The organism is Shewanella sp. Isolate11, from assembly GCF_022398315.1.
Lineage (GTDB): Bacteria > Pseudomonadota > Gammaproteobacteria > Enterobacterales > Shewanellaceae > Shewanella.
The window spans coordinates 57,672-107,639 of the sequence record NZ_JAKEVF010000008.1 but is presented as its reverse complement, the minus strand read 5'-3'; the positions used below and the strand labels follow the sequence as shown (position 1 = coordinate 107,639).

Below are 49,968 nucleotides of genomic sequence, written 5' to 3'. Positions count from 1 at the left end.
ATACTAGACTCAACCCCCATAAAAAACCTTATTCGAAAAGCAGATTAAATAAAACTCATTATCAGAAAAAATCAAATTTACTTTAAAAATTGAATAAATAAATATTAATTATCAAAAAATACCTCTAGGCTTTACTCGTGATCATTAAACCTATAATAACTATCATTATTATATTTAAACTAAGAATTTAAAACCATTTTTAACAGTTATAATGCACTAATCAAACGATTCATTTCATTAACATGTTTCTCAATAGCGAACCTTTGTAACACGAGCTTATGTTCATCATCAAAACTAAAATTTAATGCACCCTCTATAATATTTTCACAAGCCAATTTTATTTCAGAAAAACTATTACATATTAACGATTGTTCTGAGAAAATCTCGTAAATTTCTCCTGAGCCGCCAGCTCCATAACCAATAAAGGGAATTTGATATCTCTGCGCTTCAACAAGGGTTCTTCCGAATGGCTCTAGCCATTTGGTTGGTACAATCAAAATATCAATTTTTGAGAAAAAATCCTTCGATGCAGTAAAACCTAAATCTATTATTGTGGGACAACCATGCCTTCTATTAATCATATCAACAAACTTATTGTCACCATGGCCAGCAACAACAAAACTTACATCACTATATTTTGATTCTAGTTCACTTGCTAATCTTACAAAATCATCATATCCTTTTTCTAATGATTTCCTCCCAATAAAACCGAAACTTATTTCATCCTTATTACCCTTTTGTTCAAATCGTAAATCAATATCAAACTCTATTGGATTATATACGGTTGAACTCTTAACATTCCACTTATCCAATTCTTGTCGGTAATAATCACAGATATGGTTTGAAACACCAACGAATAGATCTAAATGTTTTAGTTGACGACACCTTATCCATCGCCAAAAATATACCATAAACTCGGATTTACTTTTAATCACACCATGACGAAACATTGTTGTTGCAGGATCAAAAAAATAATAATCTCTTGCAGTATGTATTAACTTTATTTTTGCGTATCGGTTTTTAACAAACTTAATAATCCCACTAGAAAAACCAGCTAAGTTATTTGTGTGTATTACATTAGGTTTAATCTCTTTTATTAAACTATTCAGTTTTGAAAACATGAACGGATTATAATTATCAAGCAAATGCCACGCCAACTTAACAAACACATTTCGATTAACTTGTTCAAATGGCCAGTATAAGTTAGCCAAAGAAAGGTAATGAATATTGACCCCACGTATATTTACACATTTATTTACAAATTCATAAGACTTAGGAGATAAACATGCAACATGGACTTCATACCCTAATTTAACTAACCCTTCAGCTAACAACTGCACTGATACTTCCGCACCGCCAACTTTAAAAGGATAGTAAAGCGTATTTAAAATTAATATTCTCACGTTAAGTTCCAAAACTTTTTGGGCTAATTATAAAAATCAATTTTTTCACCAGCAAATATATTTCTTATGAATAATATTCATTGATTATTTATCGCTCTGATAGCTGTAGTTGTAATAACCATAGCCATAAGTGCTGCTGGCTTTTTTCTCTACCGCGTTGAGAATGAAGCCTTTGACTTCGATGCCAGCCATTTCAAAACGGTGGTGGGCAATTTCGATCTCTTTAGCGGTACTGACTTCAAAGCGTCCCACCATTAAAGTAGTGCCAGCAAGAGCACCAACAATGCTAGGGTCGGTCACGGCAAGCACTGGCGGTGTATCGATAAGCACTAAGTCATATTGCTCCGATGCCCAAGCTAGGAACTGTTTAAATCTTGGATGCATCAGCAGCTCAGATGGATTTGGCGGCACGATACCACGAGTGATAACATCCAGGTTGTCGACCCCGGTAGACTTAACCACCTCTTCAGCAGTTGATTTACCGACCAGCAAATCTGACAAACCATCATCGTATTTAAGGTTAAAATGACGCTGTAAATAGCCTTTACGCATATCACCGTCGATGATCAGCACCTTTTGTCCTGCGTTAGCAATCACACCGCCTAAGTTTGCAGTAACAAATGATTTCCCAATTGAAGGTGACGGGCCAGTTATCATGACTACATTATTTTTAGCTTCGAGCATGGCGAAATGCATGCTAGTACGAAGTCCACGCAGCGCTTCTATTGAAAGGTCGGCAGGATTAGATTCTGACAGCAAGGTTTCTTCAACGTTAAGGCTAGTCTTTATCTTGGTGCGCTTAATCTTCTGCTCAAGCTGGTTTTGTAACTGAGATAACGGAATGCTAGCGTAGACGGGAATGCCCAGCTCTTCGATTTGATCAGGACTTTCTACTCCTTTGTGGATCGCCTTATTCACCAATACGAGTGCCACAGCAATAAATCCACCAAGTAAAATAGCAACCACGACCACTAACAGTTTTTTAGGTTTTACCGCTTCGGTATAAGCCTGTGCTTCGTCGAGTATACGCACATTTCCCACTGTGCCCGCTTTTAACACGCTAAGCTCTTGGACTTTACCCAGCAGCTGAATGTAGATCGCTTGGTTGACTTCAACATCACGAGTAAGACGCAAGATTTCCCGTTGTGTCAGTGGTAAATCTTGGATCTGCTGATTCAACTTACTTTTTTCTTCAAGCAGCACATTACGTTTATCTAACAACGAGATGTAAGCAGGATGGTCTTTAGTGTAGCGCTGGCTGATATCACTCTCTTTAAAGGTCAGCTCATTCAGCTGCGCTTCAAGCTCAACCATTACTTTGAGCTTTGATTGGGCTTCAAGACTTAAATCAACCGACTCATGAGCCTGACGATATTGATTTAGGTTATCTTCGGCCAGCGTTAGTTCATGTTTGATGTCCGGTAAATGGCCTTGAAGAAAGGCTAGACTCTGTTCGGCTTCAGCCGAGCTACGCTCGACATTCTGTAAGAAATAGTTTTGCGCAATATCATCTAATATTGTTTCGATATCGGCCTTGTTCTCCCCCACAAAGGAAAGCAGCAAAATACCGCTGTCTTTACCACGCTCGCTAATGGAAAGGTTTTCTTGTAACCATTGCACCGCATCCATTTTCGATTGCTTTTCAATGGCAAATGAGTCACCGGTACTGGCGTCGATTTGACGAACAAACACAGCAAATTCGCCTTTAGTGGCTAGCTCGCCCACCTTACCTGACAAGATTTTTTTGCTTTCTTCATCGAATACGCTGTAACTGCCGACGTCAGCATTATCGACAATGAAACTAAATTTAGCGGGTAAATCGATATAGCCAGGGATGAAAAAGCGGGGAATATCGATATCGATTTCACTCTTTGTTAAACGCGCTAGCCCCTGACCAATCGCAGGCAAATAACCCGGTTTAATTTGGGTGGTCAAATTAAACTTATCCACCGTCTGACCTAAGATCATCCGCGATTTAATGATCTCAATCTCAGTAACAGAAGAAGACTCAGAGGAGAACATATCGCCCATATCGCCTACCAGTGCAGAAATATCAGAAGATTTTGACTCAACCTGGATCAGTGCATCGGCTTTATAAATCGGGGTTGCTAATAAAACATAAGCCGCCCCAAAAATAGTAAACAACAATGTCAAACAAATGATGAACCAACGCGCATCAATTAATGTGCCCATTAGTTTAATCAGATCAATTTGTTGCTGGTTATTTTGTCGCGCACTAGAGGTATGAATAGGTTTAGTACTGCTCATTTTCGGTCACAATTCCTACTGAATTTGTTTTAGGCTTACCTGTAATTTGAGTTCATTTATTAAAGACGATTACAGACTAAGCTAATTTTGTTGCCCAAGCGGCTGTTGCGGCATCAATTAAGCGATAGACATGCTCGAAAGCTTCTTTGCTTTGCCGATATGGGTCGGGAATATCTTGCAGGCCATTTTCAGAGTTTAACCAGCGGCCGAGTAACATAGTTTTGCCTCTGGCTTCAGGCGCTAAACTTGTTACCGCTTTAATATGCCCTTGCTCCATCACCAAAATGAGATCGGCCTGATGACATAAATCTGCGGTCAGTTGCCGAGCGCTATGGGGTTGTAAATTCAGCCCATGCTGCGCCGCAACTTCTGTGGCTGTGCTATCAGCTCCTTTTTCCACCAGCGCGTTAATCCCCGCTGATGCGATATGCTTATCTGGCAGTAGTGCTTTAAGCTTGTATTCTGCAGTGGGTGAGCGACAGATATTGCCCACACACACCACCAAAATATTGTTAAACATCGCTTACCAACCTTTAATTCGAGTAATGCTTTCGGTCAGATCATTAACACCTGAGATAGTGGGCACTAACTGACGGATAACACGATCCCAACGAGTGATGGGCGCGGCGGTGACGTAAACGATGTCGTAGGGCTGAATATCAAACTCTGTGCCCATGATCATTGAGGTGGGATTAGAAATATCTAACTGATAAACATTAGCGATGGTATTGCTTGTTTGTTCAGTTTGAGTCTGATGGTGATTTGCAGCATCTTGATGAGCACTGCGAATAACAAACACGCCTGTAGCATTAGCCGTCATCTGGTTTAGGCCACCCGCTTCGCTTAATGCTTCGGTTAGGCTCATGCCGGCACGGTCGATTTTTACCGTTTTGGGCTGGATGACTTCGCCCATAACAAACACTTTTTGGCCATCATTACGGGGAATATGCACAATATCGCCGTTTTGCAGTAAGCGGTTCTGGGTTAGATCGCCCTTCTGCATTAATGCGTAAAGAGAAATAACCTCATCTTTACCGTTACGAGATAACACGACATTTCGCCAATCAGCATCACTTGCTAACCCACCAGCATGGTTAATTGCATCGAGTAAAGTGAGCGGCACATTAGTGATAGGTTGGCTACCAGGCTTAGTCACCTCACCTGTTACGTAAGCTTTTTGAGAACGGAAATTAGCGACATTAACATCAACTTGTGGGCTTTCTATGTACTTAGCTAATCGAGTTGCCATCTCTTGACGAATTTCGACCACCGACTTACCCGCTACATGTACAAAACCAATGTAAGGATAAAAAATACGACCATCTGCACGAACCCAGTTACCTGAGTCGGTTGCACTACGGTAAGAACCTGCAGGAATGGTGAGTTCAGGATGATCCCAAATGGTGACGTTTAAGATGTCTGCCGCACCAATAAAATATTCATATTGACTGATTTGAGTATCTAACTCTGGATTGGCAAGAGCTGTTGGAGCGGGAAGCGCCATTTCACGAAGTAGTTTCGGAGTAAGAGTGTAAACAAAAACGTTCAACTCAGTGTTATCAACTTGCTCTTGGTTCTCAATTTCGCTTCCACCATCAAAGTGTTGGCCAGGAAGCGCACAACCAGAGAGAGAAAGAAGTAATACAAATGGAACTAATACTTTGATTTTTTTATTAATTATTTTCATTTTTAACGACTAATTTCTAATAAGAAATGAAAGCGAAAAACCATTTCAGCGCACTGTAAGTAGCTTGGCGAGGAACGGATGCTAAACATAACCATATGGTTTAATTCGCAATGTAGGAATAACCGCATGATTGTAAAAATTTCCGAGGGATTCTATCAGTAAAGCGTTCGAGCAAGCGAACAATACTTATGGATTTGATAGCAATAATATTGGCTAAAATTGAATTTTTGACACGCTACCGCCCATCGACATTCGATTTAGCCGCATTTCGAAGTTGTAACATTTCATCATTTTAGCAAGAGCTAAAATTGCAAAGTGTTATAAAAAATTTTGTTAAGTCAAAAAATCGACTCAACCCTGCCATTCACTAGCCCTGCCAAGACAGATTCACAAGTGACTGTAAAAGCAGATTTTCTACAAAGTATGACCGCCATCGCACTAAATTAAAATGACATAAAATAGGTGGATGCCAATTTTCTGACGCGGATATTAAAGGGAATTTTTTTAAGTTACAAACGCTACACATTGCTACATTCACTTAACCAAATGTTGAAATAAAACAACATAACGACATTTTTAGAACAAACACCCCACTTTTAACGATAAAAGCAAAACAAATACCTTTGTTTTACTTCAAGAATAGAGAATCGTAAAACATGCCGATAAATCGTAGGAAAAGACTGAACGCCCAAATTGTGACCAAAGTAAAGAATTTGACGTTTTTATTTTGAAAAGAGAAATTCGTAAGGTAGGAAATTAATCAAAAGGAATTTACAAATAAAAAGAATGCCTCAAGAGATGCTATAAACTCGCCCCTAACGTGCTTATCCATAAATACAAGAGAAAGCGCGTTCTTGTAGATGATTCTCGGTAACTCGAGGAGTACTGACGTTCTAGACGTCAGTACTGATGCCAGAGTCAAAGTACTCTGACATCGTCATACACTGTCTGCTTTGTCATCTCTGCAGACCTTAGAAAAGACACTTTTAGTGTCTTTTCTTCGTTTTGGTGTCTTGCGATTTAGCCGTAAAATACATCATTAAGTTCTGAGCAATATACCGTCCGGTAAATCACATTTTGCTTTAACAGATTAACGTCCTCCTCTGTCAGTACTGGTAGCTTAGTGGCTTTGTCATAGCGCTGGGGCATTTCTTGGTGTAACTCGACATGAAGCCGTTTAATGTCGTTGAGCACATTTAAAGAATGCGAGAACAGCATCACTTTGTCATAAAACCCGTGTTTTAACCCATAGAGCCACTTCAACAAAATGGTTTGCCTGCTGGCTTTGGTTTTAAAAGAGTGCTCCATCTCCACTGCGGCTACACTGCCGTCAGGTTCAATGGCGATTGCATCCACATTGCGAATGTCATTGGATTTGAACATGCGCTTAAACTCTGGCTCAGTCACATACGAAAGCCAAAGCGGTGTCTCGTCTCCGGACTTTGATATGTGGTGCAGGCCTTTTATTAATAGATATTGCATCATCAAATCATGCATTACAGTGTTTTGATTCACCCGCAAACTTGGCTCGCTTGAGCGAAAATAGATGGCTATTGATAACAGCTCTTCTGCATATTTAGCGCCGGCATAATCAAGGATATAAACCCGCCCATCCATCGACCGATGGGTTACCACCAAGCACAATAGTTGCTCTTTTACTAGTTTGTTTAGATGCTCTAACGCGAGCCGATAAGGAATGTTGTAAAGCTTGGCAATAATACTGGGTGAAATGAGGCCAAATCTGGCCACTAATTTAATGGTCATCATCCGTCGTAATTTGCCGGTTTTATTATTATTGCAGCCGGGGAAATAATTCATTGGAATATAAAGGTAAGGTTGGTATTTTTCCACCGACAACCGGGCCAATGATAGGCTGTGATTTATCTGTTGCAGCGACTGAAGAAACTGATGTTGCATTCGATACCTTTATTTCTTGATACGTAAATGGGTATCTCAAGTAGTTTCACCTCAGGCAAATCATCCTTAATTACGACAAAACGTCGCGACATTCATTCCGAGAAGCCGTTTCATCCCGCTCGGGATGAAAATAGCGACCGAAGTCGCTACCAAGCCAGGCCTTGCCTGATGACGATGTCACTTCGTGCCATCGTCATATGCCTTGAAACGCCCGCCAACGCTGATGACTCGTCATCCGCGCCGGCTTACGAGCTGCGCTCTAGCCTTTCAAAGCATTAAACGCGCATGTACCGAGCTACGCTCTGTACTAACCGCATTTTCGCCGCTTCCGACGAGGGGGAGGTGTGCCACCTCTGTCCCCTCTTTCGTCGCTCAGCTTTTCTGTCGAAAAGACTTACTGTTTAGCGCTCAATTTGTACCAAATTGACGCTAAATTTTGCTAAAGCAAAACGTAAATACGGTTAGTACAGACCAGCTGTACATGCGCGTTGCTCCTTTGAATTGCTACTTCGTATCAACCCAAATCCGCTTATCGCTCGCCTGTCTTACAGGCCTATTTATTCACAAAAAATCATGCTGATTATTTGCTGAAAAGCAGCCACGTTGTGCGCTAAAAAGCAGTCACCACAGTGCTTGCAATGACAAAATAACCCAACAAATACAGTCACTAAATACCGAATTACATAGGTTAAAAAAACGTAAAAAAAGGGGTTGTAATCGAACTTTTTTTCATTAATGTCGAAAAAGAAGTCACTCAAAAATTACTCAATAAGGAGCTTAATATGAGCAACATTAATAACCTAACCCCTTCCGTTAATGTCGATGGAACACCGATGATTGAAGGTACTTATGTCGATGTCAACGGCAACGTATTTGGCACCACAGACTCTTCGGATATCTCCACCTGCGACAGTATGGACACGTTTGAGAGCTCATCATTTGATTCCAGCTTCGACTCGTTCGATAGCTTCATTGATTGATAAAGCTGCAACTTATAGGAGAGCCATCTAATGAAAATCAACTGGGATGATGTGGCATTAAGGGCGCCAATACTCTTGGCAAATTACATCGTGTTATACAGCCTCTACAATGTCTTTGTGCTTCAAAGCCTTGTTCACTTAGTGATAAGCGAGCTGTTACTTTTAAAGTGGGTTTATGGCCATTATTTATTTGAACGTCGTGTTAAGCAGAAGCTTATCACGCCTAGCAGGTGGACACATTTGTACTATGTCAGCCTTAAAATCGTTTAATCGGGAGGTAAGATAATGTGGTTTATCATTCCATTAATCGTGCTGGTCTTTGGTGGCATTCTTGTAGCGGTGAAAATCGTAAACAGAGAAGCTTCTGCCACCAAAGAAGACTAAACGCCTAACTCGTCAGCCCTTTATCAACACAAGTGAGCATTAGCATTTCAGCTTTGGAATGCATTGCCACTTAGTTGTTAAAAATTCTCGATTCAATTGATTATTTTTCATCCCGAGTTTTGGAGATTCTCATGACTACGATGAGCACTTAAAGCAAGAATATTAAGCCAAAATATAAAAAAAATATAAAAATAAACTGATGAAAATCAGCTATTTGAACATAAATTTAAAAAATATTAAAATTTTTTAAAAAATTTCAGCTTAGTCAAATTTTTCGAGTTTTGAGAATCACTGAAATACTGACTGCATGTTCAGCACGATTAGTCATTCAAAAGCGAGGAATGTAAATGTCACCAATCACTACTGAAANAATTTTTCGAGTTTTGAGAATCACTGAAATACTGACTGCATGTTCAGCACGATTAGTCATTCAAAAGCGAGGAATGTAAATGTCACCAATCACTACTGAAAATGAACGACTCATGAAAGCAAGTAAATGGGCAGAAAGGGAGTTTACAAAGTGCTCGGCACCGCAGAACCGTACAATTAAAAACTGGGTGCTTAAGGGAAAGGTGAGAGGTAAGGTTGTCGACGAAAATGTCTTTGTTTTTGAAAATGAGCGTTTTGGTATACCAAAACATATCAGCGATACCGTAAGTGCTCTTATCGCCGCATCACAATAGGAGGTTGAGAACCAATGGCTAGACCGAAAAGTGAGGCTAATAAGAACTTACCAGCTTACTTGCGATACGAAACGAATACAGGTGATTATCGATTAACACTGACTAATGGAAGCAGAAGATCGGTTGGAAAAATCAGATCTCAGGCTATTCAAATCGCCATAGAATATAATAGAGCTAAACGACCATCAACAGGCTCGATCGTTGATGACTTAATAAAATTGTCTGGTGGCATCAACGGCGAGCAACAGCCATTTGCTGAACATGTCGATAAGCTGCTCGAGATCATATTCACTGAAGAATCTCTCAGCAAACAGTTAGAAAATACAATGCTTAACGATGCGAACCGGGTGAAAGAGTTCTTTAACGAGGTACCTAGCCAAGATATCACTCTTAAGCACGTTCATGAATACTTGAATAAATATCACGAAAACGCTAGTGCTAACGTACATAATCGTAAACTGGGCTTTCTTAAGAAACTGTTTGCCTACGCCATCGACCAATCATTGATGTTAGAGAACCCGGCATCATTGAAAATGAAGAAACGCAATAAAGCTGAAAAGCAACGCCAACGCCTAAGTGTTACAGCTTATCGAGCAATCCATGCTGCAGCGGAACCCTGGTTACAAATAGCCATGGAGTTGGCTTTACAATCAGCACAGGGAAGGCTTGAGACATCGCGCATCAAATACCGCGTTAATAAGCCAAAAGAAGGACAATGTGGTTGCCAATGGTGGCCAGAACCTATCGATGGCATATACGGTACTCTATTCATCCATCGACAAAAAGTCGAAAATAAAGAAGCGAGTCACGTGGCCATCCCTATCGGGAAGGTACTTAAAGAGAGCATCGATCGCAGCCGTGACGGAGTTGTATCTCCGTACGTCGTTCATCGAGTGCCAGACCGCGACAACAAACAGAGCACTTTAACAGATCACCGTTACCAAGTTGACCCCAATTATCTTAGCCGGAGTTTCTCGGATGTTCGTGACGAACTAGGGTTATTTGATCACCTGGAAATGAAACAGCGACCTTCATTTCATGAGATCAGGGCGCTCGCCGCAAGACTGTTTTCAGACATGGGGGTAGACCCACAGGCACGCTTGGCTCACACCGATTCAAAATCGACTAAGGTCTACGTGCAAAACCATCTTGAGTGGACCGAAGTCCCACATGCAGAGATCAAGCTGGCATAGTAAGCATTAATCGCTATCAATGAAAAAGAATTTGGACATTTATGAGTTATGAGTCGGCACAAAAATGACTGATTTCGAATTCGAAAAAGTATGGAATGGCTCTAAAGCTGAGGCCTATCCTTATTTGTTATATGGCAGTTTATTACGAAACCGTTGCAATCCAGTCCACGCCTTCCTTCCTGACTGTAGCATTTTTTAAAACTGGATCTATTCCTGCAATTTTGGAGCGCCCATTAGAGTCGTGCCCCCCATGGATCATATTAAAGACCTGATAGCTATAACCTTCGTTTTTAACTAAATCTATATGTTTCAGTGCTTGGCTATACCCTAATGCTTCTCGATCCTCTCCTTTCCAATTCTCACTAAGAATTACAACATTATTTTCATCAATATATGCGGTATTCCAGGCACCAAAAGCAATTGCTTTTTTCTCATGATTAACGAAAGACCAAGACCACAACCAATTCGCACACGTAAAACCTTCATCTTCCATAAATTGTTTGCGATTAACGTCACTTTCTGGAACTAATTTTTTATACAAAACCGTATCTTGATATTGCGAGTAGTTAACAATCTGAGCCATTAATTTTCGACCTTGCTCATCACCTTGTTTCTCAGCGTTAGCGTATAAGACTTGTAATTTATCCGATGAATAATATCCATCAGAAATACGCTTTAACATTTTATTAAATAACTCAGGTTTCATTATTCACCATCTATTGGGTTGAGTTCTTGTAACTATCTAAATTTCGAAAAAAGCCTACAAGGTGCTTGTTCGATTTGCCATATAACATTTTATTATATTTCCCTCTGACTACAGGGACTGCATACCTCTTGTACTTGATGACGAATTTTCGGGCCTCAGTCAGGGTTTCTGGGTAGAAGATAACATCATGATGTCCTTTGCAGACCCGAATTTTTTGAACAGCACCAGTGCTCAAATAAAAGCTGTACTTTGTTCCACTATCTATTCGGACCTCTTCGGCGCTTTGAAGAGGCGACCAAAATTGTGGGCCTCATCGTCACTATCCTGGCACCAAATAGTTACCGGGCACTCTTTTACCAGATTAAACTCACGCTTGAACGATTTACGGCATGAGAAGCAAGCAAAAACCATTTTGTAAGGAGTAGGCATAGGGCTCACCTAGAGTCATACCAAGGCTGCTATAATCTGCTCGCTTTAGCGCGTCCGGCGACGAAAGTGCGAAGTTGATTGATTTGATATGGTAATTTAGCTGATTCGATTTAAAGGGGGTAACTCCCCATACTTATTTTCATAATCATTTAATAGTTCAGATTCAACTTTCCGAGGCTCCTCACTTTCTATTAGGTTTACATATAAAAATTTATATGGGAATGCCTGAGTAATGGCGCGGTGGCTTTTATAACGACTGCCACATTCATGGGATCCGGAATTGTAATCAGGCGATATGCTCTTTTTAAGTTCTGCAACTCGGTTTAGGAAAGAGTTTGCTTTACCGATATATAGAACGCCGCTCTCATCCGTTCCCAATAATCGGTTTATGGGTATTGGGCCGCCTGACTCACTTAAGCATCTCAATATATAAACCCCTCCAGATTGGCCGTGAACATCGTTAATGTCGTACCACATTTTTTCAGATGATATTTTTATATCTTTCATCAACTCAATCCTCGAGACCAACGCCTTGCTAATGGGCTGCCGAAACTCAATATAGACAGTCCCGTTCCGGCCACAATTTTTGTGGCCGGAACAAAATTAAGTAACTTGTTATATGCCATTTATACGCAATCTCTCCCTGCATAACAAACTGTAAATAATGTAAAAATTTGAAAAAAGATGTTTTAATTAATGCAGTTACTATTGCAATTAAATGAATAGTTGCTGATTTACACTGTCTAGTAAACCATTTCAATAGAAAAATATTAAGCAGTACAAATCTAGGTATAATGAACTCTATTGGTTTAAGCGAGTATATGCGGGAATATCTAATTCAGAATCATCTATAAACCGCCCTGCCTTTTGCTTTAAAAAATCATGTACGTTCAATAGATTATCATCTACTTTCTTGTCCGAACACTGCGGACTTATCACAACGTGATTTGGGTCTGAATTAACATTGAGAGCTACATTTAAGCCTGTTTTGCTAACTGTATTAGTACTGTTTAAGGCTCCACTACTAATGCCAGTAACGATTATCATAAGTTCTAATTCACAATCTAAATCTTCCACTAACGTTAACCCCATTATCAGATGGGTATTGGGTGCCAGTTGTTGCTGAATTTGCTCTCCAATTTCGTAATATTGGTTAAGCTCAATATCATTGGTCGTTATTACGCTGACAATCGCCCCCTTGGCATTGGTAAGCTCAATATCTTCTAATAATGGATTTTTTAATGCTTTCTCTATGGTCTGGGGAATATCACCAGCTTCATCCTGTCTGGCAACCCCCATCGCGGCTCGACCTTTATAGTTAACGACAGCAATAAAGTCATTTAAGTCGATATTAATAAAACCAGATTGGCTAATCGTTGTCGTGAGCCCAATGAGTACATCTTGTAGCACTCTGTTACTCTCAAAAAAGGCATTGACTAAACTAATTTTTTTGTCGAGTGTTTTAACTAATTTATCATTGGGCAAAACGATGAGTGAACTTGCATGCTCTTTTAACTGTTCAAGACCGTTTTTCGCTAGAGCATTTCTGTATTGTCCCTCAAAGCCAAATGGCGCTGTAACTACTGCCACCATAGACTTTTCTAACCTTTCTGCGAGTGATACGATAAATGGAATGGCTCCAGTACCAGTTCCACCTCCCATGCCTCCGGTAACAAAAATGACATCGGCTGTAGTGATATGCTCAATCAACTCAATTTCTGACTCCTGCGCAGCTGCAAGCCCTCTTTGTGGATCGGAACCAGCCCCCAAACCATTTGTTGCTTCAGCGCCTATTTGTAAACGAGCTGAGCAATTTACCGCCGCTAAAGATTGTGTATCAGTGTTTACTGCTATTAGATGTACATTATCGCTCAAGCTCGTCAGGCTCAATTGATTAATCGTATTACAGCCACAGCCCCCGACACCAAAGACTACAATTTTGGGTAAGTGACTACCTTTAGGAATTATTTCGTACATATATCCATCCCCTTGACAGTATTTTTGCCAGAATACCCTGGAGGTGCGTTAGATATGATCGCACCGTGTTGATATTTTTGATGCAATTTACTGTATAAACGAGCAAAGTGACTCCTCAATTTACTCGGAGCAACCACCTCTACCGTGTCATTCATTTGCCATAAGTATGCTCGCAAACTTGGAGTATCTATTACGGTTGCACAAACGTAATAATTACCGTCGTTTAATCGAACACAAGTTTGATCCTCACTCAACTTTGCATTCCTCAATATGAAATTGGATTGAGGTGAAAATAGAAGCTTAATATCGATGGTATTTGATTTTTGTATTTGTTCTGGCAATTTCTGGGTGGGAATTTCGATTATAGGAGTTTCGAGTAGTCGAATATCTTTTAATGAATCTAATGGGCGTGCGTAAATTTTGTGATGAAGCTTACCTATAGTAAAAATCAATAATGGAACACCATCTGAAATTCTGATTCCTTGTGGATTGATAGGGTCATACTCAACCCAGTAGTCATTACCTTTAACAAATCGTTGTATTTTGCATACGAGTTGCCGCTTATTCAGCAAAGCATTTTGAACAATTTCAAGTGACTTTTTATCTGGTTCAATAAGGCAGACAGGTAAAGGTGCTGGCAGTTGTGCAACACGGCACGCCCAATATAACCAAGGACTTTCTGGATCATTACCTAAAACTTGGTCTGCTTGCTCAAAATAAGGCGATAATTGCTTGAGACTCTGAGGAGGAAGAAACTGATTGGCATTGTGTTTCAACGTGTAAAATGCAAGAGCCATCGACTTGTCCATCATCTTAATACTGAAATCGTTCCAACAAGCCGAGATGTACCAACCAAAAGGTTTAGCCCTATCGTCCAACTCTATGCCAAACATTCCCATATCTAGCATCGCTTTAAGTTCACGTTGAACCGTTCTCAATCCGACCCGATATTGTCGGTCTTGCAGCCGCTCTACGATCTCATTTGCGGTAATACGTCTAGGATGCCGAGGGATTTGCTGTAACATCGTAATTTGACGTTGAATCTTTTCTTGCATATCCATTTTCCTTGCTATTTTTATACAGAATAATAACAAGCTGCGACAGCTTTTGACGCATAGATGTTGTCATATTTTTGGTAATAGGAATTACGATATCTAATTGGAGTGGAACTCGTTCAATGGGCTCTAGCTATTATTACTAAAACTTAGTCAACAAGGTTCGAGTGTATTCGATTAACGACATGGTGAGAAACTCGTTATGGGGCAGTTACGAGTCGGCAAAAAAATGGCTGGTTTCAGATTCGAAGAAGTATGAAATTGCTCTAAACCTGTGGCCGATCGTTATCGGCCACAACAATCTCACCGCTCCCAGCTTTTAGGACAAAACAATATTGTCCATCACTACTTTTACTTAACTCATACCATCCAGACATCTTAATACTCCTTGCTTGAAATAAGCCTTGTTAAAGTCTGCACAACTTCATGCCGGTAGAATATAGGCGATGAGCGATCAAATGCTGTATTTAAGGCACAAAGTAGCTCACACCAACGTGAGATCAACTAAGGTCAACACACTTGATCATTTGGAGTGGAGTGAAAGTCCCCTCGTAGAGATCAAGCTGGCAAATTAATTAAACTAATGAGTTTTAATAAGCTAAGCCTTTATTTATTAACTAAAAAGACATGGTCAAACCCTGCGTAAGTTATTGATTGCAAAGAATGTAGAAAACGCAAATTAAGCTAAAAAAGCACAAAAAAACACTGTGTAGAAACATTCCAAAACAACATAAAATAAAATAAATTCAAGAACTTACGCAAGAGGCGTGCACTGTCATGGGGTGTCAGGGGTCGGAGGTTCGAATCCTCTCATACCGACCAAATACTTAAACAAAAAAGCCTGTTACTTATTAATAAGTTACAGGCTTTTTTGTGGCCAGATCTTAATTTTTAAATGTTTTAACATTGTCAAACTCAGGTCAAACCAACAACGCAAATCAGTTGTTAATATGCTAATATTTTAATTACTTTTTTAATAATTTGAGTGGGTTACCAGTACTCAAATATTGTTTACCTCATCCGTTCACGCCTAATGAAAGGTTCATCTTGCAACGCCTCTATCTTTAACGAGTGGAAAGATTTTCTAAACAGGCATTGACGCTTTTATGTCAAGCAAACCTCGCTAGATCATTTATGATGAGTGCGAATAACTCTGATTAAGGTCTTTAGTGAACTGCATCAAAGCTTGTGTTTCTACACTGTTCAAAGAGATCCCTAGCTCTATAAAAGCACCTAACAGCCCATTAGCAGTCATCTCTTTCTTGAGACTTAATAAAATGAACAACATTTCCATACCATACACTTTCAACAAAGTTGTTTCTGCTGATTTAGTTGTTTGAATAAGCGCTGTTACAAAGTCTTTATCCTCAGATAAACCTTGAATTTCAAATAAGTACTGTTTGGTACTAGAACGATGTTTAAGTAAATGGTGCAAACATCGCGCTTTACAATATTCATGAATATTATGAGATTGAAGTAATTGAGTGGTTACTATTTTGAATGTAAGGTTAAAAACCTCCCCTTCACACTTCAATAACCCAGATACCAACAACCACGCTGCATGTTTTGCAGAAGAAGGGAAACGTTTAATGATCTCTGCCAAAAATTTAATATCTCTTACTTGCCAGTCTTTTTGGCTATTTTTTTGAAGAAAGAAACAAAACTGCTTTGCAGATTTCATGTCCTCTAAACCTACATCATAGTCAAATTCAACTTCACGTTTTTCAAAAGGCACATTAACCAATAACTTTTCGCCAATAATAGTTGTCTCTTCTCGTAGAGTCTCAACTTCTTCATTACCGTGGTAATCGCTTCCAACAACAACCTCTTGACTAACAAGTTCAATAATTTCATCTTTACAATTGTAAAGCTTGGTTTTACTTGAGTTGATACTTAACCCGAGAGTATGGAGCCTAGCTTGTAAAAGGGAGAATGCTTTAACCATCTCCTCTTTATTTTTTCCCATAAGTTTTATGTCATCAACATAACGACCATACGAGACATCGGTTGACTTACTTAGTTCTAGATCAATATCCATTAGATAGATGTTTGCAAGAACACCATTACAACTTGGTCCAGTGATTATTCCTTTAGGCCGAGGCACCAATTCTTCAGATACAATTCCTTGTACCCGAGTTAATCTAAGGACAGGTTGTGACACTACGTCCTGAAAATACCGCATAAATGGCGAAGAAACAGACGTACCCAATTTACATGAAAGCTTCTCAATCAGAATTTGCCGATTAATATTGTCAAAGAAACTAGATAGATCAGTAATCAACATGAAATCAGATTGCTGAGCGTATTGCTCTTGCCAAGCACAATAATTAGGCCAGGAATGATCCGCAAATTTCTTGGTTAAACGCCCAACTTTCTGATTACGTTCAAAACGGTCAGCAAAGCAATTTTTTATTAATTGAGGGTCTAGGATTTCTGCAATAACCTGAATAAATGCATAGTGAATAACTAGCTCTTTGAAAGGTAGATAAACGACGTAACGATCTACTATTTCAGACTTAGGTACAGAATAATAAAAACCATATCTAGGTTGGTATAGGCTGTTATCATTAAGTTCTTCAATAACTTCGTTTATAATTTCATTCTTATGAGCAAGAGCATAGATTCGCTCAGATTGAAACATAACATGTTCATCGCTAAATCGCTCGGTTATTGCGTGTTCAAACGCACTAGAAACGTTAAGCCGACTAGCTAATTTTTTCATTAACATTCATTTGCCTATTTAAAAATTTAAAAGAGAAGAAACTTCACAATTTAAAAGTCTGAGATCATATCTAGCCGATAACAAAAAGAACTGTACATAAAGACATCTCAACTTTTACACCATAACTACCTTACAAAAAAGGGAGTCCAAACAAGGCACCAATAATACCAACCGGGCTAATAGGCAACGCCACGTCCGCCACAATCTCAGCTAATCCCTCGCTCGCCACATCACTTGCTACAGACTCACCGACATGATTGGCAATTTCACCAGTTAATACATCTGACACGGTATCTTCCAGAACAACATTATCGATCCCTGAATCAATCACCATCGCACTATCAAAGCTATCGGAAACTTCACTCGTGACAATAATTGGTATGTCTGGATTCTCAGCTAAAGTCTCGTTGATATAACTGACGCTATCTGTCGCTTTTAATTGCATTGCAGCAGCAATATCGCCATCACTCATTAATGCAATATCAGAAACAGGATGGTTCGTCGCTTCAAATAGCATGGCGCTCATACCTTGCTCATTGAGTGCATCGACAACCTGTTGCTCAAAAACAATGCCTTTGATGTTACTGATATGCCCCGACATTGCATCAGGGTTAACATCAGCAAAGTAATCAAGAATTTCGTTGTTACTTGCGAGTTCTAGCTCGTTATAACCGCGACGGACAGCATCAAATACTGAGTGTTGAGCTATCACTGTTCACGAGTTCCAGATAAGTAATCCATTACTTGTTTGTAACTGGTATTGAGCAACGGATATACATAGTCACCATTTATTCTGCTACTTTCTCCATGTTTTGGAGCATTTGATTTCGCAATATCTTGAGCTGTATTACCTTTTTTAGATTCAAACTCAGTGTTTGCTCCAAGCTCAACCAGTTTAGTTACAGATTCAAGGTAACCACTACCCGCTGCAATCATCAATGGTGACCAACCGTTTTCATTTCGTAAATCAAGGTTAGCTCCGCTACTATGAAGAAATTCCAATGTGGACGATTGGTTATAAGTAGCAGCCCAATTTGCAGCAGTTCTACCAGACTTACTCTGAAGATTGACATCCGCCCCTTTATCAATCAGCAAGGACATCAGTTCATTTTTTCCGTTTTGAGCCAACAATGATAACGCTGGATGTGAATCTTTATTTCTCGCATTTGGATTAGCCCCAGCGGCAATCAAGGCTTTGATCATCTTTTCATCACCTTTAGTAACGGCGATAATCAGCATCGTTTCTTTATCTTCGTTTTCAACATCTGGATTAACGCCATCAGCCAGTAGCTTCTTAGTGATGTTGACATGCCCATTTTGATACGCTGACAGCATCGCTGCTTCTGAGTACTTGGCGCTGAATACCGCACCTTGAGCAAGGAGCTTATCGACTACTTCCAGGCGTTGTTTGAAATAAGCGCCCGTAACCGCATTCCAGCCATCGTTATTGCAAACATCGACGGCAGCTCCGTGCTTAAGCAGAAATTCAACCGCTTTAACTCGGCCTTTCATTGAGGCCCAAATTAAAGGTGTCCAGCCCTTGTCGTTTCGGATGTTAACTTCAGCGCCTTTTTCTACCATCAACTCTGCGAGTTCAAAGTATTCATTGTCTAAACAAAGCAACAATGCGCTGCTCATTTGTTGTGGTCGATAGTTAGGGTTTGCGCCTTTGTGTAACAGTGTTTTTGCAATATTTAAAAAACCAAGGTCAATAGCAAGTCTCAACGGGTTATGACCGTCATGGTTTAAATCAAAACCGTCACGATTGATAACGTTTTCGGCGAGTGTTGAGAAACCATACTTTAATGCCAACTCAAATGGTGTTGCTTCTAGTTCTTCAAAAACCATATTTATTAACTCTGGCTGTTGTTCAAGAACTTCCTGAAGTAACACTTGATTGCCAGACTCAATGGCAGCTAATAATTGTTCATACATTCACTTCTGTTCCCATTGTGCCAAACTCAACTTTCTCTGAAAGCGACTTATCATTCATTAAAATTTAGTTCCGTTAACTTAATAGCTTTCCAGTTGTGGCGAGCTTTCGATTTGTCCCAACTCATGATACGGAGTGCTCTGACTTTTGATTCATTTTTTAAATTACCTATAACAAAGGGAGGAACAAAAGTATCCTCGACAAATCCGAAGCCTTTGGGGGCTATTCGAAGCGTACCCTCTACATACGAAACATCAGCCATATCTACTTGCTTGGACGATGAGGAAGCTACTACTTCTTTGTTTCCATCAACACTCGCTACGGATAGCTCAACATAGTCGCCAGCCTGAGGTTTCTGCTTACCTTTATGAATCCCCATGCGAACTGATAGTGATGTCGACTTATTTACGAATACTTGAAAGCCTTTACCGGATTTATGGATATTCTCTACGATAGCAACAACCTTCTCCATCGGCCCATGCAAGTAATTTAAAGCGTCGTGAGAAATAGAGTTTAAAAAAGGACTCAGTTGCTTTTCATCGACACCTGAGTCGTACCAAGGCTGCATAGATAGCTGTTCTAGCTCTTGCTTTAGCTTCCAACCATGGGTTTGATAAGCTGCAATAGCCGTTTTTAGGCACATCGAGGCCTCAGCTTGTTGTTGATTTGCTAGTAATAAAGGAATAATTCCCTGTAATAAGCGCAAACTAAAAGTAACGTCATGTGCAGACACAATTCCCCTAGCAAAAAACTTCATTGCTAAACGCTGATCTTGTTTTGAATAAGTAGCAGCCAATGCTCCCCAAGCCCAAGACTCTTTTTGCTTCTTTCTTAAAATGGGTAGAATGAGTTCGCGAGCCTGATCGTATTGGCCCGCAACAATAAGGCACTTCGCTTGGTCGTAATCAAGCCACATCATATGTTTAGTATCAGAAGCTTGTTCGCGTGTTTGGTTAATAAATGCCATCACTTGGTTAAGATCTAGCTGCCAATACTCTCGTGCTCTAAGCCATGCACTTGCCAATTGACGTGCTGTTGAGAGCATTAAACTTGGCACTTCACCTTTTTCAGCTTGAAAAGGCGTTTTAGCCTCATCATCAAACAGCACAGTTTGATGTCGAAGCACAAGGTGAATCAAGGTTGGAAACCATTCCAAACTCTTCTTAAATTGAACCAGCAGCATTTTGTATTCTAGGCCGCCAGTAGCAATATCTAAATTTATTATGGTTTGCAGCAAGTTCTCTATTTGCTCAAATTCAAAATCAGTAGGATGGTAGTTGTTTGAAGAACTCGCCCGTTTATTTAGATTTTCAAGCTGGTGCTTGAGATTCTCATAACACACCCAAAATAAAGCACCTTTCAAGTAAGTATCTTGGGGGGCTGCCTACAACGCTTGAAAACCAAACTCCCAAGCCCCTTGCAGATCTCCGCTTTTTCTCAAATTATTAACTGTACGATTAGCTGGCTCATTCATAAAAGCACACCTATTTGACATATTATTTCGTCAATGAGCCTTGTGGAATTACTAAGCTGAGGCATAGGTTGAACTTTAGTAAATTGACTAGACTTGTTGTACCAAAACTCAATCATCGCCAACTCATTGCCTTTAACAAATGCATATCTTTCACAAAATGGACGAGATTCAATTTTGCTTATATCAGCTCCAATACTGTTAATTTGGTCCAGTACATTTAGATAAAACTCTTCTAAGAATGACTCTGAAAAATGGAATTTAGCATCCTTTGAAGACGCAGGGACATCAAGCAAAGTACCTTCTAATTGACCAAGCAAAGCCATGAGTTCAACATCGAATCCACCTTGAGCAATGCTCTTTACGCCAGACACTTTCCAATTCCCCTTATAATTAAAACTGATTGATGCCTTATCATTGCCTCGTTTGAAGATATATCGTTCTTGATAGTTATAATGGAGAACCTCAACGACTGTGATCCCTGTATCTTCGACACAAGTGGAGACAAGTTGGTATAACTTTTTAAGTTGCGGGATGTCAGTCTGAAAATCAAACTTCACTGTGGTTACTGAGTTCGTTGCTTCGGTACTTGGCCGCACAACCTCAACGCCTTGCGGAACAGAATTGTCGAGCTTTACTGCTTTTGGTTGATACGCTCCTGCTATTTTCATTCCATCTCCTAAGCGCAACTGAGGTGGATTCATTACATACAACGTGTCAGAAGTTCTCGTTATAGCGGTGTATAACCAGCGGAAGTAATCTTTAGTTAAGGCTTTTTGGTGTGTTTGACACTGTAAGAAAACCGTTTCCCATTCGCTACCCTGTGCTTTGTGTCCAGTGATGGCATAACCAAACTTAATTTTAAAAGCATTGAAATAAGGGTCTTGCAATAATGCAATTCTAAGTTTTTGTTCATTACCTTTACGCCTCAGTTCTGGGTGTCGATTTAAAAAGTGAACATAGAGTGCTTTGTGCTCATCTGACGATAAGGTCGGCTGATCATTGTAAAGTAGGTTTTCGACAATTTTTGCTCCAAAGAAGAATGGTTTACCATAGTCGTTGCGAAATCCTAATACGACATCCCTAAAACTCAGGTCTACTTTTCGTTTGACCATTTCTCCAGTATCACCTTTGACGCTAATGACAACACTAATCAACTCAGAATGAGGAGATAGTACTTCATTGATCATGCCAAATTCACCATTGGTAATACAAGCGTCTGCTCGATAGTGATTTGCTACCGAAATGACTTTATCTCCCGCGACTATTTGCTGTTGACCAGTAAAGAAGTACTCTCTAACCAAACGGTTATACTCAGCTACTTGTCTGTTTGAAGAAGCAATAATAATACTTTCTCCTGTACGACTAACTTTTCTATCACATGAGTCTAGATAAGTGCTAAGTAGATTTGCCGAGGACAAATTAAATACATCATGATCATTAACTTCAAATTTCAGTTTATTGAAAAGATTTTGCTCTAAACCGTCACGCAACATGGCAGCATTGTTCAAAACACCACTATCACCTTTTTGACGAACAACTTCAGTCAAGTATCCTGAAGCCACAGCGACTTGATAATTTTCTTTAAGGTAACTGACATCTAGCGCTGGTGACGTATTCATTCCAACAGGTGGCAACTGTGCATTATCACCAATAAAAATAACTTTCTTATTATGATCGTTGTGGTCAATATTGATGTACTTGAACAAGTCTTTTAATAGATATCCGCTCCCAAAACGAAAAAACTCACCATCGGAATATTTATCAGAAACCATTGACGCTTCATCAATTATATAAACAGCTTCCGCAGTATCTACATTGACCTTAATGTCAGCATAGCAACGATAGGTTTCAGACCCTTCGACGCCATCAACCTTATACTCTTTCACGTTGTCATAATTGTATATAACGCGGTGGATAGTGCTGGCAGGTTGCATTGTTTTGTCTGATATCACTTTCGCGGCTTTACCCGTTGGGGCCATGATTGTGAATCCACGACCAATTTTTTCTAGATACTGAGTAATTCCTTTAGTTATAAATGTCTTACCAGTACCTGCATATCCATTAAGTAAAAATACGTTTTGTTTGGTATCGTTGATAAACTCATTTATTTGCTTAACTATTTGGTTTTGACCTTTAGTTAAACTTATACCTTCAAAGCAATCAAATATATCAATATTTCGGCGTGTCACTTCCATATCAAGATCAAAGCTTGAAGCTGATAAAATACTAGCTTGTTTAAACTCTTCACGCGTCCTGTAATCAATGAAAGCTTGCTCTGACGCTACTAGATCTTTTTGTTTTTGTTCAAGTTCAATCTGTAATAGTGCTTGCTCTTTTTTTACATTGGAAAGTGTGTCGTTTTTTTCGTCTAGTTGGGCTATTAGTTCATTCGTCTGTTGTTGATACTTATCATGATTCTCAGTAAGTAGGGGCTTTAATTCAACCTCTCGTTTATTGAGTTCTTTACGTTGCCGATCTAACTCGACTTCTAAGCGAGATGTATGATCTATAGGTTTTACCGGCTCAACAAACTCTGGAGGTGTAATCGGTTGATTTAAAATGGTCTGAACATACCAACGACCGACGAAATACGCTTCCTTTATCAACCAACAGACTTCTTCCGATGAAATATCTAACTCACCACTAACCGAATGCGCAGCTTTGTTCCCTCTATGACGCAAAACATCCAGTTTTGCCCAGATTCCATTGTCACTGACGACGTCTTTAAACTTATCACTACGTAACCGACTGTATAAGTCATCGCGAATAGGTGGTTCGAGTAATAGATGGGAATATATATTACCGACGACAAGTTCGGTAAAGCACCGCAATTTTACTAATGCGGCTTGCCTATCATCATGGCAATACAGCTCAGCACTTGAGCCAAGTTGAGCTAATTCTGGTTTAATGTCCTTTAAAAAACTGAAGTTGCTCATCTAAAACCTCAACTATTTATCTTGTTGAATAACTCTATTTCGCTGGAAAGCAATTTAGAGAGCAAGGTGTCACGTAACAATGCTAGTTGGTTGATCTCTGTCGATTTGGCTTTGGGCCGATAAGAATTTAGCTCAAATTTAAGCTAACAAATACCTTCAAAAAACCGGAACTGTCAGTTCAAGTCTGAGCAACTACAATTTAAGTTGGTATAACTTCCTATTAAATGCATATCTAGGCTGATATAAATATCATATGGATTTGTACAACCCATTACTTGTTAACAGATTTAAGTTAAATTGATATTTTTTGAGCAATACCTTCACAATCGTATCGAATGTTTGCGCTATTATTTTATCTGAGATAAAGACTATTATTTCGTGATATTCATCAAAAAAAAAAGCCTCTAATTGTAAAATAAAGCCACGTCACAAAAACAACCTATCCTATTGATAATTAATCACTTCCAATATCATCACAAGATATGTTTCAGCGCAAAATTAGTACAGGTTAGCATCATTCCCTGATGAGATTTAACATATACTTATACACTTATACTTGAAGTAACATTGTAACAACTGAATATTTAGCCAAGCATTAGAACTTTATCTGGAGCATACCTGCTACAATCATCATTCTTTCGAGCTAAATTCAATTAGCAATAACAACATAAATAAATTACACTTTTTAATAACTCAATCCTTTCAATAAAATAGCTAGTCTCACTATCGAATCGATATAGGAAGTTATGCCATTGATAAAACCACTTCACATCGCTTTTGCCTTAGCACTCGGCCTCTGTGGTTTACTGGTTAACCTATACCCTATCCCACTTTTTGGTAACCAACAGCTTATCATCGGTAATTTTTTCTATGTGATTGTGGCCATCTACCTCGGCCCTTGGTATGCCCTTGCCAGCGCTATTCTTTGTTCTACTGGATTGTTTTTAATCTGGGAAACCTGGCATATGTATCTGATGTTTCCCCTCGAAGCACTTTGGCTTGGTTTTGCTAGACGCAAAGAAATCTACTCGCTTTATGCCGATGCCAGCTTCTGGATTATTCTCGGTATGCCTGTTTTCTTTATCTATACAACCTTGATGTATCCACTTCCTGACGGATATTCCATATTCATTGCATTAAAACAAGGCATTAACGGCTTGTTCTATGCGGCTATTGGCTCTATTTTAGTCACCTTAACGCCACCACAATTTCAAGTTGTGCAAGGCTTAAAAAACAGCAAGCATAAGAGTTTTAATAGCCAACTGACATATACCTTTACTCAGATTTTGACTTTGGTATTGCTGGTCTCGGCACTAATTTTCAACAATCAAATGATCAATCAGCAGCAGCTAGAGGTAGAGCATAAACTTGATGAAGCCAGTTATCATTTAAGCCGTGCTATAGATACTCTGCTCGATAATCATATCTATGCCATCAATAATGCTGCGAAATGGATAAGCTTGGCCAATTCAGATATTGAAGAAAAACAAGAACTGTTATTTCACCTACACCGAAGTTATCCCTATTTTACAGCGATGTTAATTGCCGATGAGCAAGCCCATGTGGTTGCCGCGAGCCCTCAGTCTTCATTAAATATTGTCAAAAGTAGCGATCAGCCTATCAGCGTAGAAGATAGGCACTACTTCCAAGCAGCCTTTAAAAAGCAGCAGACGTTTATATCACCAGTATTTCTGAGCCGCGGTTTTGGTAAAAACCCTATCGTAGCCATAAGTGCCCCAATCTATCAGCCAGATAACCCAGATAAACCTATCGGTATTATTGAGGGTTCGTTAGATTTAAGTAAATTTTCTCAATTTGACCGAAGCCACCCCGATATTGAAAACCATTCCATCATCATGGTCGACAGCCAAGATATGGTTATTTACGCCTCTCAGCCCCTCAACATGCCGCCATTAACCCCTTTTAAGGCTGTCCCGACGGGCCTAAATTACAACACCATTTTGTCGCTGATTACTTTCAATGAACTCAATGATGCTGACCCTGAATATGTCTATAAAGATCATCAACTTGCTAATGGTTGGCGTCTCTATGTTGTGATACCGTTTTCGCCGCTACTCAGTGAAGTGGAAAAACAATATCTATTGACCTTCTCGGTACTGCTGTTTGCTTTTATTATTACTATCTTGTTGATTCAGGCGGTGGGGAAAAGACTGACACTACCGCTTGAGATGATTGCGCAAAAATTCAGTCAATGGGAACGAGTTAATGATAAAGAGCTCAAGACTCACAACTCAACACCGAGAGAAATTTTCACCCTCGCCAATACGATTCAACAAAGCCGACAAAAGCTGATCAGTTATCAATTAGAGCTGGAAGAGAAAGTCGCGTTACGCACTTTAGAGCTGAAAAATGCCAATGCCAAGCTACAACAATTAGCCGAAAAAGATGAATTGACCCAATTGTACAATCGCCGCTATACCGAAAAACATTTTCCAACCTTGCACGATATGTGTAAACGCAGCCACGCGGCACTGGCGTTTTGTATTGTTGATATCGACCACTTTAAGCAGATAAACGATACCTATGGTCATCAGGCGGGTGACAAGGCATTAAAAACCTTAGCTAGGTTGATGCAGCAATTCTTTAAGCGCGAAACAGATTTGGTTTCCCGTTATGGTGGTGAAGAGTTTCTTATTATTCTGCCCCAATGTAATCCTGAGCAAATTGAGCATCACCTCAATCAATTTAGGTTACTGGTTGCCGATACCGATATTCAAATCACAGATAAACAGAGCATTAAACTCAACATCTGTATTGGCGCCGTTGTCAGCAACACTGGAGAATATGGCAATATCGACCACTGGTTTAAGATGGCCGACCTTAACCTGTATCAAGCAAAAGAAAGCGGTAGAAACCAAGTGATCTGTACCCAGCTGGCACAACATCAACAAGCCTAATCCGACTGACTACTTAGCTTGCCTGTCAGCGATAAATTGCTCCATACGAGTTAACATATAAGGGTAAAAAGGATTCCACTTTTGCCTTAACACATCGGCTGCGGGGACGCCTAACACTCCCCTTTCACCTCGAGTCGCACTCGAGCCAATATTTATTCTATGGTGACGCTGCGCTGAATTTTTTTTCGGTCCATAAAGCGAATCAGACTCAGGAAATGGCAAAGCCACATGAGATAAAGAGTACACCTCAGCAGGCCACATAAGATTAAGCGGCTCATGGCGAGGCTTATCATCACTATGAAAATGCACCGCTTCGATACTTCGCAAACTCTGGCCTTGATCATGCTGATTTTGCACTAAGGTCAAATCGTATTGCAGTAATGCAGGTAACAATAACGGCTTTATTGCATCCATAGGGTCATGCACCACCAAGGACATATTGACATCGACTCGGTTCAAATCGAACAACACTAACTGTTGATCGCTGCGAGGCAAACGTTGATAAAGCCCGGTCAATACCGATGGCGTGGATACGGTATTATCGGCTAGCGACTGAAATGTCAAAATATCAGCGAGTTGTGATACCTGCTCAACAGTTAGTTGATCCAATAATTGTTGGTTTCGAGCCGCCAGTTGATAAACCACATCCCCGGCATTAACTGCAAAAGAGTTATATTTGAATGGGTCATACTCGGTTTGAATCGCATTCCAGCTCAGCTTTTCTAAACCCAATAATTGACCGAGGTGACTCTGCCATTTCGCTCCAGCAGCAACAGGCGATAAGCCAATGGCCGGTGAAATAAACACTAAGCCATCATAACTTAAAGGCTTATCTTGCTTTAAGGCTTCTAATTCATGATTGAGCGCTAGTGCCGCACCTGTGGAAAACGCCATCACATACAGGGGTTTTCCCTGCAATTGCTGACGCATATATTGAGTCGCAATGGCTACAGCCTGAGCCATATCTTGCCACTGAAGGTTAATCAATTCCGACGGTAAAGTGCCGTGCCCAGGTAAACGTAACCCTAAAACATAAGCAGAACTGCGAAAATGAGATGCTAGATGAGACATAGAGTAAGGCGAATCAGACATACCGTGGAGTAACAATAAGCCATATTCAGCCCGAGGATTTTTCCACTCGAAACTACGATTCCAATCCTTAGACCATTTTTTAGGGTCAGACAAACTGCCACGGACATAACGATTTAGCGGCTGGTGAGTCAATGCCTGTGTTTTTTGATAAACCTTATCTTCAACTTCAGCAAACAGCTTATCTTCTAACGCAAGATAATCGCTAAAGCCTTTGAGTTGCATCTCTTGGTTAAACTCAGCGGTGAGTTTTGTAGTATGCCATAGGGATAAATCTTGTCTGCTGTTTAGCAGCCAAATAATGCTGGCAATGGCCGTAATGGTGATACCCAACACACCATAGGCTAAAGCCAAGAGAAGATGTTTAGTTGATGCAATAAATAAGGTTTTCATCAGTCCATTGAAACACAAAAATATTTAATTATTAACATACACGTTTTTAACCGATAAACTCCAGTCAATCGCCATTTACTGTTAAGAATATGAGCCGAGCAGCACAATCTCTTGGGCCATCAGATGCCCGAACCTGTTTTTACTTACCCAATTCGCCCCTATTACCTGAGTATTTTAACAAAAGTGGGGAAATTAATATCGATGACATCATTGAACTCAATGGTAATCATTGGCGAAAAATATTTGTCATTATGGCCAAAATCGCCGCCCCTGATGATAATTGGCGTGAATACAAAGTTAAGCTTTTACAGCGGCATGAATCAATTGCATTTGGCGCAACGGAGCTAAACTCCGAGGCTAAGCTGCATTTGGTATGTGGTCATCAGAGTGCCTTGTCGCTGGCCTTACCCGTTGTGAAACCAGCTAAATCCTTTCAGCTTCTGTCCCAGAATGGGCAGCAAATAGGTTTATTACCTTATCTAGATTATCGCCAGTGCCCTAACGCCCTTATTGAACAACTTAGACAACAGATAAATTAAACGCCTATAAACCTCAATTTGATTAAGATTTATAGGCGTTGGTAATGGCATTCTTCAGAAGCAAACCGCTCCGAAGTCTGTCTGCTCTATTTAAAGTAAATCGACTGTGCCATTTAGCATATGTCGCAGGCACAGAGCCAACACTCAAGCCTAAGCCAAGTTAGCGTTAAAGAACTCGGTTAATTTATCAAATGGGATCACGTCCATCTGATCATACAAATCCGTGTGGCTTGCACCAGGAATGATCATCAATTCCTTAGGCTGATTCGCCGCTTCAAAAGCCGTTTCACTGAAATAACGTGAATGCGCATTTTCACCATGAACAAACAAGATTGGACGTGGAGAGACTTCTGCGATATAGCTCAAAATAGGCATATTCATGAATGACATAGCAGTGGTCAACGTCCATGATGAGTTTGAATTAATAGCTCTTGGGTGAAAGCCACGTTCACGAGATTTATAGTAATCTGCATATTCCACCACAAACTGAGGCTCGCCTCCTTGCAGTTCAAGCGAAACAGGGCCATAAGCAGGCTCACCCTTTTCTGCATCCGCCCAGCGCTGTTGGCTCATTTGCTCAAGGGCTTGCGAACGTTGTTCAGGGGTTACGCTATCGTTATAACCTTTTGAAAATAAACGCGTCATGTCATACATAGTACTGGCAACAACCGCCTTAATACGCTTATCCGCTGCTGCGGCATTGAGTACCATGCCACCCCAACCACAAATACCAATAGCACCAATGCGTTCACGATCCACATTAGGCAGCAAGCCAATAAAATCGACTGCTGCACTGAAATCTTCAGTATTGATATCGGGAGAAGCGACATTTCGTGGCTGACCACCACTCTCACCGGTATAAGAAGGATCGAATGCTAAAGTCGCAAAACCACGTTCAGCTAAAGTTTGCGCATAAAGACCAGCAGATTGCTCTTTAACTGCACCGAAAGGACCACTTAGCACGATGGCTGCCAGTTTATCTTGGGCATCTTTAGGCTGGTATAGATCCGCAGCTAAAGTAATACCATAACGATTTTTGAAGCTGACCTTTTTATGCTCAACTTTATCGCTTTGAGCAAATGTCTTATCCCAAGTATCAGTTAATGTGATTGAATCTGTAATAGTGTCTTGTGTATTCATGATAATTTTCCTAATGAAGAGTAATTTAACAAGAGGTCATGGTTAAAACATCTGGTTCTAACCAAGCAGCATTTGGATGGAACAATACGAGTGCATATTGCCATCATGCCGCTGCTGCCCTTCACATTGGGAGCAACCCAATGCATCAAACCATGAGTTCATTATGTCAAATGAGACTATTTAACCGTTAGACAGAAACTCTACATTTATTGCCTATTAATCCAGCACATCAACAAAACGGGTAAACATCAAAACCGGTACCAATAAAAAGGCCTTAACCCATAGAAGGGTTAAGGCCTTTTCAACCATCTATATGGTTCTGATTATTTAGCCAGAGGAATTAACATCAATTGCAACTGATAATCCTGTTGCTTAGCAGGCAGTAAACGATAAGGCTCATACGGTGTCGAGCCCCAGGTATTATCACCTCCCACACCTCGCTGACGTAAATCGATGATCAGCTCAGTCAATGGACGTGGTTTAATATCGGTTGCATGACGATTAGCTCCAATTTTCGGGTAATCGAAATCGGCGATGGTGTTGTGGTGTGCGGTAAAATCAAACTTAGGCTCACCCACAATTTTCAAGCCAACCCCAGCTGAGTTAGTGATCTCCAGCCAACGCGTATCACTACGGTTACCATTTTCCTGTGGACGAATATAAGGGGTATAAAAGTCTGCCACACGAGACTGATAGGTACCTAAATCAGCAGCACTCTTACGGTCTTGATAGTTCTCCCAAGGACCACGGCCATACCAAGTGACCGAGTCAAACCCTTCAGGTAACTGCATCTTCAAGCCAAAACGTGGCATTTCTGGTAATAACGGCTCAAGTTTAGCGACGTAATTAACCGCTACAGCCGCGTCTTTACCCACTCTATATTCGATAGTGGCGTTACTGTTTAGCGTTGGGAAATGCAAGGTAAAGTGAATATTGGCTTTACCATCGAACTTCTCAACCTTAGCCGCGACAACCTCAGCCTTCTCTGGTGCATCCTTAAAGAATGCGGCCGATTTTTCCCATAAACGGTTACCATTATCTTTATCTGTCATTGCACGCCAGAAGTTGGGGAACAAACCTTCTTTAATCAGTTCTGTACCATTGATCTTATAGCTGCTCAAACGACCAGTAGCTTTGTTGAATTCAACGCTATTTTTACCTGACGCCACCACGATACTGTCACTATTTTGGGTGACATTCAGATCATTAGCTCTGACTGGCGCAAGTTGCGATGATTCATGCAGCTTCTTGGTCTGTAACACAAATTGCTCTGTCGCTACCGGATGCCCTTGAGGAATCAACCCTTCTTGCTCACGAAGTAAAAACTTCAGGTTAAGTACATATTCACGATCAGGTTGCTTCACATAACTGCCTGCAACATCGAGTGAAAACTCAGCTTCTTGTTGCGGTGCAACATCCATCTTAGCGAGCTCACCACTAGCAACCACTTTACCATCTTCCAGCAAGGACCAAACAGGCTGGACATAACTTAAGTCACGGAAGAAATTGCGGTTGAATATGCGGTATTTTCCGCTTTCCAGTTGCTCAACATGAATATTTTGATAAACCTTATTCACTTCATAAAGCACGGGATGCGGAACACGATCAGCACCAATGAGACCATTTGCTAAATAGTTGTTGGCATTTCTTACCCCTTCAGGCTCAAAATCACCACCATAGGCTAAGTAGGTTTCACCTTTTTCATTGGTTTGATACAGACCTTGATCGACCCAATCCCAAATACTGCCACCTTGGAACTGAGGATGCTCATAAACAAAATCCCACAACTCTTTCAGGTTGCCGCCGCTATTGCCCATAGTATGGGCATACTCAACCCAGATAAACGGCGTATCGGGATAGTTGCCCAGATACTTTTCGCTGATCTCTTCACGGTTGGCATACATCCAGCCAACAACATCGGTCATTTTTTCTTTGTACCAATCGGCGCGAGTTTCATATTGGACGATACGATTATCATCCATCTCTTTAGCCAGTAAATATGCCGCTCGAATATTGGGACCCGGACCAATTTCATTACCTAAAGACCAGGAAATAATAGAAGGATGATTTTTATCGCGCTCAATCATGCCATGGACACGATCAAGAATGGCGTCTTTAAACTGAGGGTCATTACCTAAACCATCTTCGCCAAAGTCATAACCATGAGACTCAACATTCGCCTCATCGATAACATATAAACCATACTGATCACACAGCTGATACCAATAAGGATCATTAGGATAATGGGAGGCTCTGACCGTATTAATATTGTTGAGCTTCATCAATTCAATATCTTTGAGCATGCCTTCACGACTCACCACTTGCCCAGTCGCAGGCTCATGTTCGTGACGATTCACCCCTTTGATGATGATGGGCTGTCCATTGACCTTCAGTAAACCATCTTCAATTTTTACATTTTTAAAGCCAATCGGTTGACGCACCACCTGCTCTTCTTGGCCCGGTATACTTAAGGTTAAGAGTAAATCATAGAGTTTTGGCACTTCAGCCGACCAAGGGGTGACATTGGCAAATTGCTGATTAAATTTCACCTGCGCTTGCTTATTACCAGCAACTTCAAGTTCACTCTGGTCTTGCCAAAGGAGCTGCTCTCCGTCAAAGACTTCAGCCGTGATCGTTGCCTTAGCTGACTCGGCGAGCGTATTTTCAATATCAACATCCAGCGCCAGTGAGCCATCTTTGAAATCGTTAATTAACGCCGTTTTGGCATGGAAGTCCCATAATTGAGTTTTGGGTACCACTTGTAAAAATACATCGCGTTGAATGCCGCTAATGCGCCACATATCCTGATCTTCTAGGTAGCTACCATCACTCCAACGAAAGACTTCAACAGCAATATTATTCTTACCCGTTTTGACCAGTTCAGTAACATCAAATTCGGCAGGCAGTTTACCATCTTGGCTATAGCCTACCTTCTGGCCATTAACCCAAACATTAAACGCCGAGCGAACCGCACCAAAATGTAAAATTATGCGTTTATCTTGCCACTGTTCATCGACGGTAAAGTCTCTACGGTAAGAACCCACAGGATTGTACTCAGGGGCAAACGGCTTATTTTTGGGGAACCCGTAGCCATGGTTAACATAAATTGGATAATCATAGCCTTGTAACTGCCAATTAGACGGCACTGGCGTTAGTGGCCACTGAGAAACATCGAAGTTCTCTGCATAAAAATCTGCCGGGCGGAGTGCTGGCTTCTCAACAAAATTGAAGTGCCACTCTCCGTTTAATGAATGGTAATGACTAGAACCTCGGTCATCACCGGCGAGCGCCGCTTGTTTGTCAGGGTATGAAGCGAAGAAGGCGCGGTCGGGTAACGAACCAATATCGAAAACAGCAGGGTTCTCCCAATCATGCACACTGTTAACTTGCTGTTTTTGCAAGTTTGCCTCATTGACCTCTCCGGATTGACACCCAGATAAAACGAAGCAAGCGATAGCCGCTGCGATGGGCTTTAGATGTTTACCATTCATTTTTACCACAATAGGGTTCCTTTTATTCATTGTGATGGTACGACGCATTAAAGTGGTTATCCCTTATACACCCTTCCCCCACGAAAGATGTTAATAACTCACCTCAATATTGATTCAGCAAAAATACAATTTACACCATAAATATTCATACAATACTACTATTGATAATGTCGCAGATTCAATCACCGAACTCTCATAATTTCAGAAATGATTTTTCATATTTATCAATGAGTTCAAAGGCTCGGACTATTAGGCAAGAAAATCACAGGATCAGGGATATCAGCTTTAGGCTGCAATCATCATAATGATTGTTTCGATAGGCGCTGTAGGAAGAAACCAAAAGGTCTAATCGTTGGTTTTATGATCTCCCATTAAATTTTGACTGTTATATCTAACATTCAATTCAGGCTACACATTTGGATTCATCATCCATACTAAATCATCAATGAATTACTAACCCACCAGGGTTTCTATTCTTTCACCCTAAAAAATCAGCACTCTGAGCCTTCAGAGCGAGCAAGTATTTTTGTAACGAGGAGCAAGATATGAGTAACAATGAATCTCCAACCGAAAGTATGCAAGTGATCCGCGCTGAGGAGATGAAAGCCATCAAAGGCCCGAGTGATTGGTTCACCGGCGATGTCTATATTAGTACGCTATTTAATGCACCCGCACCTGCACGTGTAGGCATGGCTGTGGTTAATTTTGAAGCAGGGGCGCGCACACATTGGCACAGTCATCCTCTCGGACAAATATTACTGGTTACCCAAGGAAAAGGCTGGACCCAGTGTGAGGGAGGAGTAAAAACGGAAATCCGTCCAGGCGATCTGATTTGGTGTAATTGCGGCCGCAAACATTGGCATGGTGCTACCGAGGGCTCAACCATGCAACATGTTGCGATACAAGAGGCGTTAGACGGCAAGGCCGTAGACTGGTTTGAAGCGGTTTCTGATCATGATTACCTCGCATCTGAAGTAAAAACAGATTAAATCATCCCGATGAAATCGACATCATAAAAAAGGCGAACTTAGGTTCGCCTTTTTACGTTCAATGAAAGACCTTAAATGCTCAATAATTCACAGATGCATTAGGAGTGAGACGTATTTTAGATGAAGCGCCAATCGCAATACTTGCGGTGATAATCCCCAGAACCACATAGCCCACACAGATTTCAAAGACGCTAAAACTAGTGGCGGCAACACTGGCAACCATTCCAGGGAATACCGCCCCCGAATACGAAACCACGAACACTGTCGATAACAGCCCTGCACGATACTCGATATCGGTGTCTTGCAGTAAGACTTTTAAACAAGCCGTCGTTGCAATGCCCTGAGCCACACCCACCAGTAAACTGGCGGTAAAAAATAGCAGCAACCAGCCCTGTTCGAGCGCCAATAAAATCAAAGTAGCTGCAACGATATACAGCCCCATGCCTAACCTTACCGCGATAGCTGAACTCATATTACTGGTTATGTAGCCGCCCAAAGGCGTCAATATCATTACCGATGAGAAAGCCAATGCCGACACAATGGCGCTACGCGTGCCAAGTTGCTCAGCAACAATTGAGGGACCAAAAGCTTGGTAAAAAGCGCCCAATGACCAAGTGGCAATAACGCAGCAAGCCATGATCAAAAATGCCCATAAACGCTCCCTGGGCAGATAAAGAGAGGGTTTCAAAGCTGAAAAGCCTCTGGGTTTTCGCTTAATGGTTTCTGGGGAGAGGATCACTAACAGCAGACAAACGAGTAAAACGCTAAACAACATAATGAAAATCAACACTCTTGGCCAAGGCCCCCAACTCACCAATGCACCGCTGGTGATCGCCCCACTCGAGATACCTATCATGGGTGACGTACTTGTCACCGCAGCTACTAGCCATCCAGGTTTGCCCTCAGAGAGATCGACAACATAAGCACCGATACTGCTGGTCGCAATACCGCAAGCCAGCCCTTGCAAGACTCGGGCAACGAATAACACAGGCGTGCTATGCATCTGAGTCAGTAAAAGGCTGGAAGCAATAACACAAAGCAGAGCTAAGATCGCCATTGGCTTACGGCCAATAAAGTTGGACAAACGACCAAACATTAATAGCGCGATCGCTGCTGCAATAAAGTACCCCAGCGAAACAAAACCTAAATCACTATTGGATAAGCCATTCTCAAGTCTATAGGTATTAAACAGCGAGATAGGCGCACCAGAAGTTGCAAAGACCAGCATGAAAGCCAATGATGCAATAAAAAAGGAATGATGAAACGATAATCTCATAACAGCCTATCTCAATATAGGGTGTAAATAACCAGAGCAAACAACAAGGGGTATCACAGACTAAGGCTCAACAGGCGTTATCAATACCTCAACATCCCCTGCGGTCGACAACAAAGAGATATCACCACTCAAACGTCCTAAGGTGATCAAGCCAGCAGCATACCCAAAATCTCGGTAAAAAATGGCTAAATTACCCCAAAGCGCATAATAAGTAATATCACCTATTTTGCCAGCAGTACCTGCCGGTGCATCGGCCTTCGTTAATTTACGCTCTAGATAGGCTATCTTTTCCGTGCTGGCGTAATCCTTCAACGACAAACGCAATGGCAACATAGTGTAAAAGTCTTTTGCTGTGGGATTATTGGCTAGCGTTGCCATCAGCTGCTTGCCATTAATTGTCAAACTTACCTTCATCATCACTCCCCTAGCCTGAGCCTTTTCAACTAAAACACGTTTATCTGACAGCATCACTTTTTTTCGTACTGCGCCTTAGTCACCGGCTCAAGCCACTTAACCACATTCCCCGCTTTGGCTTCCTGTATGGCAATATGCGTCATGGCTGTTGTGGAGGTCGCACCATGCCAGTGGCGCACATTAGCAGGAATTTTGACCACGTCGCCGGGATGAATTTCAAGCCTTGCTTCACCTTCTTGTTTCACCCAGCCCATGCCAGATGTGACAATTAAGGTCTGACCCACGGGATGGGTATGCCAATTGGTGCGACTCCCCGGCTCAAACGTCACCGTCGCGCCAGCTGCGCGCTCTTCCCCTTTTGCAGCGAACAATGGCTCAACACGCACGTCACCTTTAAAATAGGGTTCAAGCCCCGTCATAGGAAGCTGAGAGCCGTTTTTAGCCACAGTAATTTGTACTGGCTGAGGCTCTTGTGCATGTACATAACCCGCCACAAGCATCGGCAAAGTAACGCAGGCAAGTCTAAAGGATGTTAGTGACATGGCTATACTCCAATAAGGTAAAGGATTAACAATGGATTCTGTCATCCAACTTTAGGCCGATATCGCGATAACCAATAGTTCATTACTGGGAGATGATTGCCCAATCGTCCAAATCTGCCGCCATTTTGTATCAAACTGAGATGAATGAGTTACAATTTTGCATACGCTAATTCCGATAAACCATGACCTAAAACTATGTTGAATGATGACTTTATTGCGTCCATCTCTAATGAACTCGCGAACAGTGTAGCAATGCACACCGAAGGCGTTGAATGGACAGAGACCGCTGTTGATGGTTTAGAGTTTTATCGGCAATCATCACCGACTTCACAATCCGTGTGCATTGTTGAGCCGAGTATCGCGCTAGTAGTACAAGGGGCGAAATCGATGACCCTCGGTGAGCAAACCTTTAAATATGATCCGACACGCTTCTTAATAACTTCTCTGGATTTGCCCGCAAAAATGCAAGTACTTGAGGCCAGTGAAGAACAACCCTATCTGGGCATAGTACTCAAGCTCGATCTGGCCGTCATGAGCGATCTTATGTTGCAGGCTCCCTTAAACAACCCCAAAGAAGTCATTTCCGATCAGGGGATGATCTTAGGCAATACCACACCGAACTTTCTGATGGCGCTCCATCGACTGGTGACATTAATCGATGAGCCTGAATCCACAACTGTACTTGCACCTTTGATCAAAAAAGAAATTTACTGGCGAGTGCTTATCAGTGAACAAGGTGCTCGTCTAAGACAAATTGTCTCTGCGGGCAGCCATGGCTTACGTATTGCGCGATCCATTGAATGGCTCAAAAGCAACTATGATAAGCACTTAAGTGTTGATGAACTGGCAGAGATGGCACGTATGAGTAAATCGACCTTTCATCATCACTTCCGCCAATTAACCTCAATGAGCCCACTTCAGTATCAAAAACGGCTTAGATTAATGGAAGCCAGAAGATTAATGATCGCAGAAAGTCAGGATGCATCAACGGCGGCTTATCAAGTCGGTTATGAAAGCCCATCACAGTTTTCAAGAGAATACTCGAGGTTATTTGGGGATTCGCCTAAAAGAGATGTGCTCAATCATTGGCAATAACCCCTTTTACCTATTGCAGATTCCCCCCGTTAACAAGAATAAAAAGGCACCTTTTAGCCACTGTCACAACTAAAAGGTGCAATTGCAAAATATTCAGCAAAGATCTTCAGACCTAGCACAGGCTATTGAATATAAGCGCCGCCACACACAGGTTGATAGGTACCAGTAATATGACCACTGGCCTCACTGACTAAATAACGAACCGTGTTGGCAACATCATCAGGAGTCGCAATTTTTTGCGTAGGCGTATGCATTCTGATCATCTCTTTAAATTCTTCAGGTGCATCTTTGGTCGCATCGGTTTCCACTAACCCTGGAGCCACAATATTTGAAGTAATGCCGTAAGGCCCCAGCTCTTGAGCCAAGTACTTACTGAAACTATCTAATGCACCTTTAGCACTTCCATGGGCAATAAAACTCGGTGCAGGTACTTCAGATAAGGTGCTAGAAATAAACACTAATCGACCATACTGCTTCTGCTTCATACTTTCAGCTGCAACTTTGGCAGTTTGATAAGCCGCATGCATTTCGTCATTGAGTTTTTGCGAAAACTCGTCCCATGTTTGCTCCATGAAGGGCTTAGGGGTGAAATTCATATTGGCATTTGACACTAAAACATCGACGCCACCATGCTCATTAGCAATGCTATCAAACATCGCTTGAATCTGAGTCTTATCTCTCACATCGGCCTGAATTGTATAGGCTTCTCCACCAGCCGCTTGGATCTCCTGCGCCAGCTCCGCCGCCACTGAGGCACTATTGACGTAATTAATAAAAACACGCAAACCATCTGCCGCTAATGCTTTTGCGGTCGCGGCGCCAATTCCTCTCGCCCCACCTGTGATTAATGCATTACGTTTAGACATGCAACGACTCCTAATTTTGTTGGGTTTCATACGGCTAGCCCCAAGGCTATAGCCGAGCTAATGTTATTGGTTAAGCTTTCTTAAATTGGTGATCACATCAGCCAGATGCTGCCGACTTCGCTCAAGCTCCGAAGAACTTTGATTGTGCTGAGCATCAACTAGCACTGAATTAGCGATCTCGGCACAGGTTTCGACAACCGATAAAGATTGCTCCGTTAACGCAACCAACTTACTTCGGCTATCGGTATCTAACCGCATCCGTTGTATCCATCCACGCTTTTCAAGGCTCGCAATGGAACGGCTGACACTGGATTTTTCCAAGTACAACAACTCACAGATCTGGTTCTGCGTAAGCTCTCCTTGATTTTGCAGCAATAAAATAACCCCCCACTGCTCAGCGGTGATCTCTATACCTGCCTGTTTAAAGCGAGTCGTTAATAAGCGATTAAATAAACGACTGGCCAGCCCGGTAAGGTGTCCCAAAGAGTGATGATGATTATATTGCGGCATAGTTCGCCTTGTTATGTGAACAGCATTTAGTTGTATACACAACTATAATGCTCAGTGTCAATGTAAGTTTTGAATTAATGGTGCCATATACTCAGCCAACTCTGCGTATATTGCTCTTAACTAACGGCTCAATTTGTAATATTAGGCAATAAAATTAGAGGAACATGCTACTGGTTTATTAATGAGATCATAGAAAATGAAAATCGCTAATCGATGCTTATACTTTTGCGATGCCATAACTATCCCTGGCTGACAGAGGAAACAGCTTCTTTTAATCAATTTAACTAAGGATTTTTGACATGTGTGAAGATACAGATCAAACAAGAAGAAAAGTGGTAAAGTTCGCTGGTGCTGCAGGCGTAGGCGCTATGTTAACCGGTCCCATCAATGTGTTTGCCAGTGATGCTTCAGGCAACATTCAATCCCGAGGTTATGCAGCCTTTGATGAATCCGGAAAATTGAAACCTTGGAAATTTGAACGTCGTCCTGTGGGTGATAATGACGTTCTCATTGATATCAAATTCGCCAGTATCTGCCACTCGGATATCCACCAAGAAATGGGCCACTGGGGTAAACAAAAGTATCCGCAGGTCCCTGGCCATGAAATCGTGGGTGTTGTGGCTGCAGTAGGTAAAAACGTTACCAAGTTTAAAGTTGGTGATCGAGCCGGTGTTGGCTGTATGGTTGGTAATCACAACTATAAGCACGACACTGATGAGGAACAATATAATCCAGATACCATCTTTACTTATGGCTATCCGGATGATCGCTCTCCAACGGGGATTTCGCAAGGAGGCTACTCTAATAACATTGTTTTAGAAGAAGATTTTGTCATGCATGTTCCCGAAAACATCAGCTTTGAAGAAGCTGCGCCATTGATGTGCGCCGGTATCACAACCTATTCTCCTCTGATGCGTGCGAATCTGAAACCAGGCACAAAAGTCGCTATTGCTGGCATTGGTGGACTGGGTCATATGGCCATTAAAATTGCCGCATCAAAAGGTGCTGAAGTTTACGCTTTCACTACCTCAGCTTCAAAAGTGAAAGATATTTTGGCCTTTGGTGCTAAAGAAGCCATCGTTGTCGATGATCTCAGTAAACTGGCGGCTTACCATGGTCAAATGGACTACATGCTGTGTACCATTCCATATGACTTTAATGTTGCAGCCTATGCCGCAGTGGTAAAACCCTATGGCACCTTTACCCAAGTCGGTATGCCAATTAAGTCAGAAGTGACACTCAATGCGTTATTTTTAGCCTTCTCCAGAGTCAACTTTAATGCCTCTCTCATTGGCGGTATCAGAGAAACTCAAGAGATGGTCGATTACTGCGCCGAGAACAAAGTATTACCTAAGATCCAGAAAATTACGGCGGTGCAAATTAATGATGCTTGGGAAAGCGTGGTAAACAAAGAAGCAAGATATCGTTATGTCATTGATGCATCGACATTTTGATAATTAATCCAATATATAAAGGGCGATAATTATCGCCCTTTATTGTGTTTTATATTAGGTTCAACGCTTAACGACATATCCGCTAAACCGTGATAATTTATCCATTTGCTCGGCTAATAAACATCATGCTCTGACAGCCAACCCCGTCATAGTTTTAAGATAAGTGAAATAGGCAAAAGCGCCCGCTAACAGATTACCGATAAATGCACCGATAAAAATCCCCTCAATGCCGCCAAACTGGGCACCAAACCAAATGCAGGGTAAAAATAATCCGAATAAACGTACAAGCGAGATCAGTAAGGCCATATAAGACTTACCCAAGGCATTAGATACCGATACTAAAATCATGCAACAGCCCAATGCTCCTAGGCTAAAAGGAACCAACAGCAAATAATATCGTAAAATTTGGCTTACCTGCTGCTCAGAACTCATTAACTGCGCCAAGTAATCTGCCCCTATCCAAGAAACGCCCCCAATAAACAATTGCCAACTCAGCACAAAAAGTAATGCAATACGTACCAACTTTGTTATTCGCTCTAACTGCCCTGCGCCTAATGCATGACTGATCATAGGAGGCAACGACATAGTGAGTGCCAGCACAACCACAATGGCAAAAAACTCCACGCGCGAGCCCAGTCCCCAAGCCGCAACGGCTGCGGCGCCGAATGAGGCCAGTAATTTGGTTGCTAAAATGGCTGATAAAGACGGCATAAGCTGACTCATAACCGCTGGAAAGAAAATATGGGAAATCTGTTTTATGGCGCTATTTATTTGTAAAGCATAGTGCTGGAAACTCAGCCAACGAAAACCTCTTAATCGATAGGCCAAGATAACAATACCGCAAACAAACGAAAGGCATGTGGCAATAGCCGCGCCATTGATCCCCCAACCCAAAACAAAAATAAACAGCGGATCGAGTGCAATATTCAGCACACTGGTCACCACCATCATAATGCCGGGTAACATGGTATTGCCATTGGCACGGCACACGCTATAAAGAAAGTATTGTAAGGCGCCCAGCCAAGCACTCAGCCCCCACCATGCCCAATAACTGCTGACCAAAGGATACACATCTTGCGTCGCCCCTAAGGCCGAAAGTAGCGGGAATCTAAAAAGATACAATAATAGGCACACCAGCCCGATCACGATGACGCCCAAAGAGATTGTCAGACCAGCCATCTGTTTGGCTTCCTCAGTCTGATTGCCCCCAAGCAGTTTAGCGATTAACACGGTTGCAGCGATACCAAAACCCACTTGTACCCCAATCAACACCATCTGCAGCGGCATCGTAAAGCCCTGCAATGCAAGAGGAATCACGCCTAGCTGACCGATAAAAGCACTATCAACTAATTGGAAACTCATGATAGCCAATACGCCAAATACCATAGGCCACGTGGCTTTAAAGAGGGTTACGGAAAGATTCTGTTGTGACAAAGGAAGGTCCGATTCCATTAAAATAATGCCCGTTGATTAGACAACAGGCAGAAAATAAAGTGAGTAAGGTTAAACGTTAACGCAAGCAACATCAAACTTGGTTTATCAAGACTTACTACAGCTCGAATAGGGTTTTGGCAATATTCCTCGCTTAGCAACATACATGTCAAAATTATGTGCTACCGATAAAAATGGATACTCTCTATCTTACTGGCCGGATTTTAAATGCTTCTCATTAAAGCACTTCGGGCTAACAATATCGACATCAGCTAATGTGCAATCCAAGCGATTAGCCTGATGAGTAGAGAGTCTGCAGAAAATGGCATGAGCCACATAAGTATGAATATTAAGTGGCTATCTGCCCCAATACAAAAAAGGCAGTGAAGATAATATTCACTGCCTTTTTCATTGCTATCAACCTACAAATAAGCGGCTATTTTTGTTACTTATCTTTTATCAATCATAGATAGTCGGTATAGCCTGGCGCTTGTGTTGCGTTGCCTTATAGATAGCAATCAAACGTGACTCAACCGCGGCATCAACGTCTTTACCTTCAAGGAAGTCATCAATCTGATCATAAGTCAGTCCAAGGGCAACTTCATCTTCCAACTGTGGTTGATCACATTCAAGATCTGCCGTTGGCGCTTTATCAACCAAGATACTTGGCGCGCCCAAGGCTGCCGCTAGTTGGCGTACTTGACGTTTACTCAAACCAAACAAAGGTGCCAAGTCACAAGCACCATCGCCCCACTTGGTATAGAACCCAGTAATGTTCTCTGCGCTATGGTCAGTTCCCACTACGAGACCACCAGTGAACCCAGCTATCTCATACTGGGCAATCATACGCATTCTGGCTTTAACGTTGCCTTTCACAAAATCGACACTGCTATGGGGATGAGAAATTACGCCTGCGGTCTCTAATCCAACTAAGGTCTGATGATGGATACCTTCCACCCCGTCACCGATATTGACAGTCACCAGCTTACTAGGCTGAATGAATTGGCAGGCTAACTGCGCCTCATCCTCATCTTTTTGAACCTTAAAAGGCAGTCTTACCGCAATAAACTGATAACTTCCCTCAAACTCGCCTTCGCTATTGAGCTCATCCACCGCCAATTGACATAGGCGGCCAGCCAGAGAAGAGTCAACGCCACCACTGATCCCCAGTACCAAACTCGTTGCATTAGCCTCTCTGAGTTTTGATTTTATAAAGGCAATACGTCTTTGCACCTCGAAATCAACCTCTATTTCGGGCTGCACTTTCATTTCACGTATGATCTGTCCTTTCACTAGTCCGACTCCAATCTTATTATTTTATCTGTCAGCAGAAATTAACCTGTCCATTATGAGCTAATTAAAAATAGAATTCACGATCCAATCGTCAACAATTAAGATTATTTATTTGCAATCAAAGCGATTATTTATAGTGCGGTATAAAAAACGCTAGGCTACTGTAATACGCTTGATTATGCTTACACAATAGCAAAGCAAATTCACTGTTAGGTTAATGATTTAATGGAACTTCAATATCAACTTCTGCTGTCCCTCGCAGTGATACATACTGTGGCACTTGCCAGTCCTGGACCTGATTTCGCCTTAGTGGTTAAGTTATCGACTCAGGAGCAACGTAGCACGGCATTAGCATGTGCTTTAGGACTCGCAATGGCCATTACCCTGCATACACTGTTTAGTTTGACCGGGGTTAGTCTTATCATCAAAAGCTCACCAAATCTGTATCTTTTGGTACAACTAATAGGTGCTAGCTATCTTGCTTGGATGGGATTTGGTGCCATCAAGGCCGGATTAAGCCAATGGAAGATGCGTCAACAACTGCGAGAGTCTGCGCCTGCAAAAAACATCAACCGCCTACAAGGCTTTATTCAAGGTTTTTCAACTAATCTGTTAAATCCAAAGGCCTTAGTGTTTTTTATAACACTGTTTTCAACCTTGATCTCACCTGAAATCAACCTTGAAACCAAAGCCGCTATCACCTTGTTAATGTTCAGCTTATCGTTAATCTGGTTTAGCTTTATCGCACTGGTATTATCAAAACCCGCAGTTCAACTTAAAATGCAGCGAGCAACGCCAGCAATCAACTTGATCACTGGCTTGCTGTTTATCAGTGTGACGATTTTCATTGTCACTAAGCTGATTAGCGAATTCATTTAGCTTTATTACTGAGCCAGAATGTAATCTAGCGCAGAAGTCACCACAGCGACTTGCGCCAAGATACAGTTTTCATTGTCCACTAATGGACTATCTGGATACACTTCGGTAGTGGTATTAAAAGTCGCATCACTAAAACCAGTACATAGACCCAATTTTTTGGTGGGATAGTTAATCACGCCAAATTGAGAAATAGGTGCGCCGATTAGACAACCTTGATCATCAGCAGGCGCAATATGAGTCACTTTAGACACGGCATTGATAATCGCAGTTTGCAATTCATCACATGGGTTCTCGCTATCACCCACCAAATAAAATCCATCGGGAATGTTCCAGTTGGTTTGGATCACATTGTCTCTTGCGGCTAAAGCTGGACGAAACTCGCTGTTATCGGTATCCGTGGTTTCGTGTAGATCGATATGAGCAATCAGCTTCACCTTCAATTCGGCCACCAACGCCATCAACGCCGCCGACTCTCCTGCAGGGCTATCGGCATAAAATGAGCGATTAGGGTCGATAGCAAATGGATTCCAACGATTGATGGTTTCATATCCCCAAGGACTGACACAAGGAGCGACCACCAGATTAACTTGCTCACTGTATTGTTCGGCAGCCGTCAAAATAAAACGCAGCGCGCCCTGTACCCCACTGGTTTCATAACCATGAACGCCACCAGTTACTAATACGGTAGGTTTGTTTTCATCCCACTGGCGACTCTTCACCGCATACAAGGGGTAAACCCCCTCTTGGTAATCTAGCTGGCCATACTGCACTAACGTAAATGTGTCACTCAGCCCCTCAAGTTTGGCAACAACTTCCTGTTGATAAGAACGCTTCTTTACTTGGGCTTGACGCCAAGTTGCTTTTTCTTGTTCACCCCATTTTTGGCCAGGTGTGCCAATGGGATATGCTTGCGTTGTAGTCATGAATATTCCTCATCTCAAAGATACAGGCAAAACTATCAAATAAGCGGCCAAATGACTAGCAAGGCCACCGTATTCATAGGCAGCTATGGAATTCTTTGATAGGATCGCCTGCGAAGGAGAATTCATGAAAATTTTTACTTATCAGCCACCCACAATCCCTTGGCTCGACATACGTTATCAAGACCGCGATATTATTGTGATCAACAAGCCTGCAGGCCTGTTATCCAATCCTGGTCGGGCAGAAAATACCTTCGACTGTGCAATAAACCGCTTACTGCAACGCTATCCAGAGGCGATATTAGTTCATCGCCTCGACTGCGCGACTTCAGGGATCATGGTATTTGCGCTAAATAAGAAAGCCGAATCCAACATCAAAACTCAGTTTCAAAATCGAATGACTGAAAAATATTATGTCGCCTTAGTTCAAGGCGTCATGAGTCAAGATAATGGAAAAATTGAGCTAGCCATGAAGGCCGATAAAACCCAACCACCGCTACAGATGATTGCCGAAGATGGCAAGAGTGCCACCACTTATTTCGAAGTGTTAGAGCGCCGTGAAAATGCAACCTTAGTAAAATTAAAACCCATCACAGGACGTACCCACCAATTGCGCTTACACATGAAAGCCTTTGGTCATACGATATTGGGGGATGATTTTTATGGTGATGAAAACAATATTGCGGCGTCACCACGCCTGTGTTTACACGCAGAACACTTACAAATAACTCACCCTTACCGTCAGCAAGAGATGAACTTTTATAGTAAGCACCCATTTTAGCCTAATACCAATCAGTACAAGGAAGCAAACCCCTTAGACTAAAGCGCCAACGCGAGCAGATTAATGTTAGGCCGCCCGGGTCGCGGTATAGAAACACTCATCGCTGTTGCAAAACTGCAGTAAGTTGTCAGAAGTCAGTAAAAAATATTCACCAAATATATTACCGCTGACATCTTCCAGCTTAAGCCCGTTATCGACAGACGTAGCCTGCATTTCACCTAAAGCGTGACAACCATCCTTATACCAAGTTTCGATATAAACTTTATCGGCTTGGCGATAGATGGTGATCTTGTCTCCCTGAGAGTGACGCTCATCAATCCACTGACCGAGCACTTCCCTTTTGCTAAGATCATTCTCTTTCCAGTTCAGTCGTTTACGCTTTTCGACAACCGACATTTCAATCTGTTGCAGTAACGATTGTGAACCATCAATCTTAGTTTCGTCTAACATGCCTCGAAGTTGTGGTTTCATAAATATCCAACCCTTACTCGTACCTATGTTGTGACTTTGTTAATAACATAGACGCTAACTCAATAAATTAAAAATATTTTTTTAAAGTTTATAGTGGGAATTGTATCTCAGGCAAAAAATAAAAACGCGATCTAACTCACTTTTAATGCAGATTTCTACTGCCAGTGATCACAGATGAAATATTGTATGTGAAGCTGACATAAAAAAATCCGATGAACGGAGTTCATCGGATTTCTGTTTAAAGCCAATGGCTTGGGATTAACTGTCAGCTTGTTCAGCCCTTTCAGCAGCTTCGCAAGCCGATGCGGTAAACAGCACATCGGTAGAGCTGTTAAGCGCAGTTTCGGCTGAATCCTGTATAACACCGATAATAAAGCCTACGGCCACCACCTGCATCGCAACATCATTACTGATACCAAACAGGCTACAAGCTAATGGGATCAACAGTAATGAACCACCAGCAACTCCCGATGCACCACAGGCAGACACCGCTGCCACGACGCTCAAGAGAATCGCAGTCAACACATCTACCTGAATCCCTAAGGTATGCACTGCCGCTAAGGTCAATACGGTGATAGTAATAGCGGCACCGCCCATATTGATGGTCGCCCCTAACGGAATCGATACCGAATAAGTATCTTCATGAAGCTCAAGCTTTTCACATAAAGCCATGTTCACGGGAATGTTGGCAGCACTCGAACGAGTGAAAAATGCCGTCACACCACTTTCGCGCAAACAGGTCAGCACCAATGGATATGGATTACGTTTGATCTTAAACCAGACAATAATAGGGTTCACCACTAGGGCAATGATCAACATAGAACCCAGTAATACCGCAAGCAACTGAGCATAACCAGCAATAGCACTAAATCCGGTAGCGGCAAAAGTATTGGCAACCAAACCAAAAATACCGATAGGCGCTAAACGGATCACGAAACGTACCATTTGCGAAACACCATGACTCACATCACCAAAGACGGTTTTTGTGGTGTCACTCGCATGATGTAATACGATGCCTAAGCCCACGCCCCAAGCCAAAATGCCAATATAGTTGCCAGTCATCAGTGCATTAACAGGGTTATCGACAATCTTGAACAGTAAGGTGTTGATCACCTCTGCAATGCCTTCTGGCGGCGTGGTAGTCGCAGTATTAGAAACCAACACTAAGTTAGTCGGAAACAGGAAGCTCATGCTCACAGCAGTAATTGCCGCAGCAAACGTTCCCAGTAAATATAACACCACGATAGGACGCATATTGGTCTTAGCATTTTTCTTTTGATTCGCAATCGATGCCGCAACCAAGATAAAAACTAAGATAGGCGCAATGGCTTTCAGCGCACCAACAAAAAGTTCACCTAAAAAGGCGACACTTTCTGCTGCCGATGTAGAGAAGCTCGCCAGTAGTATCCCAGCAATAATCCCCACTAGAATTTGTAGAACCAAACTGCCATCGGCAAGTTTGGCGAATAAAGAACGATTTTGATTCATTGATTGGCCTATCATTTTAATAGTTTACGTTTGACTATTTTTATCGAAGTGATCACTTCTCTTATCATATTTTATTTGGTGAATTAAGCTGACTCAGCCCTAAATTACTGCTGCGTTAACCCAAGGGCTAACGCAGCGTCTGTTTACCTTACCCTATGCGTCAGCTTTCCACACCCTGTGTTTTATAGAATGTGATGCATATTGTCTAGGGCCGAGGCAATTTAGCTGCAATTTTCATTATCGATAACACCCTGCTAACAAGTCACTCTTCTTCTCAACCTTGATGCTGCTTTGCACCTCTTAACATGGCTTCGATTAACTCTTGGGCATCAAACTTAGTTAAGGCCTCATTGGCCCCCACTTGATGCGCCTGACTCACACTGATCTCACTGGACAGTGAGGTATGCAAAATAATATAAGCATTCGCTAGCACAGGATTATTTTTAACCTCAAAAGCCAATTCATACCCATCGAGTCCTGGCATTTCGATATCGCTGACTAACAGGTCAATTGCATGTCCCTCTTTAGCGGCGTTCTCCATCATCGACAGCGCTTCGCGGCCATCATTGGTGACAAAATAGGGAATATTAATGCTATCAAGCGCATCGGAGAGCTGTTTTCTGGCCACCATAGAGTCGTCAACAAGCAAGATATTAAGCGGTTTTAATTTTTCACGCTGCACATCAGTAAGGCTGACATGAGTATGCTCTGCATCGACAGGAAAGATCTTAGACAGCAATAACTCAACATCGAGTAGCTGCACTAATTTATCGTCAATCCGTGTCACCCCCGTTAAAAACGCATTCTTGCCGAGATTATTAGGCGGCGATTCAATATCACGCCAGTTACATTCGATAATGTTATCGATGGCCGGTACTAAAAAGCCAATTACCATTCGCTGACAATCGGTGATAATAATATAAGATTTAGCGCGATCATCTTGGCTAACGGGCTTATATCCCACCGCAGCCGCCATATCGATCACAGGAATGGTATGCCCACGCACTGTGGCTGCGCCAATGATATTAGGATGAGACTGAGGAATTGCACTCAGAGGGGTAAAAGGCACTAATTCCCTTATTTTCAATGTGCCTAATGCAAACAGTTGAGTCGCTGATAAGCGAAACAGCAATAAACCTTGAGACTGAGATGCCTTACTTTTCATAATAATACCGACATTTTTTGCTGTTTAATTTCGTATTACCCTAACATACCAATCTAGGGTTTCCGAGGTTAAACCATTAAATTCACAGTTGAAATTGAGCTGATAATCACGTCAGATTTACAGCTGCGACTCTATTGGCAATAAGCCGATAAAGTCCGCCATAAATTTGCGCCAAAAACCCGCTTGAGGCTCAGCGTAATAACGGTGATTGAGTTTATCGTCAATCCAAACTAACTCGCCATTTTCGACAATCACACGATAACTAAAATCTTGCAGCTCCAGTTGAATACCAGACAAAATACTGGTCGCAAAGGCATTATTTTCAAACAACAATCCCATTTCGGTATTCAATTGTGCAGAGCGAGGATCAAAATTAAACGACCCCACAAACACCGCATCATTATCGAGAATAAAGGTTTTAGCATGAAGACTGGTTCTTGAACTGCCTTGCCACGATATCGCCTTCTTCCCTTTATCGGCTTTAAACTCATAAATATGAATACCGTTTTCAATTAATTGCTGCCGATAACGCTGATAACCTGCGTGCACCGCCAATACATCGGTTGCGGCAAGACTGTTGGTGATCACGCTAACTTCAATACCTCGTTTAACGGCATCGGATAACAACACAACACCTGCCCGTGTCGGAACAAAATAGGGCGAAATAATCACCAACTGTTGGTTAGCTTGGAATAAATAGCGCTTTATATCGGCTAGCAGCCATTGCTGGTCTTGCTTATCTACTGCTTTTTCAGGCGGATCAAACACCACCTCGGCTTGGCCCCAATACCAATTAAGGTGTGGTCTTTTTAACTGACTCACAAAGTCGCTAAATTTCAGTCGCTGTAGATATTCATCCCCCGCAAACGCCTGCTTACGTTTAGCCATTCGCTCATATGTTTGTTGATCTAGCGTTAACTTAGACTCTTGGACAACCTGTTGTTGAGCAACTAAGTCACTAACCTGTTGCACCACAGACGCATTCCAGTACAGATCGAACTGCTCTGAAACCTTGTCGACTGCATTACCTATGGTTAATAGATCTAAATCGCCAAATTCAACTTCGCTGTTTTTAGA

The 49,968-nt window shown here is 41.7% G+C and carries 39 protein-coding genes (1 of these 39 cut by a window edge); 10 read left to right on the top strand and 29 right to left on the bottom strand.

All coding sequences use genetic code 11. The features are described from left to right. Positions 1-206: 206 nt before the first annotated feature. The 5 genes from L1D21_RS15715 to L1D21_RS15695 all read right to left on the bottom strand — a co-directional run bounded on the left by L1D21_RS15715 (position 207) and on the right by L1D21_RS15695 (position 7,275). Positions 207-1,403 (bottom strand): glycosyltransferase, encoded by a 1,197-nt coding sequence (locus L1D21_RS15715; protein WP_239846209.1) that lies wholly within the window; start codon positions 1,401-1,403, stop codon positions 207-209. Between the two features lie 84 nt (positions 1,404-1,487). Beyond that, a complete protein-coding gene (locus tag L1D21_RS15710; RefSeq protein ID WP_239846208.1) occupies positions 1,488-3,671 on the bottom strand; it encodes a polysaccharide biosynthesis tyrosine autokinase in 2,184 nt (727 codons plus the stop codon). Positions 3,672-3,747: 76 nt separating this feature from the next. Then, positions 3,748-4,191: a low molecular weight protein-tyrosine-phosphatase gene (locus L1D21_RS15705; RefSeq protein ID WP_239846207.1), complete on the bottom strand. Its 444-nt coding sequence runs from the start codon at positions 4,189-4,191 to the stop codon at positions 3,748-3,750. 3 nt (positions 4,192-4,194) lie between these two features. Further along, positions 4,195-5,358, bottom strand: a complete 1,164-nt coding sequence (locus L1D21_RS15700) for a polysaccharide export protein (RefSeq protein WP_239846206.1) — start codon at positions 5,356-5,358, stop codon at positions 4,195-4,197. A gap of 1,020 nt (positions 5,359-6,378) precedes the next feature. Continuing rightward, positions 6,379-7,275, bottom strand: a complete 897-nt coding sequence (locus L1D21_RS15695; protein WP_239846205.1) for a hypothetical protein — start codon at positions 7,273-7,275, stop codon at positions 6,379-6,381. Positions 7,276-8,057: 782 nt separating this feature from the next. Between L1D21_RS15695 and L1D21_RS15690 the strand changes: the two genes are divergently transcribed. The 3 genes from L1D21_RS15690 (at position 8,058) to L1D21_RS15680 (ending at position 10,515) form a co-directional block, all read left to right on the top strand. Then, positions 8,058-8,255, top strand: a complete 198-nt coding sequence (locus L1D21_RS15690; protein WP_239846204.1) for a hypothetical protein — start codon at positions 8,058-8,060, stop codon at positions 8,253-8,255. Between the two features lie 833 nt (positions 8,256-9,088). Next, a complete protein-coding gene (locus L1D21_RS15685) occupies positions 9,089-9,322 on the top strand; it encodes a hypothetical protein (protein WP_239846203.1) in 234 nt (77 codons plus the stop codon). A 14-nt stretch (positions 9,323-9,336) separates the two neighbouring features. Next, positions 9,337-10,515: a site-specific integrase gene (locus L1D21_RS15680; RefSeq protein ID WP_239846202.1), complete on the top strand. Its 1,179-nt coding sequence runs from the start codon at positions 9,337-9,339 to the stop codon at positions 10,513-10,515. A gap of 142 nt (positions 10,516-10,657) precedes the next feature. Here L1D21_RS15680 and L1D21_RS15675 read toward each other — a convergent pair whose 3' ends face one another. The 9 genes from L1D21_RS15675 to L1D21_RS15635 all read right to left on the bottom strand — a co-directional run bounded on the left by L1D21_RS15675 (position 10,658) and on the right by L1D21_RS15635 (position 23,747). Continuing rightward, entirely contained in the window at positions 10,658-11,221 is a 564-nt protein-coding gene (locus tag L1D21_RS15675) for a hypothetical protein (protein WP_239846201.1), read from the bottom strand. Positions 11,222-11,746: 525 nt separating this feature from the next. Beyond that, a complete protein-coding gene (locus L1D21_RS15670) occupies positions 11,747-12,157 on the bottom strand; it encodes a hypothetical protein (protein ID WP_239846200.1) in 411 nt (136 codons plus the stop codon). Between the two features lie 294 nt (positions 12,158-12,451). Continuing rightward, positions 12,452-13,627: a cell division protein FtsZ gene (locus L1D21_RS15665; RefSeq protein WP_239846199.1), complete on the bottom strand. Its 1,176-nt coding sequence runs from the start codon at positions 13,625-13,627 to the stop codon at positions 12,452-12,454. Next, positions 13,615-14,682 (bottom strand): WYL domain-containing transcriptional regulator, encoded by a 1,068-nt coding sequence (locus L1D21_RS15660; RefSeq protein WP_239846198.1) that lies wholly within the window; start codon positions 14,680-14,682, stop codon positions 13,615-13,617. The genes L1D21_RS15665 and L1D21_RS15660 overlap by 13 nt, the downstream gene beginning before the upstream one ends. A 1,132-nt stretch (positions 14,683-15,814) precedes the next feature. Next, on the bottom strand, positions 15,815-17,404 hold the full coding sequence (locus L1D21_RS15655) for an RNA-directed DNA polymerase (protein ID WP_239846197.1): 1,590 nt from the start codon (positions 17,402-17,404) through the stop codon (positions 15,815-15,817). Positions 17,405-17,534: 130 nt separating this feature from the next. Next, complete coding sequence (locus L1D21_RS15650) at positions 17,535-18,116, bottom strand: hypothetical protein (protein ID WP_239846196.1); 582 nt, start codon at positions 18,114-18,116, stop codon at positions 17,535-17,537. Further along, positions 18,113-19,339, bottom strand: a complete 1,227-nt coding sequence (locus L1D21_RS15645; RefSeq protein WP_239846195.1) for an ankyrin repeat domain-containing protein — start codon at positions 19,337-19,339, stop codon at positions 18,113-18,115. Before L1D21_RS15645 ends, L1D21_RS15650 begins: the two co-directional genes overlap by 4 nt. Before the next feature lie 50 nt (positions 19,340-19,389). Further along, positions 19,390-20,700 (bottom strand): hypothetical protein, encoded by a 1,311-nt coding sequence (locus tag L1D21_RS15640; RefSeq protein WP_239846194.1) that lies wholly within the window; start codon positions 20,698-20,700, stop codon positions 19,390-19,392. Between the two features lie 107 nt (positions 20,701-20,807). Beyond that, positions 20,808-23,747, bottom strand: coding sequence for an AAA family ATPase (locus L1D21_RS15635; protein ID WP_239846193.1), 2,940 nt, complete (start codon positions 23,745-23,747; stop codon positions 20,808-20,810). A gap of 746 nt (positions 23,748-24,493) precedes the next feature. On the opposite strand from L1D21_RS15635, the gene L1D21_RS15630 reads away from it, so the two are divergent. Continuing rightward, the gene (locus tag L1D21_RS15630; RefSeq protein WP_239846192.1) at positions 24,494-26,665 is read left to right on the top strand and encodes a diguanylate cyclase; all 2,172 of its coding nucleotides are present in this window, start codon (positions 24,494-24,496) and stop codon (positions 26,663-26,665) included. Between the two features lie 9 nt (positions 26,666-26,674). On the opposite strand, the gene L1D21_RS15625 is transcribed toward L1D21_RS15630, so the two are convergent. Then, on the bottom strand, positions 26,675-28,147 hold the full coding sequence (locus tag L1D21_RS15625; RefSeq protein WP_239846191.1) for an alpha/beta fold hydrolase: 1,473 nt from the start codon (positions 28,145-28,147) through the stop codon (positions 26,675-26,677). 89 nt (positions 28,148-28,236) lie between these two features. Here L1D21_RS15625 and L1D21_RS15620 point away from each other — a divergent pair, with 89 nt between their 5' ends. Beyond that, positions 28,237-28,686: a hypothetical protein gene (locus L1D21_RS15620; protein WP_239846190.1), complete on the top strand. Its 450-nt coding sequence runs from the start codon at positions 28,237-28,239 to the stop codon at positions 28,684-28,686. 150 nt (positions 28,687-28,836) lie between these two features. Here L1D21_RS15620 and L1D21_RS15615 read toward each other — a convergent pair whose 3' ends face one another. Together L1D21_RS15615 and L1D21_RS15610 are read right to left on the bottom strand one after the other, a co-directional pair. Then, a complete protein-coding gene (locus tag L1D21_RS15615) occupies positions 28,837-29,826 on the bottom strand; it encodes an alpha/beta hydrolase (RefSeq protein WP_239846189.1) in 990 nt (329 codons plus the stop codon). Positions 29,827-30,149: 323 nt separating this feature from the next. Then, entirely contained in the window at positions 30,150-33,317 is a 3,168-nt protein-coding gene (locus tag L1D21_RS15610) for a glycoside hydrolase family 2 TIM barrel-domain containing protein (RefSeq protein ID WP_239846216.1), read from the bottom strand. Positions 33,318-33,862: 545 nt separating this feature from the next. Between L1D21_RS15610 and L1D21_RS15605 the strand changes: the two genes are divergently transcribed. Then, positions 33,863-34,306 (top strand): cupin domain-containing protein, encoded by a 444-nt coding sequence (locus tag L1D21_RS15605; RefSeq protein ID WP_239846188.1) that lies wholly within the window; start codon positions 33,863-33,865, stop codon positions 34,304-34,306. Between the two features lie 79 nt (positions 34,307-34,385). Here the strand turns inward: L1D21_RS15605 and L1D21_RS15600 are convergent, their stop codons facing one another. The 3 genes from L1D21_RS15600 to L1D21_RS15590 are packed head-to-tail and all read right to left on the bottom strand — an operon-like array spanning position 34,386 to position 36,538. Further along, the gene (locus L1D21_RS15600; protein WP_239846187.1) at positions 34,386-35,582 is read right to left on the bottom strand and encodes an MFS transporter; all 1,197 of its coding nucleotides are present in this window, start codon (positions 35,580-35,582) and stop codon (positions 34,386-34,388) included. A 60-nt stretch (positions 35,583-35,642) separates the two neighbouring features. Continuing rightward, complete coding sequence (locus tag L1D21_RS15595; RefSeq protein ID WP_239846186.1) at positions 35,643-35,996, bottom strand: cyclophilin-like fold protein; 354 nt, start codon at positions 35,994-35,996, stop codon at positions 35,643-35,645. A 53-nt stretch (positions 35,997-36,049) separates the two neighbouring features. Beyond that, on the bottom strand, positions 36,050-36,538 hold the full coding sequence (locus L1D21_RS15590) for a cupin domain-containing protein (protein WP_239846185.1): 489 nt from the start codon (positions 36,536-36,538) through the stop codon (positions 36,050-36,052). A 252-nt stretch (positions 36,539-36,790) separates the two neighbouring features. Here L1D21_RS15590 and L1D21_RS15585 point away from each other — a divergent pair, with 252 nt between their 5' ends. Then, entirely contained in the window at positions 36,791-37,633 is an 843-nt protein-coding gene (locus L1D21_RS15585) for an AraC family transcriptional regulator (protein WP_239846184.1), read from the top strand. Between the two features lie 122 nt (positions 37,634-37,755). Here the strand turns inward: L1D21_RS15585 and L1D21_RS15580 are convergent, their stop codons facing one another. Next, positions 37,756-38,499: an SDR family oxidoreductase gene (locus L1D21_RS15580; RefSeq protein ID WP_239846183.1), complete on the bottom strand. Its 744-nt coding sequence runs from the start codon at positions 38,497-38,499 to the stop codon at positions 37,756-37,758. Between the two features lie 63 nt (positions 38,500-38,562). Beyond that, the gene (locus tag L1D21_RS15575; RefSeq protein WP_239846182.1) at positions 38,563-39,009 is read right to left on the bottom strand and encodes a MarR family transcriptional regulator; all 447 of its coding nucleotides are present in this window, start codon (positions 39,007-39,009) and stop codon (positions 38,563-38,565) included. 299 nt (positions 39,010-39,308) lie between these two features. Between L1D21_RS15575 and L1D21_RS15570 the strand changes: the two genes are divergently transcribed. Beyond that, positions 39,309-40,463 carry an NAD(P)-dependent alcohol dehydrogenase gene (locus tag L1D21_RS15570; protein ID WP_239846181.1) on the top strand — a complete coding sequence of 385 codons (1,155 nt, stop codon included), beginning with the start codon at positions 39,309-39,311 and terminating at the stop codon, positions 40,461-40,463. 123 nt (positions 40,464-40,586) lie between these two features. Here L1D21_RS15570 and L1D21_RS15565 read toward each other — a convergent pair whose 3' ends face one another. Both L1D21_RS15565 and nadE read right to left on the bottom strand, forming a co-directional pair. After that, positions 40,587-41,915: an MATE family efflux transporter gene (locus L1D21_RS15565; protein WP_239846180.1), complete on the bottom strand. Its 1,329-nt coding sequence runs from the start codon at positions 41,913-41,915 to the stop codon at positions 40,587-40,589. Between the two features lie 438 nt (positions 41,916-42,353). Further along, positions 42,354-43,187, bottom strand: coding sequence for an ammonia-dependent NAD(+) synthetase (nadE, locus tag L1D21_RS15560; protein WP_345773530.1), 834 nt, complete (start codon positions 43,185-43,187; stop codon positions 42,354-42,356). A 225-nt stretch (positions 43,188-43,412) separates the two neighbouring features. Here nadE and L1D21_RS15555 point away from each other — a divergent pair, with 225 nt between their 5' ends. Then, a complete protein-coding gene (locus tag L1D21_RS15555) occupies positions 43,413-44,066 on the top strand; it encodes a LysE family translocator (protein ID WP_239846179.1) in 654 nt (217 codons plus the stop codon). Between the two features lie 5 nt (positions 44,067-44,071). Here the strand turns inward: L1D21_RS15555 and L1D21_RS15550 are convergent, their stop codons facing one another. Then, a complete protein-coding gene (locus L1D21_RS15550) occupies positions 44,072-44,989 on the bottom strand; it encodes a M14 family metallocarboxypeptidase (RefSeq protein ID WP_239846178.1) in 918 nt (305 codons plus the stop codon). Between the two features lie 124 nt (positions 44,990-45,113). Between L1D21_RS15550 and L1D21_RS15545 the strand changes: the two genes are divergently transcribed. Continuing rightward, complete coding sequence (locus tag L1D21_RS15545; RefSeq protein WP_239846177.1) at positions 45,114-45,767, top strand: RluA family pseudouridine synthase; 654 nt, start codon at positions 45,114-45,116, stop codon at positions 45,765-45,767. Between the two features lie 66 nt (positions 45,768-45,833). Here the strand turns inward: L1D21_RS15545 and L1D21_RS15540 are convergent, their stop codons facing one another. The 4 genes from L1D21_RS15540 to L1D21_RS15525 form a co-directional block, all read right to left on the bottom strand. Next, a complete protein-coding gene (locus L1D21_RS15540) occupies positions 45,834-46,238 on the bottom strand; it encodes a hypothetical protein (protein ID WP_239846176.1) in 405 nt (134 codons plus the stop codon). Positions 46,239-46,496: 258 nt separating this feature from the next. Further along, positions 46,497-47,726 carry a serine/threonine transporter SstT gene (gene sstT / locus L1D21_RS15535; protein WP_239846175.1) on the bottom strand — a complete coding sequence of 410 codons (1,230 nt, stop codon included), beginning with the start codon at positions 47,724-47,726 and terminating at the stop codon, positions 46,497-46,499. A 274-nt stretch (positions 47,727-48,000) separates the two neighbouring features. Next, complete coding sequence (locus L1D21_RS15530; protein ID WP_239846174.1) at positions 48,001-48,891, bottom strand: chemotaxis protein CheV; 891 nt, start codon at positions 48,889-48,891, stop codon at positions 48,001-48,003. Between the two features lie 117 nt (positions 48,892-49,008). After that, positions 49,009-49,968 carry the 3' portion of a phospholipase D family protein gene (locus L1D21_RS15525; protein ID WP_239846173.1) on the bottom strand. It continues 591 nt past the right edge of the window, so 960 of the gene's 1,551 nt are visible here — the last part of the coding sequence; the start codon falls outside the window, past its right edge — the gene reads right to left on this strand; its stop codon occupies positions 49,009-49,011.

What these genes read in the sequence shown, in the direction of transcription:
- L1D21_RS15710 (WP_239846208.1), bottom strand. Translation starts at nt 3,671, where the DNA reads ATGAGCAGTACTAAACCTATTCATACCTCTAGTGCGCGACAAAATAAC.
- L1D21_RS15705 (WP_239846207.1), bottom strand. Translation starts at nt 4,191, where the DNA reads ATGTTTAACAATATTTTGGTGGTGTGTGTGGGCAATATCTGTCGCTCA.
- L1D21_RS15700 (WP_239846206.1), bottom strand. Translation starts at nt 5,358, where the DNA reads ATGAAAATAATTAATAAAAAAATCAAAGTATTAGTTCCATTTGTATTA.
- L1D21_RS15695 (WP_239846205.1), bottom strand. Translation starts at nt 7,275, where the DNA reads ATGCAACATCAGTTTCTTCAGTCGCTGCAACAGATAAATCACAGCCTA.
- L1D21_RS15690 (WP_239846204.1), top strand. Translation starts at nt 8,058, where the DNA reads ATGAGCAACATTAATAACCTAACCCCTTCCGTTAATGTCGATGGAACA.
- L1D21_RS15685 (WP_239846203.1), top strand. Translation starts at nt 9,089, where the DNA reads ATGTCACCAATCACTACTGAAAATGAACGACTCATGAAAGCAAGTAAA.
- L1D21_RS15680 (WP_239846202.1), top strand. Translation starts at nt 9,337, where the DNA reads ATGGCTAGACCGAAAAGTGAGGCTAATAAGAACTTACCAGCTTACTTG.
- L1D21_RS15675 (WP_239846201.1), bottom strand. Translation starts at nt 11,221, where the DNA reads ATGAAACCTGAGTTATTTAATAAAATGTTAAAGCGTATTTCTGATGGA.
- L1D21_RS15670 (WP_239846200.1), bottom strand. Translation starts at nt 12,157, where the DNA reads ATGAAAGATATAAAAATATCATCTGAAAAAATGTGGTACGACATTAAC.
- L1D21_RS15665 (WP_239846199.1), bottom strand. Translation starts at nt 13,627, where the DNA reads ATGTACGAAATAATTCCTAAAGGTAGTCACTTACCCAAAATTGTAGTC.
- L1D21_RS15660 (WP_239846198.1), bottom strand. Translation starts at nt 14,682, where the DNA reads ATGCAAGAAAAGATTCAACGTCAAATTACGATGTTACAGCAAATCCCT.
- L1D21_RS15655 (WP_239846197.1), bottom strand. Translation starts at nt 17,404, where the DNA reads ATGAAAAAATTAGCTAGTCGGCTTAACGTTTCTAGTGCGTTTGAACAC.
- L1D21_RS15645 (WP_239846195.1), bottom strand. Translation starts at nt 19,339, where the DNA reads ATGTATGAACAATTATTAGCTGCCATTGAGTCTGGCAATCAAGTGTTA.
- L1D21_RS15635 (WP_239846193.1), bottom strand. Translation starts at nt 23,747, where the DNA reads ATGAGCAACTTCAGTTTTTTAAAGGACATTAAACCAGAATTAGCTCAA.
- L1D21_RS15630 (WP_239846192.1), top strand. Translation starts at nt 24,494, where the DNA reads ATGCCATTGATAAAACCACTTCACATCGCTTTTGCCTTAGCACTCGGC.
- L1D21_RS15625 (WP_239846191.1), bottom strand. Translation starts at nt 28,147, where the DNA reads ATGAAAACCTTATTTATTGCATCAACTAAACATCTTCTCTTGGCTTTA.
- L1D21_RS15620 (WP_239846190.1), top strand. Translation starts at nt 28,237, where the DNA reads ATGAGCCGAGCAGCACAATCTCTTGGGCCATCAGATGCCCGAACCTGT.
- L1D21_RS15615 (WP_239846189.1), bottom strand. Translation starts at nt 29,826, where the DNA reads ATGAATACACAAGACACTATTACAGATTCAATCACATTAACTGATACT.
- L1D21_RS15610 (WP_239846216.1), bottom strand. Translation starts at nt 33,317, where the DNA reads ATGAATGGTAAACATCTAAAGCCCATCGCAGCGGCTATCGCTTGCTTC.
- L1D21_RS15605 (WP_239846188.1), top strand. Translation starts at nt 33,863, where the DNA reads ATGAGTAACAATGAATCTCCAACCGAAAGTATGCAAGTGATCCGCGCT.
- L1D21_RS15600 (WP_239846187.1), bottom strand. Translation starts at nt 35,582, where the DNA reads ATGAGATTATCGTTTCATCATTCCTTTTTTATTGCATCATTGGCTTTC.
- L1D21_RS15595 (WP_239846186.1), bottom strand. Translation starts at nt 35,996, where the DNA reads ATGAAGGTAAGTTTGACAATTAATGGCAAGCAGCTGATGGCAACGCTA.
- L1D21_RS15590 (WP_239846185.1), bottom strand. Translation starts at nt 36,538, where the DNA reads ATGTCACTAACATCCTTTAGACTTGCCTGCGTTACTTTGCCGATGCTT.
- L1D21_RS15585 (WP_239846184.1), top strand. Translation starts at nt 36,791, where the DNA reads ATGCACACCGAAGGCGTTGAATGGACAGAGACCGCTGTTGATGGTTTA.
- L1D21_RS15580 (WP_239846183.1), bottom strand. Translation starts at nt 38,499, where the DNA reads ATGTCTAAACGTAATGCATTAATCACAGGTGGGGCGAGAGGAATTGGC.
- L1D21_RS15575 (WP_239846182.1), bottom strand. Translation starts at nt 39,009, where the DNA reads ATGCCGCAATATAATCATCATCACTCTTTGGGACACCTTACCGGGCTG.
- L1D21_RS15570 (WP_239846181.1), top strand. Translation starts at nt 39,309, where the DNA reads ATGTGTGAAGATACAGATCAAACAAGAAGAAAAGTGGTAAAGTTCGCT.
- L1D21_RS15565 (WP_239846180.1), bottom strand. Translation starts at nt 41,915, where the DNA reads ATGGAATCGGACCTTCCTTTGTCACAACAGAATCTTTCCGTAACCCTC.
- L1D21_RS15555 (WP_239846179.1), top strand. Translation starts at nt 43,413, where the DNA reads ATGGAACTTCAATATCAACTTCTGCTGTCCCTCGCAGTGATACATACT.
- L1D21_RS15550 (WP_239846178.1), bottom strand. Translation starts at nt 44,989, where the DNA reads ATGACTACAACGCAAGCATATCCCATTGGCACACCTGGCCAAAAATGG.
- L1D21_RS15545 (WP_239846177.1), top strand. Translation starts at nt 45,114, where the DNA reads ATGAAAATTTTTACTTATCAGCCACCCACAATCCCTTGGCTCGACATA.
- L1D21_RS15540 (WP_239846176.1), bottom strand. Translation starts at nt 46,238, where the DNA reads ATGAAACCACAACTTCGAGGCATGTTAGACGAAACTAAGATTGATGGT.
- sstT (WP_239846175.1), bottom strand. Translation starts at nt 47,726, where the DNA reads ATGAATCAAAATCGTTCTTTATTCGCCAAACTTGCCGATGGCAGTTTG.
- L1D21_RS15530 (WP_239846174.1), bottom strand. Translation starts at nt 48,891, where the DNA reads ATGAAAAGTAAGGCATCTCAGTCTCAAGGTTTATTGCTGTTTCGCTTA.